A 56,675-nucleotide genomic window follows, 5' to 3' on the forward strand; every position below is an offset into this window, starting at 1 on the left:
CCACCGCCCCCCAACCCATCATCGAACAACAACGCCAACAAGAACGCGAACGCGCCCTGCGCGAACAGAACGAGCGCAGCGTCGACGAGCGCTTGCCCACGCCGGCGGCGGCGCCGGCGGCGCGCATCGCGCAGGACGAGTCGCCGTGTTTCCGCATCGACCGGGTGGTGTTGACCGGCGAGCAGGCGCAGCGTTTCCAGTGGGCGGTGGCCGATCTGTCCGGCGCCGACGGCGAGGATTCGCCGATCGGCCGGTGCCTGGGCACGGCCGGCATCAACACCGTGCTCGAACGCGCGCAGCAGAACGTGATCGAACGCGGTTGGGTGACCACGCGCATCCTGGCCGCGCCGCAGGATCTGGCCTCCGGGCAGTTGACGCTGACGGTGATCCCGGGGCGCATCGCGGCGATCCGGCTCAAGGACGGTTCGGCCTCGCCGCTGCTCGGCGCGCGCGCCTTGCTCGCCACCGCGATCCCGGCCCGCCCCGGCGACCTGCTCAATCTGCGCGACATCGAGCAAGGCCTGGAAAACCTCAAGCGCGCCCCGACCGCCGACGCCGACATCCGCATCGAGCCGTCCGCGGCCGCCGACGCCAAGCCGGGCGACAGCGATCTGGTCGTGCAGTACGTGCAGCCCAAGCAATGGCGATTGACCCTGAGCGCCGACGACAGCGGCACCGACGCCACCGGGCGCAATCAGGGCGGGGTCACCGCGTCGCTGGACAATCCGTTCGGGCTCAACGATCTGCTCTACGTCAGCTACAACCATTCGCTGGCCAGCCCGCTGTTCCATGGCGCCGACAAGGGCACCGACAGCCGCACCGTGCATTACTCGCTGCCGTACGGTTACTGGGCGTTGGGCGCGACCGGTTCGCGCAGCGGCTATCACCAGAAGGTGGCCGGGCTCAGCCAGAGCTACGAGTATTCCGGCGAAAGCGACAACGCCGAACTGCGGCTCTCGCGCTTGCTGTATCGCGATCAGAAGCGCAAGACCGCGCTGGCGCTGCGCGCGTTCCGGCGCGCCTCGCACAACTTCGTCGACGACACCGAAATCCAGGTGCAGCGGCGCACGGTCGGCGGCTGGGAGCTGAGCCTCAACCACAAGGAGTTCGTCGGCAAGGCGACCTTGGAAGCGAATCTGTCCTATCGCCGCGGCACCGGCGCGTTCGGTTCCATCGCCGCGCCCGAGGAGCCGTTCGGCGAGGGCACCTCGCGCTTCAAGCTGATCGCGGCGGAATTGAATTTTTCGCTGCCGTTCAAGCTGCGCCTGGGCGCGAGCGAATACGGTCTGCGCTATGTCGGCCTGGCGCGCGGGCAGTGGAACCGTACACCGCTGACCGCGCAGGACCGCTTCGCCATCGGCGGGCGTTATTCGGTGCGCGGTTTCGACGGCGAAACCAGCCTGCTCGGCGACCGCGGCTGGCTGATCCGCAACGATCTGGGCTGGGCGCTGCCGCAAGGCGGGGCGGAGCTGTACCTGGGCGTGGACTACGGCCGGGTCGGCGGGCCGTCGGCGGCGGGATTGATCGGCAACGATCTGGCCGGCGCGGCGCTCGGCGTGCGCGGCGCGTGGAAGCGCTTGAACTACGACCTGTTCGCCGGCGCGCCGATTTCCAAGCCGCGCGGGTATCCCACCGCCGACGTGACCTTCGGTTTCAGCCTGTTGGCCGGGTTCTGACGCCGATAAAAAAGCGGGGCCGCGAACGGCCCCGTGTTCCAAGCGAAAGATCTCGCCAAATCGATTCGTGTCGCGATGCGTGCGCGCTTACTTCGCGCTTTTGGCCTCGCCGGACGGCGGCGCCGGCGGCGTGGTCGGCGCGCCCGCATCCGTCGGCGCGGCCGGCGCGGTGGTCGGCGCGCCGGCGGCCGGCGCGGTCCACAGCTTGGTCTCGGCCTTGCCGCCCATCATCTGCGCGCGCACCAGCGGGATCGGCGGGCCGCCGAAGCTCAGGAACTGGTCGTGGAAAGCCTTCCAGCCGGCGCGGCCGCCGTGGCCGGCGGTCCAGTCCTCGCGCAGTTGCATGATCATCAGCTTGCCCAGCGTGTAGTTGAGGTAAGCCGGATCGTAGGTGCCGCGCGCGGCTTGCTGGCGCGCGTTGCCCGGGTCCTGGAAGGCCTTGTCCTTGAACATCTGCTCGGACTGGGCCACGGTCATGCCGCCGGTGTGCAGGCCGATCGCCGAGAGGTAGCGCACATCGCGCAGCAGCGCGTTGGTGAGCTGGCCGATGTGGATTTCCGGGGTGGCGCCGTCGAGGCCGGCGTCGAACATCATCTCTTCGGTGTAGTGCGCCCAGCCTTCGGTGAAGGCGTAGCCGGTGAAGAGTTGGGCGAACTTCCACTGCGAGCGGTTGGCGTGCAGGAAGTGCAGGAAGTGGCCCGGCCAGACTTCGTGCGCGGAGGTGAACAGCAGGTCGGCCTTGCCCGGCACGTACGCGTCCTGCTCGGCCTTGGGCCACTTCGGATCGGGCGGGGCGATGTAGTAGACCGAGGGCAGGTTCTTCTCGTACGGCCCCGGAATTTCGATGTAGGCGAAGTTGCTGCGGTTGAACGGCGGCGCTTCTTCGACCTTGGCTTGCTCGGTGCCCGGGATCGAGACCAGATCCTTGTCGACCACGAACTGGCGCAGCCCGGCCAGCTGCGCGCGCGCGCCTTCGACCGCGCCGCCGACCGGCTTGTCGGCGCCGGCCTTGTCCACGCAAGCCTGCAGGCTCAGCCCCTTGGCGTAGGCCTCGCAGGCGCTCTTGAGCGCGGCGAGGTTGCGCGCGAGGTCGGCTTCGCCGGCGGCTTTGAGCTGATCCAGCGGCAGGTCCACGCCCTCGGTGGCCTTGAGCATGCGCGCGTACTTGTCCGCGCCCAGGGCGAAGTCCTGAGTCGCTTGCGGCTTCTGCTGGCTGAGGTAATCGGCCAGCCCCTGCATGGCTTCGATGGCCTTGGCGTTGGAGGCGGCGAAGCGCTTCTGCAGCGCTTCGTCCTTCACTTCGGCGAAGGCCTTGGGCACGTCGCTCTTGAAGAACGCGGCCATGCCGCCGAAGCCCATCACGCCCAGGTCGATGTAGGTCGCCGGCAGCGGGCCCTTGAGGTTGGCGCGGATCTGCTCGGCGGCCTTGGGCAGCGCTTCTTGGTAGCTGGCGAACGCGGCCATGCGCTGTTCCAGCGGCGCGTAGGGGCGGGTCAGGTACATGCTCGGCGAGACGTCGCCGAGATAGAACGCCGGGTTCTTGGTGGCGAAGCCGGAGTCTTCCAGCCAGAACAGCTGGCCGTCGATGGTCGCCAGCACGTAGTCGCGCTGGAAGCGCTGAGCGGCGTCGAGGCGGTCGTCGCCGAACGCGGCCACCGCGTCGCGCTGCTGGTGCAGCCACTGGATGTTGCGCTGCAGCGTCTCGGGCGCGTAATCCGGCAGCTTGCCGTCGAACTCGTGCTTGCCGGCGCTGGCGGCGGCGACCGGGTTGCGCTCGAAGTAGCCCTGCAGGAAGGCGTCGACCGCGGCGTTCCATTCCGCGCCGGCGGCCGGTTTGGCCGCGGCCGGGGCGGCGGCGTCGCCGGTGGCGGCGGGCGGGGCGGTTTCGGATTTGCAGCCGGCGGCGAGGGCGGCGGCGACACAGGCGGACAGGGACAGCAGACGCAGGCTACGGCGCATTGCGGGGGTCTCCGGGTGGCCAGGGCGGACGCCGCGGTCGCGGCGTCGGCGGAGCGTTACGGCCGACCATCCTGTGCGCTCGGGCGGCGCTTGCACAGTGACTTTCGACATGTGCGCGGCAGGCGGCGCGGCCGCGTCAGGGGCGCGCGCGGGCGCCGCAGCGGCGCAGCTCGCGGTCCAGGCGCTGGCGGTCGCCGTCGCTGAGCAACGCCGGCATCGCCGCCGGCAGCCGCCGCTGGCGCGCGGCGTCGCGGAACGTGCGCGCGGCGGCGATCAGCTCGGGCTGGTGGTCGCGCGTGCGTTCGGCCAAGCGCAGCGCCTGCTCCAGCGACGCGTCCGCATCGGCCGGGCGGCAGCGGGCGAAGGCGAGCAGGCCGCGGTACATCAGCGCCGCGACGGCGCGGCCGCTGCGCTGGTGCTGATCGGTCAGCGCCCCGTCGCCGCGGCCGTCGGCGGCGAGGAAGGCGCGCTCGCGCTCGAGCAACTCGGCGAAGCCGCGCCCGGCCTCGTCGTAGCGGCCGCGGCGGAAGTCGAGCTTGGCGCGCTGGAAGCGCAGGTAATCGAAGCGGTAGTTGTCGGGCGGGAACACCGCGGCGAGCTCGCGTTGCCACTCGTCCAGGCGCGAGCCCAGTTCCGGCAGCGCGGCGTCGTCGCCGTAGTCGGACAAGCCGTCGATCAGCAGGAAGCCCTCCAGGACGGTCGGCAGCCCCGCGCGGCGCCGGGCGTCGATGTTCCGGCGCAGCAGGGCGAAGCCTTCGGCGCGGTCGCGCCGCGCATCGGCGTCGGGGCGGCGGATCAGGTCCTGGGCCAGGTTGAAGGTCGCCGACAGCCGCATCTCGCTCTCCGCCGGCATGGTCTTTTCCAGCGTCGCCGCGCCCTCGCGCATCAGCGCGCGGCGTTCGCGGCCGTCGCGCGCGAGCCGCGACGCGGCGGTCGACAAGGCGCTGGCATAGGCGGGGTTGTCGGCGCCGTAGGCCGCGCGGATCGAGGCCAGCGCGCGGCCGAGGTCGTAGCTGGGCTGATCGGGCGAATCGAACACGTCGGCGCGGATCATCGCGTAGGCGGTCTTGGGGTGCGATGCGCCGAGCGAGGCGATGCGCCGGTGCACCAGTTCGGCCGCCAGCGCCGGCGCCTCGGCGGCGCCGCGCAATTGCACCGCGCGCATGTAGCGCTCCAGCGCGTCGTCGGCCAGCACCGGGTTGAGCGGCCGCGCCAGCCGCATCGCCCGGCGCGCGTCGGCTTCGGCGCCGGCCGCGCGCCACAGGCGGCGCTGGAATTCCGAGCGCAGGATCAGCGTCTGCGCCAGCAATTCCTCGTGGCTGCGGCCCAGGCGTTCGGCCTGCAGGACCAGATCGTCGCAGGTCGCCAGCGCTTGCGCGGTGCGGCCGAGGTTCCATTGCGCCTGCGCCAGTTCCGCGCCGAAGACGATGCGCGAGGCGCGCGCGGCCTCGTCGTCGCGTCCGTCGAGCGCGGCGATGCGTTCGCCGGCCAGGCGTTCGGCCTGGGCCGAGCGCGCTTGCAGATTGAGCATCGACAGGCGTGTGGCGGCGACGAAACCGTCGTCGTCTTCGCGGTCGCCCAAGACCCGTTCGGCTTCCCCGGCCAGTCCCTCGGCGCGGCGGTAGTCGCCGATCACCGCGTAGCCGCGCGCCAGCGTCGCCAGGCTGCGCGCGCGCAACCCGGGTTGGTCGGCCAGCGGCATCGCCCGCAGCTCGCGTTCGGTGCGTTCCAGCAGCGCGCGCGAAGAAAACGGCACGCTGCCCAGGCCCGATTGGGTCGCGCTGCCGAGAATGCTGGCGAACAAGCGGCCGACGTTCTGCGCGGCGCGCGCTTCGCGCAGCGCGCGCTGGTGCTGCCACAGCACCGCCGCGCCGCCGGCCAGCGCCACCGCGAACAGCGCGGCGATCATCCAGCCCGCCGCCGGATGCCGCCGCCGCCACTTGCGCGCACGTTCGCGCCAGCCGCCGCGGCGCACGCTCACCGGGCGGTGCTCGCGCCAGGCGCGCAGGTCGCGGGCGAATTCGGCGACGCTGGGATAGCGGTCCTGCGGCCGCGCCGCCACCGCCTTGAGCGCGACCGCCGACAGATCGCCGGCGAGGACGCGCTGCAACGCGGGCACGTCGTCGAGCCCGCGGCCGCGGGCGAGCGCGCCGTCGGCGCCTTCGAGCAGGCGTTCCATCGGCTCCGGCGCGCCGGCCGCGGCGATCGGCACCAGTTCGCGCAGGCTGTGCAAGCGCGTCGGCCATTGCCCGCACAGCAGCCGGTAGCTGAGCACGCCGAGCATGTAGAGATCGGTGGCCGGGCCGTGGGTGCCGTGCTGGCGCGCTTCCGGCGCGGCGTAGTCGGGCGTCACCGCCAGATGCGCGCTGGCGCCGTCCTCGCCGCCGAAGCGGGTGGAGATGCCGAAGTCGAGCAACTGCACCCGGCCTTCGGCGGTGACCAACAGGTTGGAGGGTTTGATATCGCGATGCAGCACGCCCTGCGCGTGGGCGTAGGCGAGCGCGTCGCAGGCTTGCAGCAGCAGGTCCACGCGCGCGCCGACGCTCAGCCGTCGGCGCTCGCACCACGCGTCGATGGGCTCGCCCTCGACCCGGCGCAGCGCGAACCACGGCCGTCCGTCCGCGTCGGTGCCGCCGGCGATGCCGGGATGGTCCAGGCGCGCGAGCAGGTTGCGTTCCTCGCGGAACGCCGCGGCCAGCTCCGGCGATTCCAGGCCGCTGCGGATGCATTTGATCGCCACGCGCTGCTGGAACTCGCCGTCGTCGCGGTGCGCCTCGTACACCGTGCCCATGCCGCCGCGGCCGAGAATGCGTTCGATCCGCCACGGCCCGAGCGCGCCGCCGACGCGCAGGTCGGCGCCGCCGTCTTCGTCGTCCTCGTCGCTTTCCGCGCCCTCGTCGCTTTTCGCGCCGTCGTTCGGCGCGGCGGCCGCGGCGCGCGGCTGGCGCTCGGCGACGATCTGCGCGGGCGAGCGGTCGAGCACGCCGGCGTCCTCGGCCGCGTCGGAGTCGAGCAGCGCGCGCAAGGCCGCGTGCAGCGGCGGATCGCTCGCCGCCAGCGCCGCCAGCCGGCGTTCGCGTTCCGGCGCCGGCAGGTCGGCGTAGTCGTCGAACAGGCGCAGGGCGCGGGCGAGCGCGTCGCTCACGCGCGCCGGCCCGCGGGCGCGGCCGCCGCGTGCGCCGCCGCGCCCGCGGGGCAGACGATCGGCGTGTCCTTGGCGTCGCCGCGCACGCCGGCCGGCCGCACGAACGGCGGCGAAGCCGGCAGCCGGCGGACGCGCAGCGCGCGTTCGAGCGTGGCGATCTCCTCGCCGCGGGCCTTGCGATCCACCTCGGTCATGGTTTCGCGCGTGCGCTGCGCGCGCTGCAGGAATTCAGCGGCGTCGGCGAAGCGGCAGGTTTCCAAGGCATACGTCGCGCGGTACAGCAGCGCCTGGATCCCGAACAAATCCAAGCGATAGCGCGGCAGCCCGGCCAAGGGCGGCGCGGCGGCGACGTCGGCCAGGATCCGCGCGAAGATCCGGTCCGCGTCCGCGCGGCGTCCCTGGCGATAGCGCACGATGCCTTGGTGCAGGCTCAGGTCCAGCAGTTCGAGATCGCCGGGCGAGTAATAGCTCGGCGCGGCGCGCAGCGCGGCGTCGAGCGCGGCGTCGGCGATCGGCAGCTGCGCGTCGCGGCCGCGCTCGGACAGGATCAGGCCCAGCGACAGCCGGTCGGCGAACGCGGGCATGCCGGCGCGCTCGCGTTCGACGATGTTCTGCTGGTGCACCCGCACGCCCTCGTCGAACCCCGGCGGCGCGGCCGGCGTGCGCCGGCCCATCAGCACCTTGGCCAGATTGCTGCGCGCGTTGAACAGCATCGCGCTGTGCGGGCGGGCGCGGGCGAGCGTGGCCACCGCTTCGCGCTGCATGCGCAGTTCCTCGTCGCCGTCGCGCGCCGCGGTCCAGGCCAGCCGCGACAGCGCCAGCGCATACACCGGATGGCCGCGGCCGTAGCCGGCTTCGATCTTGTCCAACGTCGCCAGCGCCGACTCGCGCGACACCAGCGGGAACTGGCTCAAGGCGACGAAGACTTCGGCCGCGCCGGTTTCCGGGTGGTCCGCGCCGAGGCCGCGGCGGCGCTCGTCGAGCAGGCGCTGGGCGTTGCCGGCGAAGTCGGGACTCAGGCGCATGCGCTGCACGTCGACCAGGCCTTCCAGCGCGTTGTCGGCGAGCCGGCGGTCGATCGGGCCGGCCAACGCGAGCGCGCGCTGGGCGTCGTCTTCCGCGCGCGCCAGCCGGCCCAGATCGCGGCGGAAGCCCGAGCGCAGGATCAGCGCGCGCGCGGCGATCGCGGCTTGGCCCGGGCCCAACGCCTGCGCGCGGCGGACCAGATCGTCGGCGCGCGCCAGCGCCGCGGCGGTGTCGCCCAGCGCCCATTGCGTGCGCGCCAGTTCCGCGCCGATGGCGATGCGCGCCGGCTCGAACGCGGGGCCTTCCTCGTCCAGTCGGCCCAGCCGCGCCTGTCCCATCGCCAGCGCTTCGCGGTGCCGGCCCTGGTAATTGAGCATCGCCATCTGCGTGCCGAACACGAAACCGTCTTCGTCGCGATCGCCGGCATCACCGGAGAGCCGGTGCGCTTCGTCGGCCAGCCGCGCGCCGTGGGTGTAATCGCCGATCTGGGCGAAGCCGTCGGCCAGCGTCGCCAGCGCGTGCGCGCGCAAGGCCGGTTGATCGGCCAGCGGCAGCGCGCGCAGTTCGCGCTCGGTGCGTTCGAGCAGCGCGCGCGAGGAAAAGCGCGCGCTGCCCAGGCCCGACAGCGTCGCCGTGCCGACGGTGGAGGCGAACAAGCGGCCGACCTGTCCGCCGGCTTCGGCTTCGCGCGCGGCTTGCCGGTGCTGCCACCACGCGCCGCCGGCGGCGGCGGCGGCGACCACGAACAGCGCCGCGCTCAAGCCGGCGGCCAAGGGATTGCGCCGCAGCCATTTGCGCGAACGCGACAGCCACGTGCCCGGACGCGCGCGCACCGGCCGGCCTTCGCGCCAGCGCCGCAACTCGTCGGCGAATTCGGCGACGCTGGCGTAGCGGTCCTGCGCGCGCGCGGCCACCGCTTTGAGCGCGATCGCCGACAGATCGCCGTGCAGCCGCCGCGCCAGCGCCTGCGCATCGGCGGCGCCGCGCAGATGCGCGGGCGCGTCGTCGGCGTCTTCCAGCAACTGCGCCATCGCCAGCGCGTCGCCGGAGTCGGCGCCGTGCAACAGCGGGCGCAGGCCGTGCAGCGGCGTCGGCCATTGCCCGCTGAGCAGGCGATAGGTCAGCACGCCCAGCGCGTACAGATCGGTGGCCGGGCCTTGCGCGCCGTGCAGGCGCGCTTCCGGCGCGGCGTATTGGGGCGTCAGCGCGGGCAGGTCGCCCTGGGCTTCGCGCAGCGGGCCGAGTTGGGCGGAAATGCCGAAGTCGAGCAATTGCGCGCGGCCGTCGGCGGCGACCAGCACATTCGACGGTTTGAGGTCGCGATGCAGCACGCCTTGCGCATGCGCGTAGGCGACCGCGTCGCAAACCTGCAGCAGCAAATCCACGCGCGCGGTGACGCCGAGCCGGCGCCGGTCGCACCACGCGTCGATGGGCTCGCCTTCGACGTAGCGCAGCGCGAACCAGGGCCGGCCGTCGCCGTCGACGCCGCCGTCGACCAGCGCGGCGATGCCGGGATGGTCGAGCCGCGCGAGCAGGTTGCGTTCCTCGCGCATCGCCGCGATCAGGCGCGGCGAATCGAGTTCGGCGCGCACGCATTTGAGCGCGATGCGTTGCTGGTATTGGCCGTCGTCGCGATGCGCCTCGTACACCGCGCCCATGCCGCCGCGGCCGATCAGGCGGTCGATGCGCCACGCGCCCAGGCGCGCGCCGACGCGCAGATCGGCGCACGGCGGCGCGGGCGCCGGTTCGGCGCGCGCATGCCGCTCGGCGAGAATCCGCGCGGGCGAGCGGTCGAGCACGCCGGCGTCGGGCTGGGCGTCGGCGTCGAGCAGCGCGCGCAGCGCGGCGTGCAGATCGGGGTCGGTGTCGGCCCACTGCGCGAGACGGCGTTCGCGTTCGGCGGGCGGCAGCTCGACGAGTTCGTCGAACAACTGCAGGGCGCGGGCGGAAATGGCGGTCATGCGCGCAAGCTCGCGCGGCGGGGACGGCGGCGCGGGCGCGCGCTCAGGCGGCGTCGTCCTCGCCGTCCAGCTCCGGCCCGCCGCGCAAGTGCGCGGCGAGGAACGCGCGCGCCTTGCGCCAGTCGCGGCGGATGGTTCGGTCGGTCAGCCCCAGCACTTCGCCGATCTCGATATCGCTCATGCCGGCGAAGTAGCGCATCTCCACCAGTTGGGTGAGCCGCGGCTCGACCGCGCTGAGCGCTTCCAGCGCGCGGTCGATGGTCAGCAACTGATCCAGGTCCGGATCGTAGGAGGGTTCGTAATGCGGATCGGCGCGGTCGGCGAGGTAGCTTTCCTCGTACTTGAGCCGCTTGAGCCGGCGCACTTCGTCGAGCAGCGCGTAGCGCATCGCTTGCGACAGCACCGCGAGCAGGTGCTGGCGGTTGTTGAGGGTCAGCTTGTCCTGATTCAAGCGCAGCCAGGTGCGGTTGATCAGCGAGGTCGCCGAGCGCTTGCTGCCGCGGCGCCAGCGCCGGCGGATCTGCAGCGAAGCGGCTTCGTGCAGGTCTTTGTAGAGCAGGGTGTAGACGCGGTCCCAAGCGCCGGGCTGGCCGCTTTGGGCCGCGACGATGAGTTGGGTGACCGAGTCCAGCGTCGCTTGCGGAAACTCGAATTCGTCCGTTGCCGGTGGAGCGGTGGTATCGCGCGAGGGGCCTTCTTGAGTCATGTCCGGTTTAATTTCGGCTGGACGATGGGATTCTCGTTAGCACCGACTTCGCGGTTGGCGGTCGAGTCCGCAAAGAAATACGCCAATCGTGTGGATTTGTCGATAACGGTTTATCCGAAAAATTGAGACGGCGATATTGCTTATCGTCATGTGGTAAGGATGCAATTGCCGGTTGGCATTTTTCTGGTGCTGCTATTTCGAAATTCCGCACATCGAAGCCACGCAGCGGCATGCACGCAGCGGCATTCTTATTGATTCGATACGCAAAAAATCCGCATCGGTTTCGATAGCGGAGTCGGCGGAGTTTCGATTGTTCGCGATAAACCGCGTTCGGCTTCGCCGTCGTCGGCGCGCGCGCGAGCGGCTTCAAGCCGCGCCGACGCGGTCGGCGATGGCCCAGCGCAAGCGCGCCAGTTCGGCCGCGGCCGCGACGCGCGCGGCGCGCGCCTCGTTTTCGTCGCAGGCGCGGAAGTACAACTTCGTATTGGGCCGGGCCTGCGCCAGCCGCGGCAGGTCGGCGGCGATGACGTGGCCCAGGCGCGGGTAGCCGCCGACGGTTTGCGCGTCGGCGAGCAGCACGATCGGACCGCCGTCGGCGGGCAGCTGGATGGTGCCCGGCGCGACCGGTTCGGACACGCGGCCGCCGGCCGCGGTGCCGGCATCGAGCGCGTCGCCGCTCAAGCGCAGGCCCTGGCGGTTGCTGGCCGCCTCGACCTTCCAGCCGCTGTCGCCGAAGCGCAGCGCGGTCTCGCTCAGGGCGGGAGCGCGGGTCGGTACGTAGCGGATCGGCGCGTGCGGGTCTTCGCCGAAGTCCGGATCGATCCACCAACCCGGTGCGCGCGGCGCGTCGATGCGTTCGGCGCGGCGCGGTCCCAGCGGCACGCGGTCGCCGGCGCGCAGCGCGCGGCCGTCCAGTCCGCCGAAGCCGCCGCGCAGGTCGGTGCCGCGGCTGCCCAGCACCGGCGCCACCGCGAGGCCGCCGGCCACCGCCAGCCACGCGCGCACGCCGGAGCGCATGCCGCCGATGGACAAGGTGCCGGCCGGCAGATCGAGCGGGCGCGCGGCGGGCAGCGGTTGGCCGTCGAAGCGCAGCTCGCAGGCCGCGCCGAGCAGCGCCACCCGCGCCGGCGCGCGCAGGCGCAGGGTCGGCCCGTGCAGGGCCAGTTCCAGCACCGCGGCGGCGGGCGGATTGCCGACCAGGGCGTTGGCGAGGATCGCGCAGCGCGGGTCGAGCGCACCGCCGCGGCCGACGCCGAGGTGGCGCCAGCCGTCGCGGCCGAGGTCTTGCACGCAGCTCAGCGCGCCGGGCGCGAGCACGTCGATCCAGTCGTCCTGGCGCGGCGCGGACGTCATCGGGCCGGGGTCCGGGCCGCGTCGGCAACGGTTCCGGCGCCGCGCGGCGCGGGCGTTGCGGGGTTCGGCGCGCCGGCTTGGCGCGCCGCGGCTTCGGGCGAGCCCGCTTCGAGCGCATGAAACTCGTCGGCGCCGATGGGACGCAAGCGCACCCGGTCGCCGGGCTGCAACAGGCTCGGGGTGTCGCGCGCGGCATCGAACAGGCGCAGCGGCGTGCGTCCGAGCAAGCGCCAGCCGCCCGGACCGGGGCGCGGATAGATGCCGGTCTGGGCGCCGCCGATGGCGACGCTGCCGGCGGCGACCTGGGTGCGCGGCGTCGCCAGCCGCGGCAGCGCCAGCGCCGGTTCCAGCCCGGACAGATACGGAAACCCCGGCGCGAAGCCGATCATCGCCACGCGGTAATCGCCGCCGCTGTGGCGTTCGATCAGTTGCGGCGGCGACAGGCCCAGTTCGTGCGCGGCGGCGTCGAGGTCGGGGCCGAACTCGCCGCCGTACGCGACCGGGATCTCGACCGTGCGCGCGGCGCCGCCGCGCGCGTCGTCGTCCGCCGATTCGTTGCAATGCCGCAGCAGCCACGCGCGCACCGCCTCGGCTTCGACCGCGTGCGGATCGAAGAACACCGCCAGACTGGCGTAAGCCGGAACCAGATCGCGCAGCCACGCCGGCGCCTGCGCGCGCACCCGCGCGGCCAGCGCGTGCACGCGCGCGTTGAGCGCGTCGTCGATGCGCTCGCCCAGGCGCAGCAGCCACGCATCGTCGGCCAGCGCTTCGAATTCCACCGTCGCCACGGCCGGCGTCGCGCGCGCGCTCACCGCGCCAGCGCGTCCTGCAGCACGCGCAGGCGCTCCACCAGCGCTTCGGGCGAATACGGTTGCGCGGTGGCCATGCCCCACACCGGCCGCGGCCAGGCGATGTCCTCGCGATAACGGGCGATCACGTGCACGTGCAACTGCGGCACCAGATTGCCGAGCGCGGCGACGTTGAGCTTGTGCGGCTTGAACGCGGCCTGCAGCGCGCGGCTGACGGCGGCGATTTCGCGGGTCAGCGCGAGCTGCTGCGCTTCGTCGAGATCGATCAACTCGACCGCGCCGTCCACGCGCGGCACCAGGATCAGCCAGGGATGGTTGGCGTCGTCCATCAACCGCAGCTCGCACAAATCGAATTGCGCGACCGGATGGGTGTCGTCGGCCAGTTGCGGGTGCAGGTGCCAGGGATTCATTTCAGCGCGTCCGCGAGGAAGTCCAGGGTCCGCGTCCACGCCAGCGCGGCGCTGGCGGGATCGTACTGATCGCCGAGGTCGCGGTTGAAGGCGTGGTCGGCGTCGTAGGTGTGGATCGGCGCGTTCGGCAGCGCTGCGCGGTGGCGCTCGATCGCCTCGGCCGGAATGCTGGCGTCGCGGGTGCCGAAGTGGAACATCATCGGCGCGCGCAGCGGCTCGCCGAGGAAGGGCAGGGTGCGCGCGCCGTAGTAGCTCACCGCCGGCACGCCGTGGCGGGTGTTGGCCAGGAACGCCAGCGTGCCGCCCCAGCAGAAGCCGACCGCGCCGGTGCGCAGGCCTTCGCTTTGCAGCAGATGGACGGCGGCGCCGGCGATGTCGCTGGCGCGGTCGAAGCCGACCGCGTTGCGCAGCTCGACGCCGCGCGCATGGGCGCTTGGGTCGTAGGGCAGTTCGACGTCGCGCTCGACCGGGTCGAACACCGACGGGGCCAGGGCCGCGTAGCCGGCCTCGGCGAAGCGCTCGGTCACCGCGCGGATGTGCGGATTGACGCCGAAGATCTCCTGCAGGACCACCACGCCGCCGCGCGGCACCCCGCTGGGGTCGGCGCGCCAGGCCCGGACGGGGCCGGCGGGGGTGTCCAGATCGATCCAATGAGCCATGGGGGCAAGCTCCTTGTGGGGGAATGTGCGCGAACGGATCCGATTCGCGGGCAGTTTAGCCCCGCAGGCTATAATCCGCGCCCCCGAGCGCCTTTCGCGCCCTTATCGCACCGCCGCACGCCCGGGCGCGCCATCGCCGCCCGCCGCGTTCGTTCAGGTCCATTCACGTCAGGTTTCCCGCCAGCATGTCCGCCAGCGCCCCGCTCAATCCCAAAGTCGGTTTCGTCAGCCTGGGCTGTCCCAAGGCCTTGGTCGATTCCGAACGCATCCTCACCCAGCTGCGGGTCGAGGGCTACGACATCGTCCAGAGCTACGACGACGCCGACGTGGTGGTGGTCAACACCTGCGGCTTCATCGATTCGGCCGTGACCGAGTCGCTGGACGCGATCGGCGAGGCCATCGCCGAGAACGGCAAGGTCATCGTCACCGGCTGCCTGGGCAAGCGTTCGGAACTGATCCGCGAAGCGCACCCGGACGTGCTGTCGATCAGCGGCCCGCAGGACTACGGCAGCGTGATGAGCGCGGTGCACTCGGTGCTGCCGCCCAAGCACGATCCCTTCGTCGATCTGGTCCCGCGCCGCGACGACGGCATCGGCGTCAAGCTCACGCCGAAGCACTACGCATATCTGAAGATTTCCGAAGGCTGCAATCACCGCTGCAGCTTCTGCATCATCCCCTCGATGCGCGGCGATCTGGTCTCGCGCCCGGTCGACGACGTGCTGCGCGAAGCCGAAAAACTCGCGATGGGCGGGGTCAAGGAACTGCTGGTGATCTCGCAGGACACCTCGGCCTACGGCGTGGACGTGAAGTACGCCGAGCGCCAGTGGCGCGGCAAGGCCTATCAGACCCGGATGAAGGCGCTGTGCGAAGGCCTGAGCGAGCTCGGCATCTGGACCCGCCTGCACTACGTGTACCCGTATCCGCACGTCGACGACATTATTCCGCTGATGGCGGAGAACGGCGCCAACGGCATGCCCAAGCTGCTGCCGTACCTCGACATCCCGTTCCAGCACGCCAGCCCGCGCGTGCTCAAGCTGATGAAGCGCCCGGGCGCGGTCGACAAGACCCTCGAGCGCATCCAACGCTGGCGCTCGATCGCACCGGACATCGCGATCCGCAGCACCTTCATCGTCGGCTTCCCCGGCGAGACCGAGGCCGAGTTCGAGGAACTGCTGGACTTCCTCGACGAAGCCCAGCTCGACCGCGTCGGCGCGTTCGCCTATTCGCCGGTGGACGGCGCCCAGGCCAACGACCTGCCCGACCCGGTGGACGAAGAGGTCAAGCAAGAGCGTCTGGCGCGCTTCATGGAGCGGCAGGCGGAGATCTCCGCGGCCAAGCTCGAAGCCAAGGTCGGAAGCCGGCAGCGTTGTCTGGTCGACGCCATCGACGGCGAACTGGCGATCGCGCGCTCGATGGCCGACGCGCCGGAGATCGACGGCCTGGTGCAGATCCAGAACGGCGAGAGCGCCGGTTTGCGCGTGGGGCAGTTCGTGGATGTCGAGATCATGGGCAGCGACGAACACGATTTGTTCGGCGAGGCGGTCGAGAACGATTGAGCCGGCGCGCGCCGTCGGCTGCCGGCGCGACTCGCCTGGAGCGTGTGTAGGAGCGGCGTAAGCCGCGATCGCGCCGTATCCGCTCGCGCCGAAAGTTTCGTCGTAGCTGCGTTGCCGCGGTCGCGGCTCGCGCCGCTCCTACAGTCGTACTACGAAACCAGCCGAAGCCCCTGTAGGAGCGGCGCAAGCCGCGATCGCGCCGTATCCGCTCGCGCCGAAAGTCTCGTCGTAGCTGCGTTGCCGCGGTCGCGGCTCGCGCCGCTCCTACAGTCGTACTACGAAACCAGCCGAAGCCCCTGTAGGAGCGGCGCAAGCCGCGACCGCGCCGTAGCCGCTCGCGCCGAAAGTTGCGTCGTAGCTGCGTTGCCGCGGTCGCGGCTTACGCCGCTCCTACAAGCGCTTCGGGTCAGACCGACAGTCCGGCGGCGTTGCCGGAGGCCCATGCCCACTGGAAGTTGTAGCCGCCGAGCCAGCCGGTCACGTCGAGCACTTCGCCAATGAAGTACAGGCCCGGCACGAGCTTGGATTGCATCGTGCTCGAGGACACGCCGTCGGTGTTCACCCCGCCCAAAGTGACCTCGGCGGTGCGGTAGCCTTCGGTCCCGCTCGCGACCAACGGCCACGACGACAGCGTCGCAGCCAGCTGCTTCAATTCCGGCAGGTTGTATTGCTTGACCGGCTTGTTGTGCAGCCAGTGCTCGCACAGACGTTGCGCGAAGCGCTTGGGCATCGCGTCGCCGAGCACGGTCTTGAGCTCCGCGGCGGGGCGCTCGCGCTGCTGTTGCTGCAGCCAGTCCAGTGCGTCGTGGCCGGGCAGCAGGTCCAGGCGCAGGTTGTCGCCGGGTTGCCAGTACGAGGAAATCTGCAGGATCGACGGGCCGCTGACGCCGCGGTGGGTGATCAGCAGTTGATTGCTGAACTCGCGACCGTTGCAACTCGCCGTCACCGGCAGCGACACGCCGCTGAGATCGGCCAGACGCTCTTGATGCTTGCCGCTCAGCGTCAGCGGCACCAAGCCGGCGCGCGTGGGCAGCAGTTCGTGGCCGAAGCGCTTGGCGACTTCGTAGCCGAAACCCGTCGCGCCCATGCTCGGAATCGACAGGCCGCCGCTGGCGATCACCAGCGACGGCGCGGCGAAGGCGCCGCGCGCGGTGTGCAGGCGGAAGTCGCCGTCGCCTTCGGCGTGGGCGATGCGTTCGATCGAACAGCCGGTCTCGATGCGCACGCCGGCGGCTTCGCATTCCTCCACCAGCATCTTCACGATCAGCTTGGACGAGATGTCGCAGAACAGCTGCCCGAGTTCCTTCTCGTGATAGGCGATGCGGTGTTTCTCGACCAGCGCGATGAAATCCCACGGCGTGTAGCGCGCCAGCGCGGATTTGCAGAAGTGCGGGTTGGCCGAAAGATAGTTCGCCGGCGTCGCGCCGGTGTTGGTGAAATTGCAGCGGCCGCCGCCGGACATCAGGATTTTCTTGCCGACCTTGTTGGCGTGCTCGATCAGCAGCACGCGCCGGCCGCGGCGGCCGGCGGTCAGCGCGCACATCAGGCCGGCGGCGCCGCCGCCGACGATCAGCGCGTCGAAACGCTCGGCCATCTCAGGCCGCCCGCGCGGCCGATTCCAGGCGCAGGCGCGGAGTCAGGCTGAGGCTGTCGCGGTCGCTGGTGAGCGTCACTTCGCCGTCCTGGATCTGGCAATCCAGGCGGAAGCTGCGCTCGACCATCGCCGCCATCGCCTCGACCGAGGCGCTGTCGATATCGATCACGCTGAGGTTCTTCAGCCGCTGCAGCGCGTTGGCGTTCTTGTCCCACCAGAGGTCGGCCGCGTTGCCGCCGTAGTTGACCACCACCACCTGACGCGAACGCCCGCAGGCCTTGCGGATGCGCGATTCGTCGGGCTGGCCGACGTCGATCCACAGTTCGATGTCGCCGGTGTAATCGCGCAGCGCGATCTCGGGCTCCTCGCCCTCGGCGCTGAGCCCGGGGCCGAACTCCAGCCGCTCGTGCGCGTTCAGGGCGAAGGCGAGCGTGCGCACCATCAGCCGCTGCGGCGTTTCCGAAGGATGCTGGGCCAGGGTCAGCGGATGGTTGGCGTAGTAGTGCCGGTCCATATCGCTGATTTGCAGTTCGATCTTGACGATGGTGGCGTTGGTCGCCATGGGCGGAGCCTGCGGGAAAACAGCGCGCATTCTACCCGCGCGGGCCGGCGCGGGCTTGGATCGGGCCGGTTCGGATCGAGCCGGTGCGGATCAGGCCGCGGCCGGCGCGGGCTCGGGCGCGCGCCGCAACGGCAGCGCGCGGCGGTAGGTCAGGCAGCGCCACAGCCATTCCAGCGGGCCGTAGCGGAAGCGGCGCAGCCACCAGTGGCTCAGCGCCGTCTGCGCGGCGAAGATCGGGGCGAACGCGGCCAGCGCGCCGTACAGGCCGTAGCGCGGGCCCAGGCCCAGGCCGATCCCGTAGAACAGCGCCAGCCCGAACGCGGTCTGGGCCAGATAGTTGGTCAGCGCCATGCGGCCCACCGGCGCCAGCCATGCCAGCCCGCGCCGCGCGCGCGGGTGCTGGAACAGCAACACGAACGCAGCCACATAGCCCAGGCCGAGCGAGAGATAAGCCAGATTGCGCAGCAGCCGGCTCAATGCGCGCGCCGCGCCGCCGTGCAGGCCGAACAGCTCAGGGCCGAGGCCGCCGAAATCGCGAAACAGGAAATACGCCGCGAGGATCAGCCCCGGCGGCAGCGTCCACGCCAGCAGCCGGCGCCATGCGCGCAGATGCTGTTGCGGTCGCTGCAGCCAGCCGGCGCGGCCCAGCGCCATGCCCAGCAACAGCCGGCCGAGGGTGAAGAACGGCAGACTCCAGGCGGTGGCGTGGACCCACAGGTCGTAGCCGCGGTTGCCGGCCAGCATCGCCGGCCACGACGGCGACTCGAACGCGGTGCGCGCGGCTGCGGCGGCTTGCGCCGCGGGCGCGAACTGCGCGGTCCACGGTTTCATCCACGGCTGCAGCAAGGCGCTGGCGAACACGGCGATCACCACGCCGAGCGCGGCCAGCGCCAGCGGTCGCCAACGCGCCAGCGGCAGCAGCAACAGGCCGAGCACGGCGTAGTAGCGCAGGATGTCGCCGTACCAGAACGCCGCGTGCAGCAGGCCGAAGCCGAGCAGCAGGCACAACCGCCAAGCGTAGCGGCGCTTGGCCTGCGCGCTGTGGCCGGCGCGTTCGAGCTGCAGCGCGAAGCCGACCCCGAACAGTAGCGCGAACACGGTCATCGCCTTGGCGTCGAGCAAGGCGGCCAGTGCCATCCGCAGCCAGCGCTCGCCGACGGGCGCGGCGGCTTCGTCGAGCAGGGCGTAGAGGCTGAAATCGCGCAGGTTCGACAACAGCACGCCGGCCAGGGCGAAGCCGCGCAGCGCGTCGATGAGGTCCAGGCGTTGTTCGGCGGGCGAGGCGGGCGCGGTCGGCGTCATGATCGGCGTGGGCGGTTCGTCGCGGGTGTGGACGGGTTCGCGCTGCGGCGCGCGCGGGCGAAGTGCGCGATGATGGTCGCATGCCGATTCCGCCGCCGGATGCGCCGTTCGACCTGGATTCGTGCGACCCGGACCGGCGCGACCGCGCGCCCGACGCCGTGCCGCCGAGCCGCCTGCAGTTGCCGCCCGGGCTGTGGACGAATTTGCTCGACGGCGTGTGCGCGCGCTTCCCCGCGATCGGTCGCGAGCGCTGGCGCGAGCGTTTCGCCCGCGGCCGTGTGCTCGACGCGCGCGATGCGCGGCCGCTGAGCGCGGAGGCGCCGTATCAGGTCGGCCTGGAGATCCTGTATTTCCGCGAAGTCGAGCACGAGCCGCGGATTCCGTTCGAGGAGCGCATCGTTCACTGCGATGAGCGCCTGTTGATCGTCGATAAGCCGCACTTTCTGCCGGTCGCGCCGTCCGGCCGTTTCGTCGCCGAAACCTTGCTGGGGCGGTTGCAGCGGCGCTTGGGCGAGGCGGATCTGGCGCCGCTGCATCGGCTGGACGCGGCCACCGCCGGGCTGGTGATGTTCTCGCGCGAACCGGCCAGCCGCGGCGCGTATCAGGCGCTGTTCCGCGAACGGCGGATCGACAAGCGCTATCTCGCGCTGGCGCCGCCGTTGCCGGGGCTGAGCTTTCCGCTGGTGCGGCGTTCGCGGATCGAGGCGGGCGAGCCGTTTTTCCTGATGCGCGAGGGGCAGGGCGAGGCGAACAGCGAGACTCGCATCGAGGTCGTCGCGCGCGGGGAGGAGGCGTGGACTTACTCGCTGCAGCCGGTCACCGGGCGCAAGCATCAGCTGCGCGTGCATATGGCCGCGCTCGGCGCGCCGATCGTCGGCGACCGGTTCTATCCGTTGCAGCCGCGCGGCGAGGAGGATTTCGACCGGCCGTTGAAGTTGCTGGCGCGGTCGTTGCGGTTCGTCGATCCGTTCGAGGGCGGCGAGCGGCGGTTCGACAGTGGGTTGAGTTTGTAGCGTTGGGGGCGACTTGGGCGCCGCGCGTGGAGGTGCGGCGGTGGCGATGGGGGCTTCGGCGTTGGCGGGGGGGCGTGGTCGCGGCTTGCGCCGCTCCTACAGGTAGGTCGGCGGGAGCTCGGATGCACTCGTGCGAGGGCAGGGTGTAGCGGCGCTGTGGGCGGGCGGCGCTGGCGACGAGGGGTTCGGCGTTGGCGGGGGTTCGCGGTCGCGGCTTACGCCGCTCCTACGGGTAGGTCGCTGGGGTCAGATCCACTCGCGCGAGGGGAGGGTGTAGCGGCGTTGCGGGCGGCCGATCAGGTCGAGGAAGTTGTTGAACACGGCGTCGGCGCGCTGCTGCATGCCGGCGATGTGCTGCGCGGTCAGCGCGCGGATCGCGTCTTCGCTGGTGTCGTGGCCGAGTTCGGCCAGTTCGGCGCGATAGGCGGGATTGGCCAGCCAGCGTTCGATCAGCGGCACGTCCATTTCCAGGTGGAACTGGAAGCCGTAAGCGTTGTCGCCCCAGCGGAAGGCCTGCTGCTCGCAGGTGTCGGTGCGGGCCAGATGCTGCGCGCCCTGCGGGATCTCGAAGCTGTAGCGGTGCCACTGGAACACCGGCGCGGAGCCGGCCAGCGGCGCCAGCACCGCGTCGTCGCGGCCGGCGTCGGTGCTGTGCAGCGGGTACCAGCCGATCTCGGGCACGTGGTGCTTGCGCACCGGCGCGCCGAGCACGTGCGCGAGCAATTGCGCGCCCAGGCAGATGCCGAGCACCGGCTTGCCCTGTTCGAGCATGGATTCGATCGCGCGCAGCTCGGTGGTGAGGTGGGCGCGCTCGGCGCGGTCCTCGACGTTCATCGGCCCGCCGAGCACGATCAGCCCGCGATAGCGTTCGAGATTGGGCTCGGCGCCGGGATCGCGGTGGAAATTGACGAAACGCACGCGGTGGCCGCGGCGGCGGATCAGCGGGTCGAGCGTGCCCAGCGGTTCGGCGGCGACGTGTTGGAAGACCAGGATGCGGGACATGTGCGGCGTAGCGGCGGCTTACGTCTGCGACTATGCCAAAGCGCGCGGGCTTGCGGGGCGTCGCGGCTTATGACTTCTGGTTTTTTTCGGCGCGGCGCCGTTCCGGTCCGTCGGCGCGCTTGCGCGCCGTCGTCCCCGCGAAGGCGGGGATGTCGGGATTTCGGTGCGGGAACGATCGAGGTCCGCGGATCCCCGCTTTCGCGGGGGCGAGCTTGTTGAAGCTTTGCGTCCGGGGCTGCGCGGGACGAACGCGGACTTCGCCGCGTGCGCCCCGCACCGGCCTCAGCGCGGCCCGCGCGGCTTGAACGGCTTGCGCGGCCCGCCGCCGTGCGGCTTCGGCCCGCGCGGACCGCTCGGCGGACGGCCGGCGCCGCGGCCGCCGCGGCCGCCTTCGGCGTCGCCCGGACCGGCGCGCTGGATGCGCAGCGGCTGACCGGCCACGCGCACCTTCTTCAGATGCTCCATCAGCTCGCGCGGCATGCCTTCGGGCAGATCGACCAGGGTGTACTCGTCGCGGATGTCGATGCGGCCGATGTAGCGGCTTTCCAAATCGGCCTCGTTGGCGATGGCGCCGACGATGTTGCCGGGCTGCACGCCGTGGGCGTGGCCGACTTCGATGCGGAAGGTCTCCATGCCCACGTCGCCGCCCTCGCGCGGCGCGCGCTCGGGACGCTCAGCGCGCGCGGGACGCGGCGCGGGCGCGTCGTCGTCGAAGAAGGCTTCGGCGCGGTTGACCGGCGGACGCGGCGCGCCCGGCGGGGTGTACTGGCGATCCTCGTGGCGGTGCGCGGGACGCTCCTCGCGCGGCGCGCGCGGCTCGAAGCGCGGCGCTTCGCGGCGGTTGTCGTCGCGGCGGTGATCGTCGCGGGACTCGCGGCGGTGCGCGCCCGAGTTCGATGCGTTGTCGCGCTCGATGAACTTGCGCGTGGCCTGGCCGCGGTGCTCGCGCGGGCCGTCGCGCTCCTCGCGGGCGTACTTGGGCACCGCCGGCGGCGGGGTCAGCAGCAGCGGGTTGTCGCCCTGCACCAGCTTGGCCAGCGCCGCGGCGATCTCCACCGCCGGCACGTTCTTCTCGCGCTCGTAGCGCTCGACCAGATCGCGGAACAGGCCCAGCTCCTCGCCTTCCAGCGCCTCGCTGATGCGGCCGAGGAAGCGCGAGACGCGCTGCTCGTTGACCGTCTCCACGCTCGGCAGCTCCATCGGCTCGATCGGCTGGCGGGTGGCGCGCTCGATCGCGCGCAGCATGCCGCGCTCGCGCGGGGTCACGAACAAGATCGCCTCGCCCTTGCGCCCGGCGCGGCCGGTGCGGCCGATGCGGTGGACGTAGCTCTCGGTGTCGTAGGGAATGTCGTAGTTCAGCACGTGGCTGATGCGTTCCACGTCGAGGCCGCGCGCGGCCACGTCGGTGGCGACCAGCACGTCGATCTTGCCGTCCTTGAGGTTCTGGATGGTCTTCTCGCGCTGCGCCTGCTGCACGTCGCCGTTGATCGCCGCGGCCGAAATGCCGCGCGCCATCAGCTTCTCGGCCAGTTCCTCGGTGCCGAGCTTGGTGCGCGAGAACACGATCATCGCGTCGAAGGCTTCGGCTTCCAGAATGCGGGTCAGCGCGTCGAGCTTGTGCACGCCGCTGACCGACCAGTAGCGCTGGCGGATGTTGGCCGAGGTGGTGGTGGTCGACTTGATCGCGATCTCGACCGGGTTCTTCAGGTAGGTCTGGGCGATGCGCTTGATCTGCGGCGGCATGGTCGCCGAGAACAGCGCGACCTGACGCGTTTCCGGGGTCTTCTTGAGGACGTTCTCGACGTCGTCGATGAAGCCCATGCGCAGCATTTCGTCGGCTTCGTCGAGGACCAGGCAGCGCAGCTGCGACAGGTCGAGCGAGCCGCGTTCGAGATGGTCGATCACGCGGCCGGGCGTGCCGACCACGACCTGCACGCCGCGCTTGAGCGCCTGCAGCTGCGGGTAATAGCTCTGGCCGCCGTAGATCGGCAGCACGTGGAAGCCGGGCAGGTGGGTGGCGTACTTCTGGAACGCCTCGGCGACCTGGATCGCCAGCTCGCGGGTCGGCGCCAGCACCAGCGCCTGTGGCTTGGCCTGGGCCGGGTCGATGTTGGCCAGGATCGGCAGCGCGAACGCGGCGGTCTTGCCGGTGCCGGTCTGGGCCTGACCGAGCACGTCGCGGCCTTCCAGCAGCGGCGGGATGGTGGCGGCCTGGATCGGCGAGGGCGATTCGTAGCCGACGTCGGCCAGCGCGCGCAGCAGCGGCTCGGACAGGGCGAGGTCGGTGAATTTGGGGGAGGAGGGGGTGTCGATGGGCGTGTCGGCGCTCATGTCGAGGCTCTAGCAGCGCCGGCGGGGCCGGTCGGATGACCGATCAGTTTACTCCGATGCGGGTGGAGCTACGGCTCGATGAATGCGGCGCAGGCGCGAACCCGCCGTCGTGGGCTCGCGCGTCGCGCCGGACGGCGAAATGCGTGTGCGCTGCGGAAAAACTGCGCGAAAGCGCATCGCGGCGATGCCTTGTCCGCGGCTCGGCGAGGGCCGGGTCGCGGCTGTGCCGGATTTGCCCGTTTCCGCCGGCTGCCGGGGTTGGGCTTGCACGTGTGTGCACGATTGTGCACGATTGAGTCGAATCGTGAACGATCCGGAGCCGCCGATGCCCGCCGAAGAACTGCTGCCGCAGCAACGCCATCGCCTGATCCTGGAGCGCTTGCTGGCCCAGGGCCGGGTGATCGCGGTCGATCTGGCGCGCGAACTGGAGGTCTCGCACGACACCATCCGCCGCGATCTGCGCGAAATGGCCGCGGCCGGGCAATGCCGGCGGGTCTACGGCGGCGCGCTGCCGGTGGCGCCGGACCGCGGCACCCTGGACCAGCGCCGCGCCCAGGCGCCGGGCCGCAAGGCCGCGCTGGCGCGCGCCGCGGTCGGGCTGATCGAGCGCGGGCAGGTGCTGTTCCTCGACGCCGGCTCGACCAACATCGCCATCGCCCAGGCGCTGCCGGCCGATTTCGGCCTGACCGTGGCGACCAACGCCCCGGCCATCGCCGCGCTGCTGGCGCCGCGCGAGGACCTGGAACTGATCGTCGTCGGCGGCCGCATCCAGCCGCGCATCGGCGCCGCGCTCGGCGCCGGCGCGCTGCGCGAGGTCGAGACGATCCGCAGCGACTGGTACTTCCTCGGCGTCTGCGGCGCCGACCACGAGGCCGGCATCAGCGCGCGCGACTACGAGGACGCGCAGTTCAAGCAAGCCGCGGCCCACGCCGCGCGCGCGGTGGCGGTGGTGGTGACCGACGACAAATTCGGCACCGCCGCGCCGTACACGGTCTTGGCCGCCGACGCGGTGTCGGCCTTGGTGATCGAACACGGCGGCGACGCGGCGCAGGCGCGCGCGTTCGCGGCCAAGGGCGCGCGGGTGGTGCGGGCGGAGCGGGGAGCGAGTGGAGAGGAGTGAGGAGCGAGTAAAGCGAGGGCGAGCTTGTTCGCTGCGGCGCGACGCCTCGGCCTTGCCCGTTTCTCGTTTCTGCGTGCGCGTTTCTGCGCGCTCGTTTCTCGCTGGTCGGCGCAACGGGCGGGGCGCGGCCTAAATGCGGAGCATCGGGCCTGAAAGTCCTCCCACGGCAGCGTCGCTGCATCCCCTCCAACGTGGGAGGACTTTCAGGCCGGACGCTTCGGTTTCCGCGCGGCGGATGCATCGCGAGGCGTCCGCGTTCGCGACGCGGATCGTGACGGCCGCTCGCCGACGCGGATTCAAAAGCGCGGCTTGCGCATCCGCAACGCATACCTGCCGCGAACGGTCGTCATGTCACGGTGTTCGACCCCGACGCTGCGCATCGCAGACCGCTCCACATCGCACCTCGAACTTCAAAGAGACCCAGATGAGCGATTCGTACCCTGTAGACGCCACCGTCGCCCGCGGCGACACCCCCGGCGCGCTCGAACGCCTGTCCACCCGCATCGCCTTCTTCATCGCCGGTCTGGCGATGGCGGCGTGGGCGCCGCTGGTGCCTTACGCCAAGGCCCGCACCGGCATCGACGAAGGCACGCTCGGCCTGTTGTTGCTGGCGCTCGGCGCCGGTTCGATGACGACGATGCCGCTGACCGGCGCGCTGGCCGCGCGGGTGGGCTGCCGCAAGGTGATTTTGTTGGCCAGTGCCGCGGTCGCCGCGACCTTGCCGCTGCTCGCGCACCTGCACACCGTGCCGGCGATGGCGCTGACGCTGTTCGCGTTCGGCGCGGCGATCGGCGCGATCGACGTGGCGATCAACATCCAGGCGGTGATCGTCGAGAAAGCCAGCGGCCGCGCGCTGATGTCGGGTTTTCACGGGTTTTTCAGCGTCGGCGGCATCGCCGGCGCGGCCGTGGTCAGCGCCTTGCTGTGGCTGCAGGCGACGCCGCTGGTGGCCGCGCTGAGCGTGGCGGTGCTGCTCGCGCTGCTGACGCTGGCCGGCAGCCGCGGCTTGCTGCGCTACGGCGACGACGGCCACGGCGGTTCGATGTTCGTGTTGCCGCACGGCATCGTGATCCTGGTCGGTGCGCTGTGCTTCATCGTGTTCCTGGCCGAAGGCGCGATGCTGGACTGGAGCGCGTTGCTGCTGGTGTCGCAGCGCGGCGTCGAGGCCAGCGCCGGCGGCTTGGGCTATGCGGTGTTCGCGCTGGCGATGACCGTGGGCCGCTTCAACGGCGACCGCATCGTGCAGCGCTTCGGGCCGCGTCCGGTGCTAGCCTTCGGCGGCGTCTGCGCGGCGGCGGGCTTCGCGCTGGCGGCGACGCTGCCGTGGGTCGGCGCGACGCTGCTGGGCTTCGCGCTGATCGGCCTGGGGTGCTCGAACATCGTGCCGATCCTGTTCACCGCCGCCGGCGGGCAGAAGGTCATGCCCGCGGGCGCGGCGATTTCGGCGGTGAGCACGCTGGGTTACGCCGGTATTTTGATCGGCCCGGCCGGGATCGGCTGGATCGCCAAGATCAGCAGCTTGCCGGTGGCGTTCGCCGTACTCGGCGTGGCGTTGGCGGCGGTGGCCGCGAGCGCGCGTTTGGTCGCCGCGCGCAAGGCCTGACGTGCGCGCCTCGCGTTACGCGCTTGCGTTCGCGGCCGTCGCGCTCGCCGTCGTCGCGGCCGTCGCGTATCTGGACGGCAGCGTGTTCGGACGCTTCTTCTGCCGCCATTTCAAGGACACCTGGGTCGAACGGGCGTGGGTCGAAAACGGGATCGCGGGCGAGTGCTACCGGATCGATTGACCGCGTCCGCGCCGCCTCAACGCGCCCGCCGCGCCAGCCATCGGTCCAACTGCGCCGCGAACGCCTGCCGGTCGCGCGCGTGCAGCGCCGGCGGGCCGCCGGTCTGGACCCCGGCGCCGCGCAGTTCCTCCATGAAATTGCGGATCGACAGGCGCTCGGCGATGTTGTCGCGGGTGTACAGATCGCCGCGCGGGTTCAGCGCGACCGCGCCCTTGGCCAGCGCCAGCGAGGCCAGCGGAATGTCCTGGGTCACCACCAGATCGCCGGCCGCGAGCCGCTGCACGATCTCGGTATCGGCCACGTCCGCCCCGGACGGCACCTGGATCGCGCGGATGTAGCGCGACGGCGGCGTGCGCAGCCACTGGTTGGCGACCAGGGTCAGCGCGATCCGCTCGCGCTCGGCGGCGCGGAACAGGATGTCCTTGATCACGACGGGGCAGGCGTCGGCGTCGACCCAGATTTGCGGCGCGGCGGGGGTATTGGTCATGGCGGAAAGACGGGGAAGCAGCGCGCATTGTGCGGCCCCGGCGCGCCGGCGTCATGGCCGCGGCGTCCGCGCCCGGTACCATGCGGGCATCGCCCACCGACGCCGCCGGCCATGATCAAAGTCCATCACCTCAACAATTCCCGCTCCCAACGCGTGCTGTGGCTGCTGGAGGAACTGGAGCTGCCCTACGAGGTGGTCCGCTACCAGCGCGACGCCAAGACCATGCTGGCGCCGCCGGAACTGCGCGCGATCCACCCGCTGGGCAAATCGCCGCTGGTGGAACTGGACGGGCAGGTGCTGGCCGAATCGGCGGCGATCATCGAAACCCTGTGCGAGCGCTACGACAGCGGCCACGCGGTCTCGCCGGCGCCGCAGCCGCTGGACGGCGAAGAACGCCGCCGTTACCGCTATTGGATGCACTACGCCGAGGGCTCGGCGATGCCGCCGCTGTTGCTGAGTCTGGTGTTCTCGCGCCTGAAGTCGGCGCCGATGCCGTTCTTCGCCAAGCCGGTGGCGCGCGGGATCGCCGACAAGGCCATGCGTGCCTTCGTCGGGCCGCAGTTGGCGCTGCATCTGGGCTATATCGAAAGCGAACTGGGCCAGCACGAGTGGTTCGCCGGCGACCGCTTCACCGCCGCCGACATCCAGATGAGCTTCCCGGTCGAGGCCGCGGCGGCGCGCGCGGGCGGCGAACGGCCGCGGATGCAAGCCTTCGTCGAGCGCATCCGCGCGCGGCCGGCCTACCAGCGCGCGCTGGAGAAGGGCGGGCCGTATTCGCTGCTGGGCTGAGCAGAGCCGGCGCCGCGTCCGGCGGCTTGGATTCGCCGCCGCCGGCACCCATCTTCGGCCTATCGCCACCGCCTCCGCCGCCATGCACGCACTGCGCTTCGACAATGCCTTCGTCCGCGACCTACCGGGCGACCCGGACACCGCGCCGGGCGTGCGCCAAGTCCACGGCGCTTTGTACTCGCGGGTCGATCCCACCCCGGTCGCGGCGCCGACGCTGTTGGCGCATTCGGCCGAAATGGCCGCGGCGCTGGGCTTCGGCGATGCCGACGTCGCCAGCGACGCGTTCGCCCAGGTGTTCGGCGGCAATGCGCTGTTGCCGGGCATGCAGCCGTACGCGGCCAATTACGGCGGCCATCAGTTCGGCGCCTGGGCCGGGCAGCTCGGCGACGGGCGCGCGATTTCGCTGGGGGAGGCGGTCGCCGACGACGGCCGGCGCTGGGAACTGCAGCTCAAGGGCGCCGGGCCGACGCCGTACTCGCGCAGCGCCGACGGCCGCGCGGTGTTGCGTTCCTCGATCCGCGAATTCCTGTGCAGCGAGGCCATGCATCATCTCGGCGTGCCGACCACGCGCGCGCTGAGCCTGGTCGGCACCGGCGAGGCGGTGGTCCGCGACATGTTCTACGACGGCCATCCGCAGGCCGAGCCGGGCGCGATCGTCTGCCGCGTGGCGCCGTCGTTCGTCCGCTTCGGCAATTTCGAACTGCCGGCCTCGCGCGGCGATACGGCGCTGTTGAAGCAACTGGTGGATTTCTGCATCCGCCGCGATTTCGCGCATCTGGCCGACGGCGGCGAGAACGCCTACGCGCAGTGGTTCGGCGAAGTGGCGCAGCGCACCGCGACGCTGATGGCGCATTGGATGCGGGTCGGGTTCGTGCATGGCGTCATGAACACCGACAATCTGTCGATCCTCGGCCTGACCATCGATTACGGCCCGTACGGCTGGGTCGACAACTACGATCCGGAGTGGACGCCGAACACCACCGACGCGGGGCGCCGGCGCTATCGCTACGGCCAGCAGCCGCAAGTCGCGTATTGGAATCTGAGCCGTTTGGCCGGCGCGTTGTCGCCGGTCATCGCCACCGAAGCCTTGCAGGACGGGTTGCGGCGTTATGTCGAGGTCTACAACGAAGCCGAGCGCGACAGCATCGCGCGCAAGCTGGGGCTGCGCGAATGCAACGACGGCGATGTCGCGTTGATGCAGGAGTTGCGCGGCTGGCTGCAGGCGAACGAGGTCGATATGACGATGTTCTATCGCGCGCTGGCCGATATCGCCGTCGAAGACGAACGCCCCGATCCGGCGCCGTTGGACGAGGCTTACTACGACCCCGCGCGCGCCGACGAGGCCGGGCCGGCGCTGCGCGACTGGCTCGCGCGCTACGCGGCGCGGACGCGCGAGGACGGTTCCTCCGCGGCCGAGCGTTCGGCGCGCATGGACGCGGCGAATCCACGTTACGTGCTGCGCAATTATCTGGCGCAAGAGGCCATCGACCGCGCCGAGCAGGGCGACCCGAGCGGGGTGCGCGAGTTGCTGGACGTGATGCGCCGGCCGTACGAAGACCAGCCCGGACGCGAGGCGTTCGCGGCCAAGCGGCCGGATTGGGCGCGCGAGCGGGCGGGTTGCTCGATGCTGTCGTGCAGCTCGTAACTCCATGAAATCCACCTGTAGGAGCGGCGCGAGCCGCGACTGCGAGAACGCAGCTGTGCCGATAGTTGCGGCGTAGTTGCGTTCTCGCAGTCGCGGCTCGCGCCGCTCCTACAGGGAGGCTCCGATACAAAACGACACGCTCGCGGCAAGCGATCGGGCGCACAATCGCGCCATGTCGCCGCAACCGACCCTGCGCATCCTCGACCACACCGACACGGCCCTGCACCCGGCCTACTGCGACTACGTTTCGCGCGTCTTCACCCAAGCCGACTTCCGCCGCTGGTGCGAGTGGGAACAGTGGGCGCCGGGCTATCTCGCCTACAGCCTGTTCGAGGACGGTCGCGTCGTCGCCAACGCCTCGGCGATGCGTCAGCGCTTGATCGTGGACGGCGAGGAGATCGTCGCGTTCCAGTTCGGCGCGGTCGGTTGCTTGCCCGAATCGCGCGGTCGCGGCTTGGCGCGGCGGGCGATGGAGGCGGCGCTGGCCGCGTGCGGCGACGCGCCGGCGCTGTTGTTCGCCAACGACAGCGTGCTGGAGTTCTACCCGCGCTTCGGTTTCGTCCCCGCGCCGCAGAGCGAATTCGAGGCCGATTACATCGCCGAGCCGGCGCCGCGCCGCGCGCCGCGGCTGGATCTCGCCGATCCGGCGACGCGCGACGCCTTCCTCGCCCTGGCCGCGCGCGCCGCGCCGACGAGCGAAGGCTTCGCCACCCGCGATTACGGCCGCACCGCGACCTGGTACGCCGCCAACGGCTACTCCGCGCCGCTGTTCCGGATCGACGCCGACACGGTCGTCTTCGCCCAGGAAGACGACGGCGTGCTGACCGTCGAGGACGTGTTCGCCGCCGCCCCCTCGCACGCGGCGCTGGCCGCCGCGCTGCCGCGCCTGATCGAGCGCCCGATCCGCGCATTGCGCTTCGGTTTCGACCCGCGAACGCTGTGGCCGCAAGCCCGCCCGAGCGGCCCGGACCGCGACGCCGGCCTGTTCCTGCGCGGCCTCGACCCGTCCCGGCTCGGCCCGCACAGCCGGTTTCCGCTGCTGGCCCGCACCTGACGGCGCGCGCCGATCGCATCGCCGACGCGGCGCTGGGCCGCCGCGCCGGCTAGAATGCGCGCATGCCTTTGATCACCGTACAGAACGCCGACTACAGCGTCGGCGGCCCACTCCTGCTCGAAAACGTCGAACTGGCCATCGAAGCGGGCGAACGCATCGCCCTGATCGGCCGCAACGGCGCGGGCAAGTCCACGCTCATGAAACTGCTGGCCGGCGAATTGCAGCCCGACGACGGCGAGATCCGCCGCGAAGGCGGCGTGCGCGTCGCCCGTTTGGAGCAGGAAGTCCCGGCCGGCGCCACCGGCACCGTGTTCGACGTGGTCGCCGACGGCCTCGGCGAGCTCGGCCACTGGCTGGCCGAATTCCACCATCTCAGCCACGCCGAGCCTTACGACGCCGACGCCGTGGCCAAGGTCCAGACCAAGATCGAGGACGCAGAGGGCTGGGCGCTGGACCAGCGCGTGACCGAAACCCTGACCCGGCTCGGCCTGGACGGCGAGGCCATGTTCACCGGCCTGTCCGGCGGCATGAAGCGGCGCGTGCTGCTGGCGCGCGCGCTGGTCTCGGCGCCGGATCTGCTGCTGCTCGACGAACCCACCAACCACCTCGACATCGAAGCCATCGACTGGCTCGAACAATTCCTCAAGTCCTGGAACGGCGCGCTGCTGTTCGTCACCCACGACCGCCGCTTCCTGCGCGCGCTGGCGACCCGCATCGTCGAGATCGACCGCGGCCGCGTCACCAGCTGGCCCGGCGACTGGGACAACTACCTGCGCCGCCGCGAAGAGCGCCTGAACGCCGAAGCGCAGGAAAACGCCCGCTTCGACAAGCTGCTGGCGCAGGAAGAGGTGTGGATCCGCCAAGGCATCAAGGCCCGCCGCACCCGCGACGAAGGCCGCGTGCGCCGGCTCAAGGCGATGCGCAACGAGCGCGCCCAGCGCCGCGACACGGTCGGCAACGTGCGCATGGAGTTCGCCCAGTCCGAGCAATCCGGGCGCAAGGTGATCGAGGCCAAGGACGTCGCCTTCGATTACGGCGGCCAGCCGATGCTCAGCGATTTCTCCAGCACCGTGTTCCGCGGCGACCGCATCGGCCTGATCGGCCCCAACGGCAGCGGCAAGACCACGCTGCTGAAGCTGCTGCTCGGCGAGCTGACGCCCAAGGCGGGCGAAGTTCGCCTGGGCAGCAATCTGCAAATCGCCTATTTCGACCAGTACCGCGCGACCTTGCGCGAGGACTGGAACGCGATCGAGAACGTCGCCGAAGGCCGCGAGTACGTCGAAGTCGGCGGCAAGAACAAGCACATCATCGGCTATCTGCAGGATTTCCTGTTCACCCCGGAACGCGCGCGCGCGCCGATCACCCGCCTGTCCGGCGGCGAGCGCAACCGCCTGCTGCTGGCCAAGCTGTTCGCGCAGCCGTCCAACCTGCTGGTGATGGACGAACCGACCAACGACCTGGACGTGGAAACGCTGGAGCTGCTGGAAGAGCTGCTCGGCGATTACCCGGGCACGCTGCTGCTGGTCAGCCACGACCGCGATTTCCTCGACAACGTGGTGACCTCCACCGTGGTGATGGAAGGCGGGGGGCGGGTGGGCGAGTACGTCGGCGGTTACAGCGATTGGCTGCGCCAGCGTCCGGTCGGCGCCGCGCCGGCCAAGTCCACCGCCGCGGCGATGGCCAAGCCCGCCGCGGCCGCGCCGCCGCCGCCCGAGCCGGCCGCGGCCAAGCGCAAGCTCAGCTACAAGGACGCGCGCGAACTGGAGCAGCTGCCGGCGCGGATCGAATCGCTGGAAGCCAAGCTGGCCGAGTTGGGCGAGCAGATGAACCAGCCCGCGTTCTATCAGCGCGACAGCGCGGCGATCAACGCGCACAACGCCGAGCTGGCCAAGGCTCAGGCCGAGCTCGACCACGCGTATTCGCGCTGGGTCGAACTGGACGGCTGACGGTCGAGCGACGCCCGCCGCGAAAGCTTCGCGGCGGGTTCGGTTCGCAGGCGTTCGCACCGGCGCTGCCTGCACGACGGGTGGCGATACGGTCGGCCGCCGCCGGTACCGCCGAGTTCGCCGACGCCTCGCGTGCCGACGCAGGCCGCACGCCTCCCCAAGCGGGCGTCGTCTTCGCACGAACGCATCCCAACTTCCGGCCATTGCGGCGGCCGCCGCCGCGGTTCCTAATTCGCGCATCGGCGCCGCCAGCGCGGCGCGGGAGCCTGCCGATGCGCACCGTCCGCCACGCCCTGATCGCGATCTGCCTCGCCGCCGTCGCCGCGTCCGCCGCCGCGGCGGTCAAGGACTCGGCCGCCAACGGCTTCACCGTCGAGAACGAGCGCACCGTCGCGGTCGACGCCGACACCGCGTGGAAGGCGCTGACCCAGGACGTCGACCGCTGGTGGCCGAAGGACCACACCTGGTGGGGCCGGGATTCGACCTTGTCGATCGACGCGCGAGCCGGCGGCTGCTTCTGCGAACGCAGCGGCGACGGCCGGCGTCAGGCGCAGCACATGACGGTGAGCTTCGTCGAACCCGGCAAGACCTTGCGCCTGCTCGGCGGGCTCGGCCCGTTGCAGGGCATGGGCTTGAACGGCGCGATGGAATTCCGGCTCAGCCCGGGCCAGGGCGGCGGCACCCGCATCGTGCTGTTCTATCGCGCCGGCGGCTACACGCCGGACGATCTGTCCAAGTTCGCGCCGGTGGTCGACAAGGTGCAGGGGCTGCAGTTGGGCGGATTGGCCGACTACCTCGCCCGCGGCGCCGCGCCGGCGCGCCCATGACGGCTTACCGCACCCGCCACGAACGCAACGAGGCGCTGGCGACGCATCGCCACCGCGAGCCGTACGCGGCGCTGGTGCTCGACGGCGACTACACCGAGTCCAGCCTCGACGGCCCGCTGCCGTGCGCGCCGGGAACGCTGATCCTGCACCCGCCGTTCCATGCCCATGGCGACCGCTTCGGCCGCAGCGGCGCCAGCGCGATCAATCTGGAACTCAGCGCCGGTCTGACGCCGGGCGCGATTACCGCCGCGGGTTTCGCCGACGCCGGTTTCGCCGCGCGCGCCTGGCGCGTGCACGACCTGCGCGAGGCGCGCGAGGTGTTCGAGCGCGCGCCGCAGCGCTTGTCGGAACTGCTGGCCTGCGCCGCGCCGCAGGCCGCGGCGGCGCTGCCGGATTGGCAAGGCGAACTGCTGCGGCGCATGGCCGACGACGAACGCGAGATCGCCGAACTGGCGCGCGAACTCGGCGTTTCGGCCGAGCACGCCAGCCGCGCGATCGGCCGCAGCTTCGGCATGTCGCCGCGCGCGCTGCGGCGCGAAGCGCGCTGGCGCCGCGCGCTGCAGCTGATGGGCGCGCCGATGCCGCTGGCCGAGGTCGCCGCCGCGGCCGGGTTCGCCGATCAGAGCCATCTGCACCGGATCGTGGTCGCCCACGCCGGCTGCACGCCGCTGCAATTGCGCCGCGAACTGGCGCAGGGCTTGCTGTTCGACCGCGGGCCGGTCCGCGACGAACTGATCCAGGGACGCCTGCGCAAGGGACAGATCAAGTACGTACAAGATTCGCCGGCCGCGCTCGCGGCTTAATGGCCGCAACAGCCCACCGCGCGAAGCCCGGAGTCCCCCCATGCGTAACCGTACCCCGATGTTGTCCCTGCTGCCCGCCGCCGCGCTGCCGGTGCTGATCGGCTGGATGATCGGCGCGACCGCCGCGCCGCTGTCGCCCAAGAGCGGCCCGCTGGCCGCCGACGCGGTCAACCGCGCGCTCGGCGCCTCGCTGCGCGCCGAAGTGCCCGAGGCGCTGAGCGCGCTCAAGGCCGCGCCGGCCGAACAGTTCGACGGCAAGGACGCGAGCTTCCGCCAGTGCATGATCGAACGCCACGACCGCGCCGCGCCGCCGCCGGCGGTGGGCGCGCCGAAGGACGAGTTCGCGGCCAAGGTGCTCGACATCTACCAGCGCTATTGGTGGCACGCGGTGCGCGAGCCGCAGCAGCGCGCCCAGCTCGACCGCCAGCTCAAGAACGAACTGGCCGCGGCCATCGGCGAACCGCCGCCGGGCGAGGGCGACGAGGCCTTCGAGGCGCTGTACGCCAAGCTCGACGCGCGTCTGCGCGAGCGCGGCCTGCATCCGCTGCAGGGCCGCACCCCGCCGCTGTACGACCTGTTCCTGTGGGGCGGGCAGGAGGTGCGCGATTACACCGTCGACCTGCCGGGCGGCGTGCAGCAGCCGGTCAAGGTGTTCGTGATGGACGGCTGGATCAGCCGCGGCTGGAGCCACTACACCGCTTGCGGCGTCACCGGCGCGGCCGGTTGGGCCAAGCCCGAAGGCTTGTATGCGGTGCGCGAGGCCTACGGCGATCTGCAGGGCGAAGACTTCAAGGTCAGCTTCCTCGGCCACGAAGCGCAGCACTTCGCCGACCTCAACCGTTGGCCCAAGCTGCCGGCGTGGCGCCTGGAGTACCGCGCCAAGCTGGTCGAACTGGCCAAGGCCGACACCAGCCGCGAGAAGCTGCTCGACCGCTTCTACCGCAGCCAGGACGACGACATCGACCACCCGCATCCCTACGCCAACAAGAAGGTGATCGGCGACGTCGTCGCCGCGCTCGGGCCGAAGGCCGACGCGGATCTGCGCAAGGCCGATCCGGCGCAGGTGCGCCGCGTCGCCGCCGAGATCCTCGGCGCCGATACGCGCAAGCTGGAAGCCGAACCGGCCGGCACTTACGCCGACGACAAGGCCAAGCCGAAGCCTTGATCGCCGGGTTCTGAGTTCCGTCCAAGCGCGCGGCGCGCGGCTTCGGCCGCGCGCCGCGTGCGGTTAGACTTCGGCGATGCATCAGTCTTCTTTATTCGGCGACCCCGCGCCGCGCCAGCCCGGCGAACTGCACCGTTTGTTCTTCGCCCTGTGGCCCGACGCCGACACCCGCGCGGGCATCCGCGAACGCGCGCAGGCGCTGGAGGCGGCGCAGCGGCCCGGCGGGCGCATGATCGGCGCGCACCGCTATCACCTCACCCTGCAATTTCTCGGCGATTTCGACCCACTGCCGCAGTCGCTGGCCGAACGCGCCGCCGCCGCGGCGGCGACGGTGCGGACCGCTGCGTTCGATCTCGTCCTCGACCGCGCCGGCAGTTTCGCCAATCGCGATATCCCGTGGTGGCTGGGCAGCGCGCAGCCCGATCCGGGGCTGACCTTGCTGTGGGATCGCCTTGGCGTGGCCCTGGCCAAGCACGGGGTGAAAGTCGTCGCCAGCCATCGCGCGCACGCGCCGCACGTCACTATCGTCCGCCAGGCCGAGCGCGGCTTGGCGACGACGCCGGTCGAGCCGCTGCGTTGGCGCATCGACCGTTTCGTGCTGCTGCACAGCGAGTTGGGCCGGCGCAACGAATATTCGCTGCTCGGCGAATGGCGCCTGCCGGATTGAAGCGGACGACGCGCGGCGATTGAGCCGGCGCGCGCGGGCGGCGCAGAATGGGCCGTCTTCGGCACGGAGTGCGGGTCATGGCTCGGGGCGCATCGGGTTCGGGTGGGAAAGCGGCGGCCGCTAAGCGAGCCGTCGCGGCGAAGAAGGCGGGCGCGAAGCCGGCGGCCGGAAAAGCGGCGGCGGCTAGGAAGGTCGCGGCGAAACGGGGCGATCCTAAGCCGGCTGTTGCGAAGCCCGCCGTCGCGAAGAAAGCGCCGGCCAAGAAGGCCGCGCCGTCCGCGGCCGCGAACACGCCCGCGAACGCCTCCAAGAAAAGCGCGAACACGCCCGCGAAGGCCGCGAAGAAAACCGCGAGCAAGTCGGCGCAGGGCGCGCCCAAACCCGCCGCGAAACCGGCCGCTCCCGCCGCCTCGGCTTCCCCGCGCGACCCGCGCATCGACGCCTACATCGCCAAGGCCGCCCCGTTCGCGCAGCCGATCCTGCGCGACCTGCGCGAGCGCGTGCACGCCGCCTGCCCGCAGGTCGAGGAGGCGATCAAATGGGGCATGCCCAACTTCGTCTACCGCGGCAAGATTCTCTGCGGCATGGCCGCGTTCAAGCAGCACGCCAGCTTCGGCTTCTGGCAGGGCGCGAACATCGTCGGCGCCGAACAGTCGGCCGGCAGCGACGCGATGGGCCAGTTCGGACGCCTGACCGCGCTGGCCGACCTGCCGGGCCGCCGCGACTTCGCCGCGCTGGTGAAGCGCGCGATGGCGCTGATCGAAACCGGCGCCAAGCGCCCGCCGACCAAGACCTCGCAGCCCAAGCCGCCGCCGTCGCCGCCCGCCGATCTGGCCGCGGCGCTCGCCGCCAACGCCGCCGCGCGCAAGACCTTCGACGGCTTCCCGCCGAGTCAGCAGCGCGAGTACGTGGAGTGGGTGGAGACCGCCAAGCGCGAGGAAACCCGGCGCGCGCGGGTGGCGCAGGCGGTGGAGTGGATGGCGGAAGGGAAGATGCGGAACTGGAAGTACATGGCTAAGTGAATCGGTCGGCGCGTACCGCGCGACGGGTCCGACGGACGCGGCCGCACGCTCCCTGTTCGCCTTCATCGAAGCCCGCGCGGCCGCGCAAGCCGACGCGACCCGTCGTCGCCAGACACGCCCCCGCCCAACCCAGCGAATCCACCACCCCGTCGTTCCGGCGAAAGCCGGAACCCATTTCGACTTTGCCGTTCCATCGCGCTCCCCCGACGCCTCGCGCCTCGGAACGCCAGCGGAACCTCAATCGCATTCCTCACCGAAACCCCGGCATCTCCTGCGCCCGCGCCCGCAACGGCCGCAAACGCACGAAGACGCCGAAGTGATCCGACGCCCACACCCCGTCGCGGCTTTCGTTCAACACGATCCGCGCCTCGGTCACCGCGAACGCGTTCGGGTCGTAGAACACATGATCGATCCGCTGCGCCGGCAAGTACGCCGGATTGAGCGTGCTCGCGCGCCGGGCGTCGCCGGCCAGATCGGGATGCGCGGCGGCGAAGGCGTCGGCGTAACGCGCGCGCAGCGGCGCCAACTCCGGCGCGTCGGCGTCGGTGTTGAAGTCGCCGGCGAGAATCGTATAGCCGGTGCGCGCGGTGGCATCGACGAAACCGAGCAGGCTGTCGATCTGGCGCCGGCGGATCGCGCCGCCGCCGCGTTCGTTGTGCAAGTGCGTGGCGTAGAAATCCACGCCCGAATGCCGCGCGTCGCCGAACGCGAGCGCGTGCGCGGCGGTGCGGTAATCGTTCAAAGGGTCGAGCTTGTGCTCCTGCGTCTGCGCATCCGCGCGCGCGAGCAGGATCGCGTTGCCGTAGCGGCGCGGCGCGTCGGGCGGATCGACCGAAACGAAGCTCACCCGGTAGCCCAGCGCTTCGCCCAAGTCCTCGGCCTGATTGCGCAGGCCTGGGCGTTGCAGCACTTCCTGCAAGGCGATCAGGTCGGGTTTCAGGCGGCGCACCTCCTCGACGATCAACGCGCGGCGCTTGGGCCAATCGCCTTTGTCGTGCCACAGGTTGAGGGTGAGCACGCGCACTTCGCGGGTGGGGACGCGGTCCGCGACGGGTGGCCGCTTCGGCGGCGCGGCGCAGCCGGCGAGGGCGGCCGCGGCGAGGGCGATCAGGAACAGGCGGCGTGGAAACATGGGGCGTTTCCCGGTTGCGGCGATGCGTCGAGGATAACGCGAAGCTGCCGGATCGCCGCGATGGCTCGCTGTAGGAGCGGCGTGAGCCGCGATCCACCGAAGCGACGTACGAAAGCGTAGTGGTAGAAGCCAAGCTCTCCAAGCGCTGGACCGCTAAGCGGCCGAGCGCTGTCGGCTTCGGATCCTGCGCTTGCGTACGCGGCTTCGGTTGGTCGCGGCTCACGCCGCTCCTACAAAAGCGAAGGTTCGCCGCGACACCGGCGCTGCGTCGCAGGCGCGGTGTCGCGGTCGCGGCTTGCGCCGCTCCTACAGGATTGCGATCAACGCGGTGCCGTGTCGGTGCGCAGAACCGGATACAGGTTGTAGCGCTCGTCCCACGCGGTATGCCGGCGATAGAAGAAGTCCAGCCGCGCCTGCGGGCTCTTGGCGAACGCGGCGTCGTCGCGCAGCTTGGCCTCGAATTCGGCCTTGACCTTGGGGTCCTTGAGCATCTCGCGCGCCACGTCCTCGGCGACGTAGTCCTCCATGTATTCCTTGCGCTCGAACGCGTTGTTGAACTCGCCCCAGGCGGCCAGCGAGTCGGGCGCCTGCGGTTCCAGCAACGCCATCGCCAGACGCGATTTGGCCTGGGCGATCGGCACGAACAACGCGCCGGCGACCAAGTCCTGGCGCTCGCTCTTCCACTGGCCGCTGAGCGCGTTGCGCTGATGGCCTTCGCTGGATTGCGGCGAGAACTCGGCCTTGTCGGCGCGGAAGGCCTCGACCTGGGCGCCGCTCAGCGCCGCGTCCAAACGGCGGTATTCGACGCCGTGCTGATCGAGCTTGGCCGCCACCCACGCCGCCTGCGCGGCCGGCACCAGATAGCCGCCGCGCGGCGCCGGCACCTGATGCGCGGGCTGGATGTCGTACTTCAGCGGCACGTTCCACACCTGCGGCTTGGTCTCGTCGTAACGCGTCATCAGCGCGCCGGACACCTCCGACGGCGTGCGCGTGTACTCGTAGCCGCGGAAGGCGACGGTGCGGCTCTTGTCGCCGGCCTTGTAGTCCAGCGCCACGTTCTGCCCGCCGAGCTGCTGCGCGCGGCGGTCGGCGGCGAGCGCTTCGCCGCGCCACTGCGCGCCGTTGGCGGCGACCAGATCGAGCACGTCGACGATGGCGTTGCGGGTGATCCGCACGCGCGTGGGATAGTCCTTCCACGAGTGCGTTTCCACCAGCATCGCCAGGCGGTTGCGCAGGTAGAAATAGCCGTGCGAGAAGCGCGGCGGCGGCACGCCGTCCTCGAAGCCGGAGGCCGGGTTGTCGGATTCGACGAACGAGGGGTAGTAGGGCAGCGGCAGCGAGCCTTGCTTGGAAAGGCGGGCGATGGTGCCGTCGCGCAGCGCGGTACCGGCCTTGCGCAGCGCTTCGTCGCCGGCGTGGACCGGTTCGACCTGGATCGACACGTCGTGCTCGAACTTGGCGCCGTCGGTGACGTGCAGGTCGATGTAGGCCAGCGGATCCCAGCGCTGCACCAGCTTGAGCATCGCCTGCATTTCCGGCGCGTCGGCCTTGAGGTAGTCGCGGTTGAGGTTGTAGTTCTGCGCGGTGACGCGCCAGCCCATTTCCTCCGGGCCGCGCTGGTTGGGACGGTTCCAGGCGCCGAAGCGCTCGTGGCCGTCGATGTTGAACACCGGCACGAACAGCAGCACTTGCTTGCTCAGCGCGCCCTTGGCGGCTTCGCCGTCGAGCGCCTGGCGCAAGGCCAGGAAACCCGCGTCCTTACCGTCGATTTCGCCGGCGTGGATGCCGCCTTGGATCAGCATCACCGGCAGGTTTTTGGCCTGCGCCTGTTCCGGCGTGAACGCGCCGCTGCGGGTGACCACCAGCACCTTCATCGGCCGGCCTTCCGGGGTGACGCCGAAATCTTCGCAGCGCACCGCGTCGGGATAGCGCTGGGCGAAGCGCGCGCACAGCGCGATCACTTCCTCGTAGCGGCCGGTTTTGACGAAGCCGCTGCGCTCGGAGACGGTGCTGATCGGCGCCTCGTCGGCGAAGGCCGGCGCGGCGAAACCGCCGGCGAGCGAGAGGGCGAGCGCGAAGGGCAGGGCGGCGGTGCGGAACTGGGGCTGGCGGGTCATTGCGGATTCCAGTTTGGTGCGGAACGGATTCGGGGAACGGCCGTCACTCGCGCGCGCATTGCACGCCCGAGCAGGCGAGGGTGTTGAAGTCGTAGAGCGTGGAATGGCCGAGTTCGCCGCTCGGCCGGCTCACGCCCTTGGGCACGAAGAAGGTCGCCGAGTGCGCGCCGTACAGGCCGGCGGGCAGGCGCATCGGCTTGAGCACCACGAAGGCGTTGTAGAGGTCCATGCGCCGCGGCGGCGCGCCGATCACCGGCGGCAACGCCGGCGCGGACGCGGCCTGCGCGGCCAGCCACTTGTCGCCGTCGGCGCGCGTGGCCGGGCGCAGCAGGCCGGCGTCGACCGCGTGCTGCAGCCCGGCGGGGCCGGCGAGTTGCGAATCGGCGATGCGGAAGATCTGCGGCGCGGGCGCGGCGGAATCGGTGATCCAGACGCCGTTGCCGGGGCCGATCTGGGCGCGGCCCTGCTGGGCGATGTGGATGCTGGTCAGCGGCAGGGCGAAGGTGCTCTGGGCCAGCGCGGACAGCTTGGCCGCGCCGGTGGCGTCGACATAGAAATAGCCGCAGGCGCCGCGGTTGTCGTAGCTCGACACCCGCAGCGGCACGCCCGCCGGCAGCCCGGTCACGGCTTGGCGGTGATAGCCGCCGACCCGCACCGCGACGATGCGCGTGCGCTTGGACCAGCCGATATTCCACACCGTCGGCTCGTACGCGCCGAGCAGCAGCGCCACCGGCGCGTCGTCGTCGACGGCGACGTCGATCTGGGTGGCTTCGTGGCCGCTTTGGTCGATCTGGAAACCCAGCTTGCGGCCGCTGTAGGCGCCGGCGGCGTAGACGCGGGTGCCGGCGGGCAGCCCGCCGAACGCGCAGTCGCTGGGGCCGTCGTCGTTGCGCGCGGAGGCGGGCGGCTCGAATGCGAACGGTTTGGTCTTGCCGGCGGCGCCCCGGGCTTGCGCGATGTCGGCCGGCGCCGCGTTCGCCGGCGCGGCGGGCTGCGGCTGCGCGGCGTATCTCGATTCGGCCGGTTGGCTCGGATCCAGCGCCGGCTGCGGCGGCGCGGGTTGCGCGGGCGCGTCGGTGTCGCCGGGCTTGGACGCCTGTTCCAGCGCGCGCTCGAACGAATCGCAGGCGCTCAAGCACAGCGGCAAGGCGAGGGCGGCGAGGGCGACGGGCAAGCGCATGCGGACACTCCTTGCGTGGCGGGCGCCGGACGGATCCGTGCCGGCGGCGGAGCGCGCCGCGGCGGACGCGGCGCGCGGGCTAATGTACGGGATCGCGCCGCGCCCCGCCTGTGCGCGAAGCGGCCTGCCGTTGACAGATGACAGCCGTCATGCGCGCGCCCGGCGCCATCGCCTAGACTGCGCATCCGCCGCCGCTCAGGAATCGCGCATGTACGCCTTGTACTACTCGCCCGGAACCGCCAGCCTCGTCGTGCATTGGCTGCTGATCGAACTGGACCTGCCGCACGAGCTGCGCACGGTCGATATGGCCGGGCGCGAGCACAAGGGCGCGGACTATCTCGCGCTCAATCCCAACGGCGTGGTGCCGACCTTGCTGGTCGACGGCCAGCCGCGCTACGAGGCCGCGGCGCTGACGCTGTTTCTGGCCGACCGCCATGGCGACGGCGCGTTCGCGCCTTCCCTCGACGACCCGCGGCGCGCCGAATATCTGCAGTGGATGTTCAACCTCACCGCGTCGCTGCAGGCGCCGTTGCGCCTGTGGTGGTATCCCGGCGATCTGCAGGCCGACGACGACGCGGTGCGCTGCGGCGCGCAGGCGCGGATCGAGGCGGCGTGCGAGCGGCTCGACGCGCATCTGCGCGAGCACGGGCCGTATCTGCTCGGCGAACGCCTCAGCGCCGCGGATTTCTATCTGACCATGCTGATGCGCTGGACCCGCAAGCTGCCGCGTCCCGCGCACGAGTGGCCGCATCTGGGCGAGCTGGCGCGGCGGATGAAGGCGCGGCCGAGCTTCGCCGAGCTGTACCGGCGCGAAGGCTTGGAAGAGTGGGCTTGAGCGCGGCCGCGCGCTGACGATCAACGATTAAGGAGCGACAACGAATGGATCACCCCGCCTGTCTCGCGCAGGGCCGCCGCGCCGCCGCCGTTTTGGCCGCGGCCGCGTTGCTCGCCGCGCCGTTCGCCATCGCGGCGCCCGCCTCGCGAGCGCCCGCCACGCCCGCGCCGCGCGCGAGCGCCGCCGCGCCCGCGCCGCGCGCGAGCGCCGCCGCGCCCGCTACGATCGGCGGCGCGTCCGCGGCCGAGTGGACGATCCGCTGGTGGCGCTGGGCGCACAGCTTCCCGGCCGGCCGCCAGCCTTATCTGGACCGCGACGGCCGCCGCTGCGCGATGCACCAGGACGAAGACGGCCCGGTCTGGTTCCTCGCCGGTACCGACGGCAGCTTCGACGCCGAGCGCCGTTGCCGGGTGCCGGCCGGCAAGCACTTGCTGGTTCCGGTCATCAATATGTATTTCCACGGGCCGCGCCTGGGCGAGGACGCGATGAGCTGCGCCGAGGTCAAGCAGCGGGCCGCAGTCAACAACGATTACCTGGTCAGCGCCGTGGTCCTGCTCGACGGCAAGCCGCTGGCGCGCCCGGCGCGGCTGACCTCGCGCTGCTTCGACCCCGGCGCGGAGCGCGACGACACCGGCCCCGACGACCGCCGCGGCGTGGTCCGCGCCGCCGCCGACGGCTATTGGCTGCTGCTGCCACCGCTGGCGCCGGGGGCGCACCGGCTCAGCATCGGCGCCAACTACGGCAACCCGGACGATCCCGATTACGGGACCATGCGGCAGAACTTCGAGTACCGGCTGGACGTGGGCGACCCGGCGATCTGAACGGGCGTTCGCCCCGCGCCGCCGGCCGTTGCTGCGGCGCAGGGGCGGCGCGCAGGCGACCGCGCCGGCCAAACCGGGCGCGCGGGCGATGGGGTACTCTGCGGGGCTGGACCTCCCGGCCGTCGGCTGGGCCCCGCAATGGACGTGCGCCCCAACGAAGCAGCGCCGACGAGGAGTCGGCGAGAGGACCGCCGTAGATGACCCAAGCCGCCACCGTCCCCGCCGATTCGCAGGGCAAGATGCCCCGCCAGATCGCTTTCATCATCGGCAACGAGGCGGCCGAGCGCTTCAGTTTCTACGGCATGCGCAACATCCTGACCGCGTTCCTGGTCGGGACCTTGCTGATGGCCTCCACCGGCGACCTCGCCGAGCGCGAGCGCATGGCCAAGGACGTGTTCCACACGTTCATGATCGGCACCTACTTCTTCCCGCTGCTCGGCGGCTGGCTGGCCGACCGCTACTTCGGCAAGTACAACACCGTCATCTGGTTCTCGCTGATCTACTGCGCCGGCCACGCCTGCTTGGCGCTGTTCGAGCACAACCAGACCGGCTTCTTCACCGGCCTGTTCCTGATCGCCTTCGGCGCCGGCGGCATCAAACCGCTGGTGGTGTCGTTCTGCGGCGACCAGTTCGACCAGAGCAACAAGCACAAAGCCAAGCTGGTGTTCGACGCGTTCTATTGGACGATCAACTTCGGCTCGCTGTTCGCGTCCTTGCTGATGCCGATCTTCCTGCGCGAGTACGGCCCCTCGGTGGCGTTCGGCATCCCCGGCGCGCTGATGTTCCTGGCCACCTTCATCTTCTGGCTGGGCCGCAAGCGCTACGTGCTGGTGCCGCCGACCCGCAGCGCGCCGGACCCGGATTCGTTCTTCAACGTCGCCCGCACCGCGCTGCGCGCCAAGGCCGCCGGCCAGGGCAATCCGGGCGTGGCGGTGGCGGCGATCGGCGTGGCCCTGGCGGCCGGCGCGCTGGCGCTGATCCCGAGCCTGGGCTTCGTCAAAAGCGCGTGCATGGCGCTGGGCCTGCTGATCGGCTTCGGCGGCTACGGCATCTCGCTGCAGCTCGAACGCGCGCGCGGCGCGCATCCCGACGCGGCCGTGGACGGCGTGCGCGCGGTGCTGCGGATCCTGATCGTGTTCGCCTTCGTCACCCCGTTCTGGTCGCTGTTCGACCAGAAGGCCTCGACCTGGGTGCTGCAGGGCCAGCGCATGGTGGTGCCGACCGAGCTGTGGTGGTGGCCGAGCTGGCTGATCTCCGGCGAGGGCGGGGCCAAGGCCGCGGCCTCGCAGATGCAGGCGATCAACCCGCTGCTGGTGATGCTGCTGATCCCGTTCAACAACCTGGTGCTGTACCCGGCGCTGCGCCGGATCGGGATCAACCCCACGCCGCTGCGGCGGATGGGCTTCGGCATCGCGGTCTCGGGCCTGTCGTGGATCGTCGCGGCGGTGCTGCAGTTGTATATGGACGCCGGCCACCCCATGTCGCTGGCATGGCAGATCCTTCCCTACGTGCTGCTGACCTTCGGCGAGGTGCTGGTGTCGGCGACCGCGCTGGAGTTCGCCTACAGCCAGGCGCCGCCGTCGATGAAGGGTGTGATCATGGCCCTGTGGTACCTGACCAGCACCTTCGGCAATTTGTGGGTGATGCTGACCAACGCCGCGGTGCGCAACGAGGCGGTGACCTCGCACATCGCCGCCACCGGGCTGAGCGAGAACGCGTTCCTGATGTTCTTCTTCGCCGGCTTCGCGTTCGTGGCGGCGGCGGCCTTCGCCCTGTACGCGCGGCGTTATCCGATGCAGGACCACTACCGGGCCGCGTGACCGCGGCCCGCCGGGCGCCGTAGCCCGGCGTTCCGAGTTCCGCCGCGCCCGTCTTTCCGAATTCTTCTTACCCGCGAGCCCGACCCGACCATGATCACCTTCGTCCTGATCGCCGTGACCGTGCTGGTGACGTGGCAGGCCTTCCAGAAGCGCCGCCTGTACGAGCGGCTGGTGCTGTGGCCGCCGGGCGTGGAGCGCTTCCGCCAGTACGACCGGCTGCTGACCCACGGCTTCGTGCATGCCGACTGGATGCACCTGCTGTTCAACATGATCACCCTGTACTTCTTCGGCCGCGCGGTCGAGAACGTGTTCGCCCAGTTGGTCGGGCCGGGGATGTTCGTGCTGTTCTACCTGTCGGCGATCGTGGTCGCGATCCTGCCCAGTTATCTGCGCCACCGCCGCGATCCCGGCTACGTCAGCCTGGGCGCGTCCGGCGCGGTCTCGGCGGTGCTGTTCGCCTTCGTGCTGCTCGACCCGTGGAGCTGGATCATCGTGTTCGTGGTGCCGGTGCCGGCCGTGGTCTACGCCATCGCCTACATCGGCTATTCGTACTGGATGGACAAGCGCGGCGGCGACAACATCAACCACAGCGCGCATCTGTCCGGCGCGATCTACGGCCTGCTGTTCATGCTGCTGATGGAGCCGCGGGTCGCGCTGGTATTCCTGGAGCGGCTGGCCAGCCCGCGCGGGCCGGGGTTCTTCGGCTGAGGCATCGGTTCCGGGCGCCGCGAGGCGGCGGCCGGACCGGAGTCCAGCGGGGCCGCAGCCGCTTCCACGAAACGCCTGCCGCAAAAAACACCGGGCCCGAAGGCCTCCCGCATCGGCGGGGCGGACTTCGGGCCCGAGTCGTTTGTCGCGCCGCGGCGAGCGCGGTCGCGCGGCGGGTCAGGCGGCGAGCGAGCCTTCCAGCTCGAACTCGCCTTCGCCGTACGCGGCGGCCAGACCGGCCTGGATCTGCGCGTCGAGTTCGCGCAACTCGGCGTCGTCGCCTTCGCCGTTGCGGGCGAGGTCGAACAGGCGGGCGATGACGGCGTTGCTGTGGACGTCGTCGCTGTAGCGGTCGATGTGGCGAGCCATTGGATTCCCCTTCGTCGTAACTGTGGACTTACTCACAGTTCTACGCAGGTTCCATGCCAGGGTTTTCCCTAGCTTGCGCGCGCGAAAAGTGACGCGAGACGTCAACACACGCCGGGCAAGATCAGTCGGCTGACGCGATGCGGCGATCTCTCACGTCCGCTCACTCCGCATGAAGGTGGCGCGTGATAACACCGAGGCGTGTGGTCGACAGCACACAGGCTGATGTAGTCGCAGGGGCAGCCGCTATCATTCGCGCATTCGCAAACACTCGACGAGGAGTCAAGCATGGCGAGCAAGAAGGCGGGCAAGTCCGCAAGCAAGAAATCCGCGAGCAAAACCGCCGCGCCGGCGCGCCAGCGCGCCGCGGGCAAGACGGCCGCGAAGGCCGGCAAGAGCGCGGTCAAGAAGACCAAGAAGACCGCGGCCAAGCCGCTGGCGGCGAAGAAGATCGTCAAGAAGGTCGCGGCCGGCAAGGTCGCGAAGAAGACTCCGGCGGCCAAGGCCGCGAAGAAGGTCGCGGGCAAGAAGGCCGCGGCGAAGAAGATCGTGAAGACGGCGGCGAAGTCCGTCGCTAAGAAGCCGGTCGCCAAGAAAACGGCCAAGTCCGTTGCCAAGAAGCCGGTCGCCAAGAAAGCGGCGAAGAAGGCCGCGGGCAAGCGGGTAGTCGTCAAGAAGGGCGGCGCTAAGAAGGTCGCCGCCGGCAAGTCGGCGAAGAAGATCGTCAAGAAGGCGTCGGCCGCGAAGGTCGCGGGCAAGGCGCCGGCGAAGAAGTCGGCGACCAAGAAAGCGGCGACCCGGCCGGTCGCCAAGAAGCCGGCCATCAAGCCGGCGGCGCCGAAGCGGGCCGCGCGCGCCGCCGCGCCGGCGAAATCGCCGGTCGTAGAGACCAAGAAGATCGTCGCGGTCAAGCCTGTCGCGAGCAAGCCGGCGGCCAAGCCGGTTGCGAGCAAGCCCGCCGTCGTCAAACCTGTTGTCGCCAAGTCTGTCGTCGCCAAGCCTGCTGCCGGCAAGTCCGCCGCTGTCGCCAAGCCGGCGGCGAGCGCGCCGGTCGTAACCAAGCCGGCTGTAACCAAGCCTGCTGTAACCAAGCCGGCCGCAACCAAGCCCGCGGCGACCCAGCCGACGGCGGTCGCGGCCAAGCCCGCTGCCGCTCCGGCCAAGCCCGCCAAGCCGGCGAAGGCCGCGCAGCCCGCCGAGCCGAAGGCCGATGCCGTCGCCGCGCCCAAGCCCGCCGCCGCCAAGCCCGCGCGTCCGCGCGCCGAGCCCAAGCCCGCGCCGGCGCCGGCGCCGACCGCGCAGGACGAGCCGAAGCGTTCGGGCGATCTGTTCGCCGAACCGGCCGCCGTCGCGCCGGCCAAGCCCAAGGCCGAACGCAAGCCCAAGCCTAAGCCCGCCGCGACGCCCGCGACCGAGGCGCCTTCGTCGGTGCCGGCCGGTTCGCTGGTCGCCGCCGGTGCCGCGGCCGAAGCCGCCGCGCCGGCGCTGCAGGCCGAAGCGCATCGCGCCGATGACGCCGCCGCCGCGCCGAGCACGGTCGCGCAGGGCGCCGCCGAGACCGCGTTGGAAGCCGGCAGCGACGAGGCCGAACAGACTCAGCCGCACGAAGCCGCCGAAGCGGCGGCATCGTCCGAGTCCGCCGACGCCGACGCCGGCGACTCGTCCGACGCCGGCGACTCGTCCGACGCCGGCGACTCGTCCGACGCCGGCGACGGCGAAGACACCGCGTCCGCCGACGCCGCTCCCGCCCACATCACCCCCGAACAAGCGCTGGAAAACACCCGCCGCCTGCTCCAGGCCAAGCAGGACGCCGCGCGCGAACCGCAGCCGTGGCAGCAGCTCGATCCGGGCCACGGCCACGCGCCGGCGCCGGGTCCGCAGTCCGAGAGCGCGGCGCACAAGGCCGGCGAACTGCACGCGGCCGAGAGCCGCATGGACGCGATCCAGGGCGAGATCGGCAGCCAGGACCGCCACAACCAGGGCAAGCGCGACAACCGCTGAGCCGTTCCGGCCGGCATCGCCCGCGCGGGCGGTGCCGGCATCGGCGCGTCCGCGCGGCGCGCCGCTTTCGCACAGGACCCGACCATGCCCGTTCCCGTGAACCACGATCCCGCGCAGCAACGCTTCACCACCGTCGTCGACGGCGTCGAAGCGGAGCTGGAGTACCAGATGCGCGGCGACCAACTCGTCATCACCCACACCGGCGTGCCCGACGCCATCGGCGGCCGCGGCATCGCCAGCGATCTGGTCCGCGCCGCGTTCGAGTACGCGCGCGGGGCGGGCTACAAGGTGCGCCCGGCGTGTTCCTACGCCGCGGCCTGGGCCGAGCGGCATCCGGAGTATTCGCAGCTGCTGGCCTGATTGCGGCCGCAAGACGCCAGGTCCGGCGCCGGCAGCGGCGTCGCGGCCGGCGCATCGCGTCCTCGCCGTTCCCGGGTTTCGCGCAAGCCGGCCCGGCCGGCGCCATGGCGGCGAAGCCGCAGCCGGCCTGATTCCAGCGCGATCGGGCCTCGGCTTGAGCCGGTCTCCGGCGCAATTCGGCAGCATCCCCAGCCGTGATTCCAGCTCGATCCGGCGATGCCGCGAGCCGGACTCCCGCGCAGTTCCACCACGGCCCGAGCCCGATTCCGGCTCGATCCGACCGCGCCGCAAACCGCGCTCCAGCGCAAAGCGGCTGCGCCGCCACGAGCAGCCGGCAGCGCAAACCCGGCCCGGCCCGAGTCGGCTCGCAGCGCGATCCGCGGCGAATCCGTCGCCGACCCCGCCGAATCCTCGCCAAAATCCGCCGAACCTGAGCCGTTCGCCCCCGCCGCACTCGCCATCGCCGCGCGACTGTGCCAGCCTACGCGCCCCCCACGCCTTCCGCAGGCCGGTTTTCCGGCATGCTTCGCCCATGCGCCTGAACAAACACATCAGCGACACCGGTTTCTGCTCCCGCCGCGAGGCCGACCGCCTCATCGCCGAGGGCCGGGTCACCGTCAACGGCCTGCGCGGCCGGGTCGGCAGCGAAGTGGGCGAGGGCGACGAGGTGCGCGTGGACGGCGAGGTCCTGCGCGTGCGCGTCGCCGCCAAGGGCAAGCGCCAGCACGTCTACATCGTGCTCAACAAGCCGGTCGGCGTGGTCTGCACCACCGAATCCGGGGTCAAGGACAACATCGTCGACTTCGTCGGCCACGACCGCCGCATTTTCCCGATCGGCCGCCTGGACAAGGATTCCGAAGGCCTGATCCTGCTGACCAGCAACGGCGACATCGTCAACGAGATCCTGCGCGCGGAGAACAAGCTGGAAAAGGAGTACCTGGTGGCGGTCAACCATGAGGTCACCCCCGAATTCCTGCGCAACATGGGCCGCGGCGTGCCGATCCACGGCCAGACCACGCTGCCGTGCAAGACCGGCAAGCTCGGCCGCTTCGGTTTCCGCATCGTTTTGGTGCAGGGCCTCAACCGGCAGATCCGCCTGATGGCGGCGCATTTCGGTTTCCGGGTCAAGCAACTGCTGCGCGTGCGCATCGGCAATGTGAAGCTCGGCCACCTCAAGCCGGGCCAGTGGCGCAATCTCACCGATCCGGAACTGCAAGGCCTGCTGCCGCAACGCACGCAGTGGTGAACGCCGGGCAAACGCGCGCGCGGCCGCGGGCCGCACAACGCATCGCGGACGCCGCGGCCTAGATGCCGGCGTCACGCCTTGGGCGATAATGTCGCGCGCAAACCCCACGGACGCACCCTCGAGATAAGGATCGCTGCATGAAGCGCGTCACCGCCGTCTGCGTGTTGGCCCTGGCCCTGGCGGCCTGCAAGAAGGAAGCCGACACGCCCGCGACCAGCCAATCGACCGCGCCCGCGCAAACCGCGGCGCTGCCCGCGCCGGTGGCCGACGCCGCCAACGCGCCGGTCGAGCTCAAGGAAGTGGTCGAGACCACGCCGGACTATGTGGTCGGCATCACCTACGCGACCCAAGCGGCCAAGTACCCGGGGCTGGCGCGCGAACTCAAGCGCTACGCCGACGACGCGCGTTCGGAACTGGTCGAGGCCGCCGGCGGCCGCACCGCCAAGGACAATCCCTCGCCGTACGAGTTGTCGCTGACCTTCGACGACGTGATCGACTCGCCCGACCTGATGGCGGTCTCCGCCGACGGCAGCAGCTACACCGGCGGCGCCCACGCCGCGCCGCTGATCGCGCGCTTCGTCTGGCTGCCCAAGCAGAACAAGCGGCTGACCGCGCAGGAACTGGTGCCGGACAAGGCCGGCTGGACCGCGATCTCGCAGTACGTGCGCGAGCAACTGCACTCCGCGCTGTCGCAGCGCATCGACGCCGACGATCTGGCCCCGGCCGTGCGCGCCGAGCAGATCGAAACCGGCGGCCGCATGATCGACGACGGCACCGCCGCCGACCCGGCCAACTTCGCCATGTTCGAGCCGGTGCGCGGCGCCGACGGCAAGCTCAGCGCGCTCAAGTTCGTGTTCGCGCCGTACGAAGTCGGCCCGTACTCCGACGGCACCCAGACCGTGGAAGTGCCGGCCTCGGTGCTGTTGCCGCATCTGGCCCCGGCCTACCGCGGCCTGTTCCTCGGCGGCGCCTGAGCCGCCGCCACCGCGTCCCGCGCCGCTGTCGCCATGGCGGCAACGCAGCGTTCGGCGGCGCCGGCAAGTTCGGGCACATCGCCGCCGCGCGCCCTTTGTTATCGTGACTTCGCGGCGCCGGCCGCGCGCCCGGCAGGCGCGCCGGGGCGCCGCAGGAAGCCCGCGCCCGCGGGCCATGCCGTCTCAGGACGAGGCTGCGCGCCGCCGGCGCGCGGCGAAAACGGCGGGCCGGATTCGGTACGCCCGGAACGCCGGAAAAAAAGCAGATCGAGCACCCACCGGGCGTCCCCCGCCCCGAGCACGAGGTCGCCATGTCGCTTGCGTCGCTGCACAAACGAGTCGAAGGATTGCTGGAGCAGGCCGACATCCGCATCGGCGGCGGCCGGCCGTGGGACATGCAGGTCGAGGACGAGGCGTTCTATTCGCGGGTGATCGCGCAAGGTTCGCTCGGCCTGGGCGAGAGCTACATGGACGGCGAGTGGCACGCGCAGTCGCTCGACGGCTTGCTGGAGCGGCTGATGCGCGCCCACGTCGACGAGCAGGTGCACGGCTGGACGGCGCTCCTCGACGGCCTGCGCGCGCACTTGATCAATCTGCAAAGCCACCGCCGCAGCTTCACCGTCGGCGAACGCCATTACGACCTGGGCAACGATCTCTACCGCGCGATGCTCGGCAAGCGGATGGTCTACAGCTGCGGCTATTGGCGCGACCGCAGCGGCCAGCCGCTGCGCGATTTGGACGCGGCGCAAGAAGCCAAGCTCGATCTGGTCTGCCGCAAGCTCGGCCTCAAGCCCGGCATGCGCGTGCTCGACATCGGCTGCGGCTGGGGCGAGGCGCTGAAATTCGCGGCCGAGCGCTACGGCATCGTCGGCGTGGGCGTGACCGTGTCGCACGAGCAGGCCGAATTCGCCCGCGAGCTGTGCCGCGGCTTGCCGGTGGAAATCCGTTTGCAGGATTACCGCGACCTCGACCAGCGCTTCGACCGGATCTTCTCGCTGGGCATGTTCGAGCACGTCGGGGTCAAGAACTACGCCGCCTATTTCGACGTGGCGCTGCGCTGCCTGGACCGCGCCAGCGAAGGCGGCGGCCTGTTCCTGCTGCACACCATCGGCGGCAACAAATCGGTGAGCCATACCGATCCGTGGATCGCCAAGTACATCTTCCCCAACTCGATGCTGCCCTCGGCGCGGCAGATCGCCGAACACGCGGAAAACCGCTTCGTGATCGAGGACTGGCATAACTTCAGCGCCGACTACGACCTGACCTTGCAGGCTTGGCGCGCGAACGTGGAAGCGGTCTGGGACGAACTGGACCCGCGCTACGACGAGCGTTTCCGGCGCATGTGGCGGTTCTATCTGGCCGCCTCGATGGCGACCTTCCGCACCCGGCATGCGCAGCTGTGGCAGTTGGTGTTGTCGCCGGACGGGGTGCCGGGGGGATACGTCGCGCCGCGGTGACGATCGGAGATAGCGGACGATCAGAGATAGCGGACGATCAGAGATAGCGAATAGGAGATAGCGAATAGGAGATAGAAGTTAGCGAAAGCGGCTTTCGCTATCTCCTACCTCCCATCCGCTATCTCCCGCTTCAAGATTCCTGCGCCAATTTCGAATGCCGAATGCCGTACCCGAAATACACCAACAACCCCAACGACACCCAGATCAGGAAGATCAGCCAGGTGATCGCCGCCAGCTCGGCCAGCAGCCAGATTGAGAAGGCGATGCCGACGATCGGGATCAGCGGCACCAGCGGGGTGCGGAAGCTGCGTTCCAGGTTCGGCTTGCGCACGCGCAGCACCCACACCGAGGCGCAGATGATGATGAAGGCCGAGAGCACGCCGATGTTGACCAGCTTGGCGACCTCGCCGATCGGCAGGAAGCCGGCGACCAGCGCGGTGAACACGCCCAGGGCGATGGTCGGGCGGTGCGGGGTGCCGTACTTCGGGTGGATCTTGGCGAACCAGCCCGGCAGCAGGCCGTCGCGCGAGAGCGAGAACCAAATGCGCGCCGCGCCGAGCATGAAGGCGAACAGCACGCTGGCGATGCCGATCACCGCCGAGAACGCGATGGCCTTGGCGATCCACGGCAGGCCCAGCGCGGCGAAGGCGTCGGACACCGGGGCGTCGCCGCCGAGCGTGGAGTAGTGGGCGATGCCGGTCAGCACCAGCGACACCGCCAGATACAGCACCATCGACACGCCCAGCGACAGCAGCACCGCGCGCGGCAGGTCGCGTTGCGGGTTCTTGGATTCCTCCGCCGCCGTGGTCAGGGTGTCGTAGCCGAACACGGCGAAGAACACCACCGCCGCGGCCGTGCCCACGCCCTTCCAGCCGAAGTGGCCGACGCCTTGTTCGTCGACGATGCGCTCGGGGATGAAGGGCACCCAGTTGGCGGTGTTGATGTAGAACACGCCCACGCCGATCACCAGCACCACGGCCAGGACCTTGATGATGACGATCAAGGTGTTGAAGCGCGCGCCCCATTCGGTGCGGAACACCAGCAGCGCGGAAACGGCGAGCGTCACCAGCGCGGCGATCAGGTTGAAGAACCGGCCCTCGCCGGTGCCGTAGGCGCCTTGCGCCCACACCGGCAGATGGATGCCGACGCCCTCCAGCAGCACCTGCACGTAGCCGGACCAGCCGATCGCCACCACCGCCACGATCAGCGCGTACTCCAGCAGCAAGTCCCAGCCGATCAGCCACGCCGCCAGTTCGCCCAGGGTGGCGTAGCTGTAGGTGTAGGCGCTGCCGGTGACCGGGATCATGCCGGCGAACTCGGCGTAGCACAGCGCCGCGGCGGCGCTGGCGATGCCGGCGATCAGGAAGGCCAGGGCTACCGCCGGGCCGGCGTTGGCCGCCGCTTCGTGGCCGGCGAGCACGAACACGCCCACGCCGATGATGCCGCCGATGCCGATGGCGGTGAGCTGCCAGAGCCCGAGCACGCGGCGGAAGTCCGAGCGCTTGCCGGCCTCCGCCTGTAGTTGTTCCACCGACTTGTGCCGCAGGATCTTGGCGACCAGGCTCATCGAGCGCTCCGATACGAATGACCGCCGAATCATAGCGGCTGCGCGGGCCGGCGGCGGACGGGGGCGCATGGTCGCCGACGGACGTCGGGCCGCGGGTGTCGCGCCCGTCGGTTCACACGGCGGCGCGGGCGACGTTCATCGCCATCGAGGCGTCCGCCACCGGCGGCGTCGGACCGGCCCGCCGCGGTCGCGCGGCGGGCCTCGATCATGCGCTGTCAGGAGTGCCCGCATGCCTTACGTCTACGTCAACGAAGTCAGCGACAAGAAAATCCAGAAGCTCGCCGATCCCGAACAGGCCGAGGCGGTGCTGCAGACCATCTCGACCCTGGCCGGGATGACCGCGCCGGTGGCCGGCGACCAGGTCAACCAGTGGCTGGCGCTGCTCGCCACCAACCGGATCGTGGCGCAGAAGGTCAAGACCAGCGCGAACATGATCGAGATCTACCCGGGCGGCAAGCGCGCACCGGACCGGATCTTCATGACCGTGGCCAACGGCACGGTGACCATCGTCGCGGTGGGCGAAGCCAGCCATTGAGGCCGCGCGGGCGGCGCGGGGCGCCGCGCGGCCGGACCGGCGGCCGGCGCGGCGCTCGTCGCGATCGCGCCGGCGTCGGTCGCCGCGGCGCTCGGCTTCGGCCCGCAGCGCGGGCCGCGTCGGGCTCGGCGTTCGAACTGCGCTCGCCGGCGCTGGCGAGGCCTGCGTGCGGAGCGGGCCTCGCGAGCGGGCGTCGCGTCCCGCGCCGCCCGCCGCGCGCGTTCGCGTTGCGGCGGTTCGCCGCCGTCGGCGTTGCCGCGTGCGGGCGGAACCCGTCCTGCGCGACCGTTCGCGATCGTGGCCGGCGGCGGATCGTCGCCGAGGACCGCGCGTAACCGCCGGGAGGACCGCGCCGGCTTCACGGCCGGCGTCTCCCGCGCGTTGAGCAGGCCTAGGCGTCCGGTCCGCGGGCGCGCCGCAGGCGCGGCGGTTTCCCGCGCATCGCCCAGGAGTGTCCATGTCCTACTTATTCGTCAATCACGTCACCAACGAACAGATGCAGCAGTTGTCCGCGCCGGTGCAGGACGCCGCGGCGATCGAGGCGATCGCGGCCATCGCCGAGCAGACTTCGGTGCCCAAGACCGATCCGAACGGGCCGGCCAAGACCGACCAGATCGCGGTGTGGATCAAGCTGCTGGAGAGCTACGGCTTCATCGCCCAGCGCGGCGGCGGCGCCAATGCGATCACCGTCCTGCCCGGCGGCAACAGTTCGCCGGACCGCATCACGATGACCGTGGCCGACGGTCTGGTGACCATCACCGGGGTCAGCGAAGTCGCGGCGTAAGCGCGGCAGGCGCGAACGAACGTTCGCGCCGGCGCGGTGGGCGGGCGGTTCGTCGCGGGCGGCGCACGCGTTGCGCGGAACGCGGCGGATTCCACGCGGATGAGCGCGAATCGACGCGAACGGCGCACGGCCGTGCGCGATTTCCAGCGTTGGGGGACGGGCGGGCGCGGCGCGGGCCGCCGCGCCCGCCCTGTGCGCGCCGCGCGCGATGCGCGGCCGCGCGCGCAGCCATCGGCCAGGGCGGGGCGCTCAGCGACGGCTCGCGCCCGCGCGCGCGGCGGCAGCGGTTGTCATCGGGCTCGGGCAAGCTGAGCGCACGGCCGCGTCGCCGTGCATCCCGTCTTGCCACGATTTAGGATTCCACCGATGCTGCAACTGAACTTCCCGCGCCGGCCGCTGGCCGCGCTCGCGCTGCTGCTCGCCGCCACCGCCGCCGGTGCGGCCGCGCCCGAACGGACGCCCTCGATGCCCCAAACCCCGAACACCGCACCGCTGGGCCAGCACGGCCTGATCGTCATCGCCCACCGCGGCGCCAGCGGCTATCGCCCCGAACACACGCTCGAAGCCTATCGTCTGGCGATCCAGCAGGGCGCCGACTTCATCGAACCGGATCTGGTCGCGACCCGCGACGGCGAACTGGTGGTGCGCCACGAGAACGAAATCTCCGGCACCACCGACGTCGCCGCGCATCCCGAGTTCGCCGACCGCAAGACCAGCAAGACCATCGACGGCCAGGCCCTCACCGGCTGGTTCACCGAAGACTTCACCCTGGCCGAGCTCAAGACGCTGCGCGCCAAGGAACGCATCCCGCAGATCCGCGCCGGCAACGCGCGCTACGACGGCCAGTTCCCGATCGCCACGTTCAAGGAAGTGATCGCGCTGGCCAAGGCCGAGAGCCGCGACGGCCGCACCATCGGCATCTATCCGGAAACCAAGCACCCGACCTGGTTCGCCAGCGAGGGCAAGCATCTCGACGGCAGCCCGATCCATCTCTCGCTGGGCCGCAAGCTGATCGAGACCTTGGTCGCCGAGGGGTTCACCGAGCCGCGCCGGGTCTACATCCAGAGCTTCGAGGTGAGCAACCTCATCGAACTCAAGCGCGAGATCATGCCCAAGGCGGGCGTGAATCTGCCGCTGGTGCAGCTGTACGGCGATTTCGCCAAGGAAGCGCCCTACGATCTGGTCTACAACCTGCGCACCGGCGCCGACGTGGACCGCATCTACGGCGCCGAGCTGGAGCTGATCGTTCCCGGCGGGCTGAGCGCGATCAACTACGGCGCGCTGACCGAACCGGCGGCGCTGGCGTGGATGAAGGCGCATTACGTTTCCGGCCTGGGCCCGTCCAAGAGCAGCCTGATCGAACGCGCGCCGCTGCCGGCCAAGCGCGACGCCGACGGCGACGGCCATGCGCTGCTGAGCACGCGCAACACCGGCTACATCCATCCCGTGCTCGGCCGCGCGCTGGCGGCGGGGCTGCAAGTGCATCCCTACACCGTGCGCGCCGAGGAACCGTTCCTGACCCAGACCGCGAACGGCGTGGACCAGAGCGCGCTGGGTGAGGCGCTGCAGTTGTACGGGTTGGGCGTGCAGGGCTTCTTCATCGACAACCCCGACATCGGCGTGGCCGCGCGCAAGCTGTTCCTGGAACAGAGCAAGATCGCCGTGCCGGCCAAATAAACGCCGGCATTGGTGCGTATCCCCCTGTAGGAGCGGCGCGAGCCGCGACCGCGACAACGCAACGACGACGACAGTTTCGGCGCAGTCGCGTTGTCGCGGTCGCGGCTCGCGCCGCTCCTACAGGGAGCAATCGCAACTACGCCAGCGCGGCATCCAAGGTCGCCCCGCAATCGGCTTCCAGCTTCAAGGTCGCGATCTCGTCCGCGCGCGTCACCCCGCGATTGAGCAAGGCCAGCGGCAGCCCCGCCTCGCGCGCCGCGCGGGCGAAGCGGAAGCCGGAATAGACCATCAGCGACGACCCCACCACCAGCATCGCGTCGGCCGCGGCCAGCGATTGCTGCGCGGCGGCCACGCGCGCGCGCGGGACGTTTTCGCCGAAGAACACCACGTCGGGTTTGAGCATGCCGCCGCAGGCGGCGCAGGGCGGGATCTGGAAGCGCTCGAACTCCAGGCCTTCCAGATCGGCGTCGCCGTCGGGCAGGGCGACCGCGCCGAGCCCTTGCCAGTCCGGATTGCGCCGCGCCAGTTCCTCCTGCACCTGCGCGCGCGGCTGGCGCGCGCCGCAGTCCAGGCACACCACTTCGTCGAGCCGGCCGTGCAGATCGACCACGTCGAGGCTGCCGGCGCGGCTGTGCAGGGCGTCGACGTTCTGCGTCACCAGCGCATGCGCCGGCTCGCGTTGCTGCCAGCGCGCCAGCGCGCGGTGCCCGGCATTGGGCTGA

46 protein-coding genes and 1 pseudogene (2 of these 47 running past the window's edge) are annotated in these 56,675 nt (G+C 71.0%); 27 read left to right on the plus strand and 20 right to left on the minus strand.

Annotated features, from left to right (window positions below; genetic code table 11):
* Nucleotides 1-1,676 carry the 3' portion of a ShlB/FhaC/HecB family hemolysin secretion/activation protein gene (locus J5226_RS14265; RefSeq protein WP_255322792.1) on the plus strand. The gene continues 100 nt to the left of window position 1, outside the view, so 1,676 of the gene's 1,776 nt are visible here — the last part of the coding sequence; its start codon lies off the left edge, out of view; its stop codon occupies nucleotides 1,674-1,676.
* Nucleotides 1,677-1,763: 87 nt separating this feature from the next.
* On the opposite strand, the gene J5226_RS14270 is transcribed toward J5226_RS14265, so the two are convergent.
* The 8 genes from J5226_RS14270 to J5226_RS14305 form a co-directional block, all read right to left on the minus strand.
* Nucleotides 1,764-3,635, minus strand: a complete 1,872-nt coding sequence (locus tag J5226_RS14270) for a DUF885 domain-containing protein (protein WP_215835138.1) — start codon at nucleotides 3,633-3,635, stop codon at nucleotides 1,764-1,766.
* Between the two features lie 136 nt (nucleotides 3,636-3,771).
* The gene (locus J5226_RS14275; RefSeq protein ID WP_215835139.1) at nucleotides 3,772-6,780 is read right to left on the minus strand and encodes a serine/threonine-protein kinase; all 3,009 of its coding nucleotides are present in this window, start codon (nucleotides 6,778-6,780) and stop codon (nucleotides 3,772-3,774) included.
* On the minus strand, nucleotides 6,777-9,767 hold the full coding sequence (locus tag J5226_RS14280; RefSeq protein ID WP_215835140.1) for a serine/threonine-protein kinase: 2,991 nt from the start codon (nucleotides 9,765-9,767) through the stop codon (nucleotides 6,777-6,779). The genes J5226_RS14275 and J5226_RS14280 overlap by 4 nt, the downstream gene beginning before the upstream one ends.
* 43 nt (nucleotides 9,768-9,810) lie before the next feature.
* Nucleotides 9,811-10,473 (minus strand): ECF-type sigma factor, encoded by a 663-nt coding sequence (locus J5226_RS14285; protein ID WP_215835141.1) that lies wholly within the window; start codon nucleotides 10,471-10,473, stop codon nucleotides 9,811-9,813.
* A gap of 366 nt (nucleotides 10,474-10,839) precedes the next feature.
* Complete coding sequence (locus J5226_RS14290) at nucleotides 10,840-11,826, minus strand: biotin-dependent carboxyltransferase family protein (RefSeq protein WP_215835142.1); 987 nt, start codon at nucleotides 11,824-11,826, stop codon at nucleotides 10,840-10,842.
* On the minus strand, nucleotides 11,823-12,638 hold the full coding sequence (gene pxpB, locus J5226_RS14295; protein ID WP_215835143.1) for a 5-oxoprolinase subunit PxpB: 816 nt from the start codon (nucleotides 12,636-12,638) through the stop codon (nucleotides 11,823-11,825). The genes J5226_RS14290 and pxpB overlap by 4 nt, the downstream gene beginning before the upstream one ends.
* Complete coding sequence (locus J5226_RS14300) at nucleotides 12,635-13,045, minus strand: HIT family protein (RefSeq protein ID WP_215835144.1); 411 nt, start codon at nucleotides 13,043-13,045, stop codon at nucleotides 12,635-12,637. The genes pxpB and J5226_RS14300 overlap by 4 nt, the downstream gene beginning before the upstream one ends.
* A complete protein-coding gene (locus J5226_RS14305; protein WP_215835145.1) occupies nucleotides 13,042-13,704 on the minus strand; it encodes a dienelactone hydrolase family protein in 663 nt (220 codons plus the stop codon). Before J5226_RS14305 ends, J5226_RS14300 begins: the two co-directional genes overlap by 4 nt.
* A 185-nt stretch (nucleotides 13,705-13,889) precedes the next feature.
* Between J5226_RS14305 and rimO the strand changes: the two genes are divergently transcribed.
* A complete protein-coding gene (rimO, locus tag J5226_RS14310; protein ID WP_215835146.1) occupies nucleotides 13,890-15,260 on the plus strand; it encodes a 30S ribosomal protein S12 methylthiotransferase RimO in 1,371 nt (456 codons plus the stop codon).
* A 406-nt stretch (nucleotides 15,261-15,666) separates the two neighbouring features.
* On the opposite strand, the gene J5226_RS14315 is transcribed toward rimO, so the two are convergent.
* The 3 genes from J5226_RS14315 to J5226_RS14325 form a co-directional block, all read right to left on the minus strand.
* Entirely contained in the window at nucleotides 15,667-16,854 is a 1,188-nt protein-coding gene (locus J5226_RS14315; RefSeq protein ID WP_215835147.1) for an NAD(P)/FAD-dependent oxidoreductase, read from the minus strand.
* Between the two features lies 1 nt (nucleotide 16,855).
* Nucleotides 16,856-17,416, minus strand: coding sequence for a YaeQ family protein (locus tag J5226_RS14320; RefSeq protein WP_215835148.1), 561 nt, complete (start codon nucleotides 17,414-17,416; stop codon nucleotides 16,856-16,858).
* Nucleotides 17,417-17,506: 90 nt separating this feature from the next.
* The gene (locus J5226_RS14325; RefSeq protein ID WP_215835149.1) at nucleotides 17,507-18,718 is read right to left on the minus strand and encodes a DUF418 domain-containing protein; all 1,212 of its coding nucleotides are present in this window, start codon (nucleotides 18,716-18,718) and stop codon (nucleotides 17,507-17,509) included.
* An 80-nt stretch (nucleotides 18,719-18,798) separates the two neighbouring features.
* Between J5226_RS14325 and J5226_RS14330 the strand changes: the two genes are divergently transcribed.
* Complete coding sequence (locus J5226_RS14330) at nucleotides 18,799-19,731, plus strand: pseudouridine synthase (RefSeq protein ID WP_215835150.1); 933 nt, start codon at nucleotides 18,799-18,801, stop codon at nucleotides 19,729-19,731.
* A 246-nt stretch (nucleotides 19,732-19,977) separates the two neighbouring features.
* Here J5226_RS14330 and J5226_RS14335 read toward each other — a convergent pair whose 3' ends face one another.
* Entirely contained in the window at nucleotides 19,978-20,733 is a 756-nt protein-coding gene (locus J5226_RS14335; RefSeq protein WP_215835151.1) for a gamma-glutamyl-gamma-aminobutyrate hydrolase family protein, read from the minus strand.
* Nucleotides 20,734-21,015: 282 nt separating this feature from the next.
* Nucleotides 21,016-23,064, minus strand: a complete 2,049-nt coding sequence (locus J5226_RS14340; RefSeq protein ID WP_215835152.1) for a DEAD/DEAH box helicase — start codon at nucleotides 23,062-23,064, stop codon at nucleotides 21,016-21,018.
* Nucleotides 23,065-23,389: 325 nt separating this feature from the next.
* Between J5226_RS14340 and J5226_RS14345 the strand changes: the two genes are divergently transcribed.
* From J5226_RS14345 to J5226_RS14355, 3 genes are all read left to right on the plus strand, one after another.
* Nucleotides 23,390-24,184: a DeoR/GlpR family DNA-binding transcription regulator gene (locus tag J5226_RS14345; protein ID WP_215835153.1), complete on the plus strand. Its 795-nt coding sequence runs from the start codon at nucleotides 23,390-23,392 to the stop codon at nucleotides 24,182-24,184.
* 424 nt (nucleotides 24,185-24,608) lie between these two features.
* Nucleotides 24,609-25,787, plus strand: coding sequence for an MFS transporter (locus J5226_RS14350; RefSeq protein ID WP_215835154.1), 1,179 nt, complete (start codon nucleotides 24,609-24,611; stop codon nucleotides 25,785-25,787).
* 1 nt (nucleotide 25,788) lies between these two features.
* Complete coding sequence (locus J5226_RS14355; protein ID WP_215835155.1) at nucleotides 25,789-25,968, plus strand: hypothetical protein; 180 nt, start codon at nucleotides 25,789-25,791, stop codon at nucleotides 25,966-25,968.
* A gap of 16 nt (nucleotides 25,969-25,984) precedes the next feature.
* Here the strand turns inward: J5226_RS14355 and J5226_RS14360 are convergent, their stop codons facing one another.
* Entirely contained in the window at nucleotides 25,985-26,455 is a 471-nt protein-coding gene (locus J5226_RS14360) for a YaiI/YqxD family protein (protein WP_215835156.1), read from the minus strand.
* A gap of 111 nt (nucleotides 26,456-26,566) precedes the next feature.
* On the opposite strand from J5226_RS14360, the gene J5226_RS14365 reads away from it, so the two are divergent.
* From J5226_RS14365 to J5226_RS25440, 9 genes are all read left to right on the plus strand, one after another.
* On the plus strand, nucleotides 26,567-27,244 hold the full coding sequence (locus J5226_RS14365; protein ID WP_215835157.1) for a glutathione S-transferase: 678 nt from the start codon (nucleotides 26,567-26,569) through the stop codon (nucleotides 27,242-27,244).
* Between the two features lie 82 nt (nucleotides 27,245-27,326).
* Nucleotides 27,327-28,889, plus strand: a complete 1,563-nt coding sequence (locus J5226_RS14370; RefSeq protein WP_215835158.1) for a protein adenylyltransferase SelO — start codon at nucleotides 27,327-27,329, stop codon at nucleotides 28,887-28,889.
* 172 nt (nucleotides 28,890-29,061) lie between these two features.
* A complete protein-coding gene (locus tag J5226_RS14375; RefSeq protein WP_215835159.1) occupies nucleotides 29,062-29,943 on the plus strand; it encodes a GNAT family N-acetyltransferase in 882 nt (293 codons plus the stop codon).
* A 62-nt stretch (nucleotides 29,944-30,005) separates the two neighbouring features.
* Nucleotides 30,006-31,889 carry an ATP-binding cassette domain-containing protein gene (locus J5226_RS14380; RefSeq protein ID WP_215835160.1) on the plus strand — a complete coding sequence of 628 codons (1,884 nt, stop codon included), beginning with the start codon at nucleotides 30,006-30,008 and terminating at the stop codon, nucleotides 31,887-31,889.
* A 272-nt stretch (nucleotides 31,890-32,161) separates the two neighbouring features.
* Nucleotides 32,162-32,716, plus strand: coding sequence for an SRPBCC domain-containing protein (locus J5226_RS14385; RefSeq protein WP_215835161.1), 555 nt, complete (start codon nucleotides 32,162-32,164; stop codon nucleotides 32,714-32,716).
* Nucleotides 32,713-33,519 carry a helix-turn-helix domain-containing protein gene (locus tag J5226_RS14390; RefSeq protein ID WP_215835162.1) on the plus strand — a complete coding sequence of 269 codons (807 nt, stop codon included), beginning with the start codon at nucleotides 32,713-32,715 and terminating at the stop codon, nucleotides 33,517-33,519. The genes J5226_RS14385 and J5226_RS14390 overlap by 4 nt, the downstream gene beginning before the upstream one ends.
* A gap of 40 nt (nucleotides 33,520-33,559) precedes the next feature.
* Nucleotides 33,560-34,684 carry a hypothetical protein gene (locus J5226_RS14395; RefSeq protein WP_215835163.1) on the plus strand — a complete coding sequence of 375 codons (1,125 nt, stop codon included), beginning with the start codon at nucleotides 33,560-33,562 and terminating at the stop codon, nucleotides 34,682-34,684.
* A gap of 76 nt (nucleotides 34,685-34,760) precedes the next feature.
* Nucleotides 34,761-35,351, plus strand: a complete 591-nt coding sequence (gene thpR, locus J5226_RS14400; protein ID WP_215835164.1) for an RNA 2',3'-cyclic phosphodiesterase — start codon at nucleotides 34,761-34,763, stop codon at nucleotides 35,349-35,351.
* Nucleotides 35,352-35,428: 77 nt separating this feature from the next.
* A complete protein-coding gene (locus J5226_RS25440; RefSeq protein WP_255322793.1) occupies nucleotides 35,429-36,373 on the plus strand; it encodes a YdeI/OmpD-associated family protein in 945 nt (314 codons plus the stop codon).
* A gap of 250 nt (nucleotides 36,374-36,623) precedes the next feature.
* On the opposite strand, the gene J5226_RS14410 is transcribed toward J5226_RS25440, so the two are convergent.
* From J5226_RS14410 to J5226_RS14420, 3 genes and pseudogenes are all read right to left on the minus strand, one after another.
* Nucleotides 36,624-37,505, minus strand: a complete 882-nt coding sequence (locus J5226_RS14410) for an endonuclease/exonuclease/phosphatase family protein (RefSeq protein WP_215835165.1) — start codon at nucleotides 37,503-37,505, stop codon at nucleotides 36,624-36,626.
* A gap of 320 nt (nucleotides 37,506-37,825) precedes the next feature.
* A pseudogene (locus J5226_RS14415) lies at nucleotides 37,826-39,526 on the minus strand (M14 family metallopeptidase); the annotation flags it as partial.
* Nucleotides 39,527-39,665: 139 nt separating this feature from the next.
* Nucleotides 39,666-40,802, minus strand: a complete 1,137-nt coding sequence (locus J5226_RS14420; protein ID WP_215835167.1) for a hypothetical protein — start codon at nucleotides 40,800-40,802, stop codon at nucleotides 39,666-39,668.
* A gap of 208 nt (nucleotides 40,803-41,010) precedes the next feature.
* Between J5226_RS14420 and J5226_RS14425 the strand changes: the two genes are divergently transcribed.
* The 4 genes from J5226_RS14425 (at nucleotide 41,011) to J5226_RS14440 (ending at nucleotide 44,986) form a co-directional block, all read left to right on the plus strand.
* Nucleotides 41,011-41,637, plus strand: coding sequence for a glutathione S-transferase family protein (locus tag J5226_RS14425; RefSeq protein WP_215835168.1), 627 nt, complete (start codon nucleotides 41,011-41,013; stop codon nucleotides 41,635-41,637).
* 44 nt (nucleotides 41,638-41,681) lie between these two features.
* A complete protein-coding gene (locus J5226_RS14430) occupies nucleotides 41,682-42,458 on the plus strand; it encodes a hypothetical protein (protein ID WP_255322794.1) in 777 nt (258 codons plus the stop codon).
* Nucleotides 42,459-42,655: 197 nt separating this feature from the next.
* Complete coding sequence (locus J5226_RS14435) at nucleotides 42,656-44,278, plus strand: oligopeptide:H+ symporter (RefSeq protein ID WP_215835169.1); 1,623 nt, start codon at nucleotides 42,656-42,658, stop codon at nucleotides 44,276-44,278.
* 90 nt (nucleotides 44,279-44,368) lie between these two features.
* The gene (locus J5226_RS14440) at nucleotides 44,369-44,986 is read left to right on the plus strand and encodes a rhomboid family intramembrane serine protease (RefSeq protein WP_215835170.1); all 618 of its coding nucleotides are present in this window, start codon (nucleotides 44,369-44,371) and stop codon (nucleotides 44,984-44,986) included.
* Between the two features lie 177 nt (nucleotides 44,987-45,163).
* Here the strand turns inward: J5226_RS14440 and J5226_RS14445 are convergent, their stop codons facing one another.
* Nucleotides 45,164-45,355, minus strand: a complete 192-nt coding sequence (locus tag J5226_RS14445) for a hypothetical protein (protein WP_215835171.1) — start codon at nucleotides 45,353-45,355, stop codon at nucleotides 45,164-45,166.
* 285 nt (nucleotides 45,356-45,640) lie between these two features.
* On the opposite strand from J5226_RS14445, the gene J5226_RS25565 reads away from it, so the two are divergent.
* From J5226_RS25565 to cfa, 5 genes are all read left to right on the plus strand, one after another.
* A complete protein-coding gene (locus J5226_RS25565) occupies nucleotides 45,641-47,353 on the plus strand; it encodes a hypothetical protein (RefSeq protein ID WP_304414050.1) in 1,713 nt (570 codons plus the stop codon).
* 84 nt (nucleotides 47,354-47,437) lie between these two features.
* Nucleotides 47,438-47,713, plus strand: coding sequence for a GNAT family N-acetyltransferase (locus J5226_RS14460; RefSeq protein WP_215835174.1), 276 nt, complete (start codon nucleotides 47,438-47,440; stop codon nucleotides 47,711-47,713).
* Between the two features lie 532 nt (nucleotides 47,714-48,245).
* Complete coding sequence (locus J5226_RS14465; RefSeq protein ID WP_215835175.1) at nucleotides 48,246-48,959, plus strand: pseudouridine synthase; 714 nt, start codon at nucleotides 48,246-48,248, stop codon at nucleotides 48,957-48,959.
* Between the two features lie 137 nt (nucleotides 48,960-49,096).
* Complete coding sequence (locus J5226_RS14470) at nucleotides 49,097-49,933, plus strand: DUF3298 and DUF4163 domain-containing protein (protein WP_215835176.1); 837 nt, start codon at nucleotides 49,097-49,099, stop codon at nucleotides 49,931-49,933.
* Nucleotides 49,934-50,244: 311 nt separating this feature from the next.
* Nucleotides 50,245-51,390 carry a cyclopropane fatty acyl phospholipid synthase gene (cfa, locus tag J5226_RS14475; protein ID WP_215835177.1) on the plus strand — a complete coding sequence of 382 codons (1,146 nt, stop codon included), beginning with the start codon at nucleotides 50,245-50,247 and terminating at the stop codon, nucleotides 51,388-51,390.
* A 130-nt stretch (nucleotides 51,391-51,520) separates the two neighbouring features.
* Here cfa and J5226_RS14480 read toward each other — a convergent pair whose 3' ends face one another.
* Nucleotides 51,521-52,957, minus strand: coding sequence for an amino acid permease (locus J5226_RS14480; protein WP_215835178.1), 1,437 nt, complete (start codon nucleotides 52,955-52,957; stop codon nucleotides 51,521-51,523).
* Between the two features lie 229 nt (nucleotides 52,958-53,186).
* Here J5226_RS14480 and J5226_RS14485 point away from each other — a divergent pair, with 229 nt between their 5' ends.
* The 3 genes from J5226_RS14485 to J5226_RS14495 all read left to right on the plus strand — a co-directional run bounded on the left by J5226_RS14485 (nucleotide 53,187) and on the right by J5226_RS14495 (nucleotide 55,953).
* On the plus strand, nucleotides 53,187-53,492 hold the full coding sequence (locus J5226_RS14485; protein ID WP_215835179.1) for a hypothetical protein: 306 nt from the start codon (nucleotides 53,187-53,189) through the stop codon (nucleotides 53,490-53,492).
* Nucleotides 53,493-53,949: 457 nt separating this feature from the next.
* The gene (locus J5226_RS14490) at nucleotides 53,950-54,276 is read left to right on the plus strand and encodes a hypothetical protein (protein ID WP_215835180.1); all 327 of its coding nucleotides are present in this window, start codon (nucleotides 53,950-53,952) and stop codon (nucleotides 54,274-54,276) included.
* 366 nt (nucleotides 54,277-54,642) lie between these two features.
* Nucleotides 54,643-55,953, plus strand: coding sequence for a glycerophosphodiester phosphodiesterase family protein (locus tag J5226_RS14495; protein WP_255322795.1), 1,311 nt, complete (start codon nucleotides 54,643-54,645; stop codon nucleotides 55,951-55,953).
* A 136-nt stretch (nucleotides 55,954-56,089) separates the two neighbouring features.
* Here J5226_RS14495 and J5226_RS14500 read toward each other — a convergent pair whose 3' ends face one another.
* A protein-coding gene (locus J5226_RS14500) for an NAD-dependent protein deacetylase (protein WP_215835181.1) crosses the window boundary here: on the minus strand, nucleotides 56,090-56,675 show its 3' portion. Its footprint extends 254 nt past the window's final position; only the last 586 of its 840 coding nucleotides appear in the window; its start codon lies beyond the right edge, outside the window; its stop codon occupies nucleotides 56,090-56,092.

The organism is Lysobacter sp. K5869 (assembly GCF_018847975.1).
GTDB lineage: Bacteria > Pseudomonadota > Gammaproteobacteria > Xanthomonadales > Xanthomonadaceae > Lysobacter.

Coding starts and splice junctions, on each gene's coding strand:
- J5226_RS14270 (WP_215835138.1), bottom strand. CDS start 3,635: ATGCGCCGTAGCCTGCGTCTGCTGTCCCTGTCCGCCTGTGTCGCCGCC.
- J5226_RS14280 (WP_215835140.1), bottom strand. CDS start 9,767: ATGACCGCCATTTCCGCCCGCGCCCTGCAGTTGTTCGACGAACTCGTC.
- J5226_RS14285 (WP_215835141.1), bottom strand. CDS start 10,473: ATGACTCAAGAAGGCCCCTCGCGCGATACCACCGCTCCACCGGCAACG.
- J5226_RS14290 (WP_215835142.1), bottom strand. CDS start 11,826: ATGACGTCCGCGCCGCGCCAGGACGACTGGATCGACGTGCTCGCGCCC.
- J5226_RS14300 (WP_215835144.1), bottom strand. CDS start 13,045: ATGAATCCCTGGCACCTGCACCCGCAACTGGCCGACGACACCCATCCG.
- J5226_RS14305 (WP_215835145.1), bottom strand. CDS start 13,704: ATGGCTCATTGGATCGATCTGGACACCCCCGCCGGCCCCGTCCGGGCC.
- rimO (WP_215835146.1), top strand. CDS start 13,890: ATGTCCGCCAGCGCCCCGCTCAATCCCAAAGTCGGTTTCGTCAGCCTG.
- J5226_RS14315 (WP_215835147.1), bottom strand. CDS start 16,854: ATGGCCGAGCGTTTCGACGCGCTGATCGTCGGCGGCGGCGCCGCCGGC.
- J5226_RS14320 (WP_215835148.1), bottom strand. CDS start 17,416: ATGGCGACCAACGCCACCATCGTCAAGATCGAACTGCAAATCAGCGAT.
- J5226_RS14325 (WP_215835149.1), bottom strand. CDS start 18,718: ATGACGCCGACCGCGCCCGCCTCGCCCGCCGAACAACGCCTGGACCTC.
- J5226_RS14330 (WP_215835150.1), top strand. CDS start 18,799: ATGCCGATTCCGCCGCCGGATGCGCCGTTCGACCTGGATTCGTGCGAC.
- J5226_RS14335 (WP_215835151.1), bottom strand. CDS start 20,733: ATGTCCCGCATCCTGGTCTTCCAACACGTCGCCGCCGAACCGCTGGGC.
- J5226_RS14340 (WP_215835152.1), bottom strand. CDS start 23,064: ATGAGCGCCGACACGCCCATCGACACCCCCTCCTCCCCCAAATTCACC.
- J5226_RS14345 (WP_215835153.1), top strand. CDS start 23,390: ATGCCCGCCGAAGAACTGCTGCCGCAGCAACGCCATCGCCTGATCCTG.
- J5226_RS14350 (WP_215835154.1), top strand. CDS start 24,609: ATGAGCGATTCGTACCCTGTAGACGCCACCGTCGCCCGCGGCGACACC.
- J5226_RS14360 (WP_215835156.1), bottom strand. CDS start 26,455: ATGACCAATACCCCCGCCGCGCCGCAAATCTGGGTCGACGCCGACGCC.
- J5226_RS14365 (WP_215835157.1), top strand. CDS start 26,567: ATGATCAAAGTCCATCACCTCAACAATTCCCGCTCCCAACGCGTGCTG.
- J5226_RS14370 (WP_215835158.1), top strand. CDS start 27,327: ATGCACGCACTGCGCTTCGACAATGCCTTCGTCCGCGACCTACCGGGC.
- J5226_RS14375 (WP_215835159.1), top strand. CDS start 29,062: ATGTCGCCGCAACCGACCCTGCGCATCCTCGACCACACCGACACGGCC.
- J5226_RS14380 (WP_215835160.1), top strand. CDS start 30,006: ATGCCTTTGATCACCGTACAGAACGCCGACTACAGCGTCGGCGGCCCA.
- J5226_RS14385 (WP_215835161.1), top strand. CDS start 32,162: ATGCGCACCGTCCGCCACGCCCTGATCGCGATCTGCCTCGCCGCCGTC.
- J5226_RS14390 (WP_215835162.1), top strand. CDS start 32,713: ATGACGGCTTACCGCACCCGCCACGAACGCAACGAGGCGCTGGCGACG.
- J5226_RS14395 (WP_215835163.1), top strand. CDS start 33,560: ATGCGTAACCGTACCCCGATGTTGTCCCTGCTGCCCGCCGCCGCGCTG.
- thpR (WP_215835164.1), top strand. CDS start 34,761: ATGCATCAGTCTTCTTTATTCGGCGACCCCGCGCCGCGCCAGCCCGGC.
- J5226_RS25440 (WP_255322793.1), top strand. CDS start 35,429: ATGGCTCGGGGCGCATCGGGTTCGGGTGGGAAAGCGGCGGCCGCTAAG.
- J5226_RS14410 (WP_215835165.1), bottom strand. CDS start 37,505: ATGTTTCCACGCCGCCTGTTCCTGATCGCCCTCGCCGCGGCCGCCCTC.
- J5226_RS14420 (WP_215835167.1), bottom strand. CDS start 40,802: ATGCGCTTGCCCGTCGCCCTCGCCGCCCTCGCCTTGCCGCTGTGCTTG.
- J5226_RS14425 (WP_215835168.1), top strand. CDS start 41,011: ATGTACGCCTTGTACTACTCGCCCGGAACCGCCAGCCTCGTCGTGCAT.
- J5226_RS14430 (WP_255322794.1), top strand. CDS start 41,682: ATGGATCACCCCGCCTGTCTCGCGCAGGGCCGCCGCGCCGCCGCCGTT.
- J5226_RS14435 (WP_215835169.1), top strand. CDS start 42,656: ATGACCCAAGCCGCCACCGTCCCCGCCGATTCGCAGGGCAAGATGCCC.
- J5226_RS14440 (WP_215835170.1), top strand. CDS start 44,369: ATGATCACCTTCGTCCTGATCGCCGTGACCGTGCTGGTGACGTGGCAG.
- J5226_RS14445 (WP_215835171.1), bottom strand. CDS start 45,355: ATGGCTCGCCACATCGACCGCTACAGCGACGACGTCCACAGCAACGCC.
- J5226_RS25565 (WP_304414050.1), top strand. CDS start 45,641: ATGGCGAGCAAGAAGGCGGGCAAGTCCGCAAGCAAGAAATCCGCGAGC.
- J5226_RS14460 (WP_215835174.1), top strand. CDS start 47,438: ATGCCCGTTCCCGTGAACCACGATCCCGCGCAGCAACGCTTCACCACC.
- J5226_RS14465 (WP_215835175.1), top strand. CDS start 48,246: ATGCGCCTGAACAAACACATCAGCGACACCGGTTTCTGCTCCCGCCGC.
- J5226_RS14470 (WP_215835176.1), top strand. CDS start 49,097: ATGAAGCGCGTCACCGCCGTCTGCGTGTTGGCCCTGGCCCTGGCGGCC.
- cfa (WP_215835177.1), top strand. CDS start 50,245: ATGTCGCTTGCGTCGCTGCACAAACGAGTCGAAGGATTGCTGGAGCAG.
- J5226_RS14480 (WP_215835178.1), bottom strand. CDS start 52,957: ATGAGCCTGGTCGCCAAGATCCTGCGGCACAAGTCGGTGGAACAACTA.
- J5226_RS14485 (WP_215835179.1), top strand. CDS start 53,187: ATGCCTTACGTCTACGTCAACGAAGTCAGCGACAAGAAAATCCAGAAG.
- J5226_RS14490 (WP_215835180.1), top strand. CDS start 53,950: ATGTCCTACTTATTCGTCAATCACGTCACCAACGAACAGATGCAGCAG.
- J5226_RS14495 (WP_255322795.1), top strand. CDS start 54,643: ATGCTGCAACTGAACTTCCCGCGCCGGCCGCTGGCCGCGCTCGCGCTG.